Source organism: Paraburkholderia sp. MM5477-R1, from assembly GCF_050436385.1.
Lineage (GTDB): Bacteria > Pseudomonadota > Gammaproteobacteria > Burkholderiales > Burkholderiaceae > Paraburkholderia > Paraburkholderia tuberum.
The window spans coordinates 340,455-398,125 of sequence record NZ_JBNDMC010000003.1 but is presented as its reverse complement, the minus strand read 5'-3'; the positions used below and the strand labels follow the sequence as shown (position 1 = coordinate 398,125).

Annotated in this window: 42 protein-coding genes, 1 tRNA gene and 3 pseudogenes (2 of these 46 cut by a window edge); 27 read left to right on the top strand and 19 right to left on the bottom strand. The window is 65.0% G+C overall.

Going from position 1 to position 57,671, the window contains the following annotated elements; genetic code table 11:
* Positions 1-2,580 carry the 3' portion of a translocation/assembly module TamB domain-containing protein gene (locus OKW35_RS05055; RefSeq protein WP_429551387.1) on the top strand. It extends 1,758 nt beyond the left edge of the window, so the window shows 2,580 of its 4,338 coding nt (coding positions 1,759-4,338); the start codon falls outside the window, past its left edge; it ends in the stop codon at positions 2,578-2,580.
* 97 nt (positions 2,581-2,677) lie between these two features.
* On the opposite strand, the gene metG is transcribed toward OKW35_RS05055, so the two are convergent.
* A complete protein-coding gene (metG, locus tag OKW35_RS05050) occupies positions 2,678-4,810 on the bottom strand; it encodes a methionine--tRNA ligase (RefSeq protein WP_429335912.1) in 2,133 nt (710 codons plus the stop codon).
* A 406-nt stretch (positions 4,811-5,216) separates the two neighbouring features.
* Positions 5,217-5,870 (bottom strand): OmpA family protein, encoded by a 654-nt coding sequence (locus tag OKW35_RS05045; RefSeq protein WP_184059624.1) that lies wholly within the window; start codon positions 5,868-5,870, stop codon positions 5,217-5,219.
* A 339-nt stretch (positions 5,871-6,209) separates the two neighbouring features.
* Here OKW35_RS05045 and apbC point away from each other — a divergent pair, with 339 nt between their 5' ends.
* The 5 genes from apbC to OKW35_RS05020 all read left to right on the top strand — a co-directional run bounded on the left by apbC (position 6,210) and on the right by OKW35_RS05020 (position 11,865).
* Positions 6,210-7,298, top strand: a complete 1,089-nt coding sequence (apbC, locus tag OKW35_RS05040; protein ID WP_429491280.1) for an iron-sulfur cluster carrier protein ApbC — start codon at positions 6,210-6,212, stop codon at positions 7,296-7,298.
* Positions 7,299-7,428: 130 nt separating this feature from the next.
* Complete coding sequence (locus OKW35_RS05035; protein ID WP_090803451.1) at positions 7,429-7,965, top strand: superoxide dismutase family protein; 537 nt, start codon at positions 7,429-7,431, stop codon at positions 7,963-7,965.
* A 205-nt stretch (positions 7,966-8,170) separates the two neighbouring features.
* On the top strand, positions 8,171-8,740 hold the full coding sequence (gene dcd / locus OKW35_RS05030) for a dCTP deaminase (protein WP_008924193.1): 570 nt from the start codon (positions 8,171-8,173) through the stop codon (positions 8,738-8,740).
* Positions 8,741-8,830: 90 nt separating this feature from the next.
* Positions 8,831-11,116: an arginine/lysine/ornithine decarboxylase gene (locus OKW35_RS05025; protein WP_018419715.1), complete on the top strand. Its 2,286-nt coding sequence runs from the start codon at positions 8,831-8,833 to the stop codon at positions 11,114-11,116.
* A 2-nt stretch (positions 11,117-11,118) separates the two neighbouring features.
* Positions 11,119-11,865 carry a lysozyme inhibitor LprI family protein gene (locus tag OKW35_RS05020; protein WP_429408469.1) on the top strand — a complete coding sequence of 249 codons (747 nt, stop codon included), beginning with the start codon at positions 11,119-11,121 and terminating at the stop codon, positions 11,863-11,865.
* Positions 11,866-11,896: 31 nt separating this feature from the next.
* Here OKW35_RS05020 and OKW35_RS05015 read toward each other — a convergent pair whose 3' ends face one another.
* The 4 genes from OKW35_RS05015 to zwf form a co-directional block, all read right to left on the bottom strand.
* Positions 11,897-12,823, bottom strand: a complete 927-nt coding sequence (locus OKW35_RS05015) for a bestrophin family protein (RefSeq protein ID WP_429551386.1) — start codon at positions 12,821-12,823, stop codon at positions 11,897-11,899.
* A gap of 151 nt (positions 12,824-12,974) precedes the next feature.
* Positions 12,975-14,891, bottom strand: coding sequence for a bifunctional transcriptional regulator/glucokinase (locus OKW35_RS05010; protein ID WP_090803458.1), 1,917 nt, complete (start codon positions 14,889-14,891; stop codon positions 12,975-12,977).
* Positions 14,869-15,585: a 6-phosphogluconolactonase gene (gene pgl / locus OKW35_RS05005; protein WP_429551385.1), complete on the bottom strand. Its 717-nt coding sequence runs from the start codon at positions 15,583-15,585 to the stop codon at positions 14,869-14,871. Before pgl ends, OKW35_RS05010 begins: the two co-directional genes overlap by 23 nt.
* A gap of 193 nt (positions 15,586-15,778) precedes the next feature.
* A complete protein-coding gene (gene zwf / locus OKW35_RS05000) occupies positions 15,779-17,242 on the bottom strand; it encodes a glucose-6-phosphate dehydrogenase (protein ID WP_184059614.1) in 1,464 nt (487 codons plus the stop codon).
* 599 nt (positions 17,243-17,841) lie between these two features.
* Here zwf and OKW35_RS04995 point away from each other — a divergent pair.
* The 4 genes from OKW35_RS04995 to OKW35_RS04980 all read left to right on the top strand — a co-directional run bounded on the left by OKW35_RS04995 (position 17,842) and on the right by OKW35_RS04980 (position 22,299).
* Positions 17,842-19,089: an ABC transporter substrate-binding protein gene (locus tag OKW35_RS04995; RefSeq protein ID WP_184059612.1), complete on the top strand. Its 1,248-nt coding sequence runs from the start codon at positions 17,842-17,844 to the stop codon at positions 19,087-19,089.
* Between the two features lie 215 nt (positions 19,090-19,304).
* Positions 19,305-20,243: a carbohydrate ABC transporter permease gene (locus OKW35_RS04990; RefSeq protein WP_184059610.1), complete on the top strand. Its 939-nt coding sequence runs from the start codon at positions 19,305-19,307 to the stop codon at positions 20,241-20,243.
* Positions 20,233-21,090 carry a carbohydrate ABC transporter permease gene (locus tag OKW35_RS04985; RefSeq protein WP_184059608.1) on the top strand — a complete coding sequence of 286 codons (858 nt, stop codon included), beginning with the start codon at positions 20,233-20,235 and terminating at the stop codon, positions 21,088-21,090. Before OKW35_RS04990 ends, OKW35_RS04985 begins: the two co-directional genes overlap by 11 nt.
* A 93-nt stretch (positions 21,091-21,183) precedes the next feature.
* Positions 21,184-22,299, top strand: coding sequence for an ABC transporter ATP-binding protein (locus OKW35_RS04980; RefSeq protein ID WP_429356768.1), 1,116 nt, complete (start codon positions 21,184-21,186; stop codon positions 22,297-22,299).
* An 84-nt stretch (positions 22,300-22,383) separates the two neighbouring features.
* Here OKW35_RS04980 and OKW35_RS04975 read toward each other — a convergent pair whose 3' ends face one another.
* The 4 genes from OKW35_RS04975 to trxB form a co-directional block, all read right to left on the bottom strand.
* Positions 22,384-23,304 (bottom strand): LysR family transcriptional regulator, encoded by a 921-nt coding sequence (locus tag OKW35_RS04975; RefSeq protein WP_429407103.1) that lies wholly within the window; start codon positions 23,302-23,304, stop codon positions 22,384-22,386.
* A 130-nt stretch (positions 23,305-23,434) separates the two neighbouring features.
* Positions 23,435-24,094: a glutathione S-transferase family protein gene (locus tag OKW35_RS04970; protein WP_429551384.1), complete on the bottom strand. Its 660-nt coding sequence runs from the start codon at positions 24,092-24,094 to the stop codon at positions 23,435-23,437.
* Positions 24,095-24,210: 116 nt separating this feature from the next.
* Complete coding sequence (locus OKW35_RS04965) at positions 24,211-24,978, bottom strand: Smr/MutS family protein (protein ID WP_184059794.1); 768 nt, start codon at positions 24,976-24,978, stop codon at positions 24,211-24,213.
* 203 nt (positions 24,979-25,181) lie between these two features.
* The gene (gene trxB / locus OKW35_RS04960) at positions 25,182-26,183 is read right to left on the bottom strand and encodes a thioredoxin-disulfide reductase (protein ID WP_090803474.1); all 1,002 of its coding nucleotides are present in this window, start codon (positions 26,181-26,183) and stop codon (positions 25,182-25,184) included.
* Positions 26,184-26,574: 391 nt separating this feature from the next.
* Between trxB and OKW35_RS04955 the strand changes: the two genes are divergently transcribed.
* From OKW35_RS04955 to OKW35_RS04940, 4 genes are all read left to right on the top strand, one after another.
* Entirely contained in the window at positions 26,575-28,884 is a 2,310-nt protein-coding gene (locus OKW35_RS04955; protein WP_429551383.1) for a DNA translocase FtsK, read from the top strand.
* Between the two features lie 151 nt (positions 28,885-29,035).
* On the top strand, positions 29,036-29,779 hold the full coding sequence (lolA, locus tag OKW35_RS04950) for an outer membrane lipoprotein chaperone LolA (RefSeq protein ID WP_090803478.1): 744 nt from the start codon (positions 29,036-29,038) through the stop codon (positions 29,777-29,779).
* A gap of 334 nt (positions 29,780-30,113) precedes the next feature.
* Positions 30,114-30,344 (top strand): hypothetical protein, encoded by a 231-nt coding sequence (locus OKW35_RS04945; RefSeq protein WP_429551382.1) that lies wholly within the window; start codon positions 30,114-30,116, stop codon positions 30,342-30,344.
* Between the two features lie 203 nt (positions 30,345-30,547).
* Positions 30,548-30,736, top strand: a complete 189-nt coding sequence (locus OKW35_RS04940) for a hypothetical protein (protein ID WP_309240633.1) — start codon at positions 30,548-30,550, stop codon at positions 30,734-30,736.
* 120 nt (positions 30,737-30,856) lie between these two features.
* Here the strand turns inward: OKW35_RS04940 and cytX are convergent, their stop codons facing one another.
* Positions 30,857-32,173, bottom strand: coding sequence for a putative hydroxymethylpyrimidine transporter CytX (cytX, locus tag OKW35_RS04935; protein WP_184045622.1), 1,317 nt, complete (start codon positions 32,171-32,173; stop codon positions 30,857-30,859).
* Between the two features lie 211 nt (positions 32,174-32,384).
* Here cytX and OKW35_RS04930 point away from each other — a divergent pair, with 211 nt between their 5' ends.
* From OKW35_RS04930 to OKW35_RS04915, 4 genes and pseudogenes are all read left to right on the top strand, one after another.
* Positions 32,385-33,698 (top strand): replication-associated recombination protein A, encoded by a 1,314-nt coding sequence (locus tag OKW35_RS04930; RefSeq protein ID WP_429551381.1) that lies wholly within the window; start codon positions 32,385-32,387, stop codon positions 33,696-33,698.
* 64 nt (positions 33,699-33,762) lie between these two features.
* Positions 33,763-35,061 carry a serine--tRNA ligase gene (gene serS / locus OKW35_RS04925; RefSeq protein WP_429551380.1) on the top strand — a complete coding sequence of 433 codons (1,299 nt, stop codon included), beginning with the start codon at positions 33,763-33,765 and terminating at the stop codon, positions 35,059-35,061.
* Between the two features lie 202 nt (positions 35,062-35,263).
* Positions 35,264-35,355, top strand: a tRNA-Ser gene (locus tag OKW35_RS04920).
* Between the two features lie 753 nt (positions 35,356-36,108).
* Positions 36,109-37,498 (top strand): annotated as a pseudogene (locus OKW35_RS04915) (hypothetical protein).
* A 134-nt stretch (positions 37,499-37,632) separates the two neighbouring features.
* On the opposite strand, the pseudogene OKW35_RS04910 reads toward OKW35_RS04915, so the two are convergent.
* A pseudogene (locus OKW35_RS04910) lies at positions 37,633-38,123 on the bottom strand (methyl-accepting chemotaxis protein); the annotation flags it as partial.
* Between the two features lie 483 nt (positions 38,124-38,606).
* On the opposite strand from OKW35_RS04910, the gene map reads away from it, so the two are divergent.
* The 5 genes and pseudogenes from map (at position 38,607) to minE (ending at position 42,268) form a co-directional block, all read left to right on the top strand.
* Entirely contained in the window at positions 38,607-39,392 is a 786-nt protein-coding gene (gene map, locus OKW35_RS04905) for a type I methionyl aminopeptidase (RefSeq protein WP_184059590.1), read from the top strand.
* Between the two features lie 91 nt (positions 39,393-39,483).
* Entirely contained in the window at positions 39,484-40,017 is a 534-nt protein-coding gene (locus tag OKW35_RS04900) for a GNAT family N-acetyltransferase (protein WP_090803490.1), read from the top strand.
* A 210-nt stretch (positions 40,018-40,227) separates the two neighbouring features.
* Positions 40,228-41,076: a septum site-determining protein MinC gene (gene minC, locus OKW35_RS04895; RefSeq protein ID WP_184045634.1), complete on the top strand. Its 849-nt coding sequence runs from the start codon at positions 40,228-40,230 to the stop codon at positions 41,074-41,076.
* A 106-nt stretch (positions 41,077-41,182) separates the two neighbouring features.
* On the top strand, positions 41,183-41,998 hold the full coding sequence (minD, locus tag OKW35_RS04890; RefSeq protein WP_184059587.1) for a septum site-determining protein MinD: 816 nt from the start codon (positions 41,183-41,185) through the stop codon (positions 41,996-41,998).
* A gap of 14 nt (positions 41,999-42,012) precedes the next feature.
* A pseudogene (gene minE, locus OKW35_RS04885) lies at positions 42,013-42,268 on the top strand (cell division topological specificity factor MinE).
* A gap of 225 nt (positions 42,269-42,493) precedes the next feature.
* Here minE and OKW35_RS04880 read toward each other — a convergent pair.
* Positions 42,494-43,930, bottom strand: a complete 1,437-nt coding sequence (locus OKW35_RS04880) for a chloride channel protein (RefSeq protein WP_429551379.1) — start codon at positions 43,928-43,930, stop codon at positions 42,494-42,496.
* 219 nt (positions 43,931-44,149) lie between these two features.
* Between OKW35_RS04880 and waaC the strand changes: the two genes are divergently transcribed.
* Both waaC and OKW35_RS04870 read left to right on the top strand, forming a co-directional pair.
* Positions 44,150-45,154: a lipopolysaccharide heptosyltransferase I gene (gene waaC / locus OKW35_RS04875; RefSeq protein ID WP_429356776.1), complete on the top strand. Its 1,005-nt coding sequence runs from the start codon at positions 44,150-44,152 to the stop codon at positions 45,152-45,154.
* 520 nt (positions 45,155-45,674) lie between these two features.
* Positions 45,675-45,809, top strand: a complete 135-nt coding sequence (locus OKW35_RS04870; RefSeq protein ID WP_260321106.1) for a hypothetical protein — start codon at positions 45,675-45,677, stop codon at positions 45,807-45,809.
* A gap of 34 nt (positions 45,810-45,843) precedes the next feature.
* Here the strand turns inward: OKW35_RS04870 and OKW35_RS04865 are convergent, their stop codons facing one another.
* The 6 genes from OKW35_RS04865 to ppc all read right to left on the bottom strand — a co-directional run bounded on the left by OKW35_RS04865 (position 45,844) and on the right by ppc (position 54,598).
* Positions 45,844-46,023 (bottom strand): hypothetical protein, encoded by a 180-nt coding sequence (locus tag OKW35_RS04865; RefSeq protein WP_018419748.1) that lies wholly within the window; start codon positions 46,021-46,023, stop codon positions 45,844-45,846.
* Positions 46,024-46,243: 220 nt separating this feature from the next.
* A complete protein-coding gene (locus tag OKW35_RS04860; RefSeq protein WP_184059583.1) occupies positions 46,244-47,551 on the bottom strand; it encodes an MFS transporter in 1,308 nt (435 codons plus the stop codon).
* 367 nt (positions 47,552-47,918) lie between these two features.
* Positions 47,919-48,452, bottom strand: a complete 534-nt coding sequence (locus OKW35_RS04855) for a TonB C-terminal domain-containing protein (protein WP_184021206.1) — start codon at positions 48,450-48,452, stop codon at positions 47,919-47,921.
* 362 nt (positions 48,453-48,814) lie between these two features.
* Positions 48,815-50,221 carry an argininosuccinate lyase gene (gene argH / locus OKW35_RS04850; RefSeq protein WP_429551378.1) on the bottom strand — a complete coding sequence of 469 codons (1,407 nt, stop codon included), beginning with the start codon at positions 50,219-50,221 and terminating at the stop codon, positions 48,815-48,817.
* A gap of 140 nt (positions 50,222-50,361) precedes the next feature.
* Positions 50,362-51,174, bottom strand: coding sequence for a helix-turn-helix transcriptional regulator (locus tag OKW35_RS04845; protein WP_429551377.1), 813 nt, complete (start codon positions 51,172-51,174; stop codon positions 50,362-50,364).
* Between the two features lie 178 nt (positions 51,175-51,352).
* Complete coding sequence (gene ppc / locus OKW35_RS04840) at positions 51,353-54,598, bottom strand: phosphoenolpyruvate carboxylase (protein WP_429551376.1); 3,246 nt, start codon at positions 54,596-54,598, stop codon at positions 51,353-51,355.
* 546 nt (positions 54,599-55,144) lie between these two features.
* On the opposite strand from ppc, the gene hemC reads away from it, so the two are divergent.
* The gene (gene hemC, locus OKW35_RS04835; protein WP_429551375.1) at positions 55,145-56,143 is read left to right on the top strand and encodes a hydroxymethylbilane synthase; all 999 of its coding nucleotides are present in this window, start codon (positions 55,145-55,147) and stop codon (positions 56,141-56,143) included.
* Positions 56,143-57,671, top strand: the 5' portion of a protein-coding gene (gene hemDX, locus OKW35_RS04830) for a fused uroporphyrinogen-III synthase HemD/membrane protein HemX (RefSeq protein WP_429551828.1). Its footprint extends 463 nt past the window's final position; only the first 1,529 of its 1,992 coding nucleotides appear in the window; it begins with the start codon at positions 56,143-56,145; its stop codon lies off the right edge, out of view. The genes hemC and hemDX overlap by 1 nt, the downstream gene beginning before the upstream one ends.

Genomic DNA, 57,671 nt, shown 5'->3' with positions numbered 1-57,671 from the left:
CAGGCCGCGGCGCAGACCGAAGTGCTCGAGCGCAGGACGCCACCGCCCGCGCATCGCGCGGGCCCTGCGCCACGCGCAGCCGCGCATGCAGGTCCGCCAGCGCGCAGGATCGAGGCGCGCGTGAACGCCACGGTCACGGCAGCAGGTGTGCTCGCGCCGGTCTTCACGACGCGCGCCGAATTCACGCTCGGTCCCAGCGTCTACAACGACCTGCCGCTCACGGGCGGCGGCATGATCCAGTTGGCCGGCTCGCGAATCCTGCCGAGCCACGCGAATCTTTCGGTGGCGGGCAACCGGGTGAATCTGCAAGGCAGCTTCGGCGCGGCCGGCGACCGGCTGCGCTTCGGCATCGACGCGCCGCAGCTCGATCGGCTCGGCTTCGGCCTCGCGGGCGCGGTCGCCGCGGACGGCGACGTTACCGGCTCGTTCGCGCATCCGAACGTCACGCTGAATTACAAGGCCGACAGCGTCGTGTTCGCGAGCAACCGCATCGGCCATGCGGAAGGCCACGCCGAGTTGCGCGACGGCGCGAACGGCGCGCTCGCGTTCACGACCGACGCGCGCAATGTCAACGCGGGCGGTGTCGACCTCGCCACGCTGACCGCCCGCCTGTCCGGCACACGCGCGAACCACACGCTTGAAGCCGCCGCGACCGGCAAGCTGCAGGACCGACCGCTCGATCTGACGCTCGCCGCCAACGGCAAGCTGACCGACACGCGCGACGGCTCGCGCTGGGACGGCACCGTCACGCGTCTGCAAAATCGCGGCACGCCGGCGCTCAATCTCGAATCGCCGCTCGCGCTCAGCGCCGGGCCGGGGCACCTCACGCTCGGCGCGACGCGCCTGACGATCGAAGGCTCGGTGCTGACCCTGAAGTCATTCGCGTTCGATCACGGCCGCATCCAGTCAGCCGGCAGCCTGACCGATGCGTCGCTCGCGCACTTGCAGGAGCTGCGTCACCAGATCACCGGCGAGCCGCCCGCCGTGCGCACCGACCTCGTGTTCGACGGCGACTGGGACTTCTCGCTCGGCGCGACGGCGAGCGGCCACATCGAGCTGCGCCGGCGCAGCGGCGACGTCACGGTCGAGATCGGCCGCGGGCTCTCGTCGATGGGCATTGGCGACATCCGCGCGCGCGCCGAATTCACCGGCGGCAACCGGCTCAATGCGACCGTGCATGCGCAGGCGAGCCGCGTCGGCGTGATCGATGCCGACGCGCACACGCCGCTCGTGCTGCGCGACGGCATGTTGAGCGTCGATCCGCAAAGCGCGCTGTCGGGCAACGTGAACGCGAACGTGCCGTCGCTGCGCACGACGGGCGGCCTGCTCGGCCCCGGCTATCTGCTCGACGGCCATCTCGCGCTGAAGCTCGCGCTCGGCGGCACGGTCGCGAAACCGAACGTGACCGGCTCGCTGACCGGCGACGGTCTGTCCGCGACGGTCGTGAGCCAGGGCGTGCAACTGAAGGATGGGGTCGTGCGCATCGCGCTGTCGCAGAACATGGTGGACTTCCAGCAGGTCGAGTTCCACGGCGCGAGCGGCACGCTGCGCGCGACTGGGCACGTGCGTCTCGACAGCCCGGAGCCCGACATGACCGCGAGCATCGTCGCGGACAAGCTCGATGTGTTCGCGTCGCCGGACCGCCATCTGTCGCTGTCGGGCAGTGCGAACATCTCGAACGGCGGCGTGGAGCGCGGCCCCGTGATCGACGGCAAGTTCGTGGTCGACAGCGCGCGGTTCGATCTGCCCGAGCAGGCCGCGCCGAGCCTCGGCGACGACGTCGTGATCATCCGCCCGGACGGCACGCGCTCGGGCGGCCGGCCGCCTCCGAGCGAAGGCGGCCAGCCGCCGGCGAGCCCGTTCGCGCCACGCGCGAACATCGAGATCGGCCTCGGCAACGACTTCCGCTTCCGTGGGAAGGGCGCCGATCTCGGCCTCGCCGGCACGATCACCGCGACGAGCGCGCCGAATACGCCGCTGCGCGCGGTCGGCAACGTGCGCGTCACGCCGGGTTCGACCTACACCGAATTCGGCCGCAAGCTCGCGATCGAGAACGGCTTCTTCACGTTCAACGGGCCGGTCACGAATCCGGGCATCAACATTCTCGCGATGCGCCGCAACCAGCAGGTCGAGGCCGGCGTACAGGTAACGGGCACGCTGCAGGCGCCGGTCGCGCGGCTCGTGTCGGAGCCAAGCGTGCCGGACAACGAAAAACTGTCGTGGCTGCTGTTCGGCCACGGCACCGACCAGGGCAACAACCTCGGCCAGCAGAGCACGATGACGACCGCGCTCGCGCTGCTCGGCAGCGCGACGGGTCAGCGGATCGCGCAGACCGTCGGGCTCGACGAGTTTTCGATCGGCCGCAGCGACGTCGGCCTGACCGATCCGCAAGTCGTGATGGTGTCGAAGGCGATCAACGAGCGGCTCGTGATCGGCTACGAGCAGGGGTTGCAGTCGGCGAGCAATGCGATCAAGGCGACGATCAATCTGACGCGATACTGGTCGCTGGTCGTGTATGGCGGCACGTTCTATGGCGCCGACGTGCTGTACACGCGGCGCTTCGACCGGATCTCGTGGTGATGCGGGCAACATAAAAAAACGGCACGCCTGGAAGCGTGCCGTTTTCGTCATACCTGCCTGCGGCGAGGTGGGGCGAGGCGCCCAAAGGCGCCGCGCGTTACTTCACGCGCATGCCGGGCTTCGCGCCGCTATGCGGCTCGAGCACGTAGAGGCCCGGTTCGGCCTTCTCGTCCGCCGCCGATGCCGCCAGCACCATGCCCTCGGACATGCCGAACTTCATCTTGCGCGGCGCCAGGTTCGCGACCATCACGGTCAGCTTGCCGATCAGCTGCTCCGGCTGATACGCGGACTTGATGCCCGAGAACACGTTGCGGGTCTTCTCTTCGCCGACGTCGAGCGTCAGTTGCAGCAGCTTGTCCGAGCCTTCCACCGCCTTGCAGTCGACGATCTTCGCGATGCGCAGATCGACCTTCGCGAAGTCGTCGATCGTGATGATGCCGGCCTCTTCTTCCTTCGCGGCGACGGCCTTGGCGTGGGCCTTCGCCTTGGCCTTCGCGTCGGCCGGCGCCGCTTCCGGCGTGGCCTGCAGCGAGTCGCGATTGGCCGCGAGCAGCGCCTCGATCTGCTTCGGATCGACGCGCGTCATCAGATGCTTGTACGCGTTGATCGGGCGCGCCGAGCTGAGCGGCACGGTGGCGTCGGCCCACACGAGCGGCTCGATGCCGAGGAAAGCCTCGACCGCTTCGGCGAGCTTCGGTAGCACCGGCTTCAGGGCCAGCGACAGCAGACGGAACGCCTCGATGCTGACGCTGCAGGTCTCGTGCAGCGCGACCGCGTTGGCCGGGTCTTTCGCCTGATCCCAGGGCTTGGCGGTATCGACGTAGGCGTTGACCGAGTCGGCGAGCTCCATGGTCTGACGCAGCGCGCGGCTGTACTCGCGCGCCTCGTAGTGCGCGGCGATCTGCGGCAGCGCCGCGCGCAGCGTGCCGAGCAGCGGATGATGCATCGCGCTGTCCTGCACGCGGCCGTCGAAGCGCTTGATCAGGAAGCCGGCCGCGCGGCTCGCGATGTTCACGTACTTGCCGACCAGATCGCTGTTCACGCGCGCCTGGAAGTCGTCGAGATTCAGGTCGAGGTCTTCCATCGTGCTGTTCAGCTTGGCCGCGAAGTAGTAGCGCAGCCATTCCGGGTTCAGGCCGGTGTCGATCACGCTTTGCGCGGTGATGAAGGTGCCGCGCGACTTCGACATCTTCGCGCCGTCGACCGTCAAAAAGCCGTGCGCGAACACGTTGGTCGGCGTGCGATGGCCCGAGAACTCGAGCATCGCGGGCCAGAACAGCGTGTGGAAATACAGGATGTCCTTGCCGATGAAGTGGTACTGCTCGGCCGTCGAGCCCTTGCGGACCCACGCGTCGAAGTCGAGGCCGCGTTTTTCGGCGAGGTTCCTGAAGCTCGCGTAGTAGCCGACCGGCGCGTCGAGCCACACGTAGAAATACTTACCGGGCGCGCCCGGAATCTCGAAGCCGAAGTACGGCGCATCGCGCGAGATGTCCCAGTCGGCGAGCTTGGCTTCGCCAGCGTCGCCGAGCCATTCGCGCATCTTGTTGGTCGCTTCCGGCTGCGCGAGGCCGCCGACCCAGGCGCGCAGGAAGTTCTCGCAGCGCGGATCGGACAGGCGGAAGAAGTAGTGCGTCGAGGTCTTGCGAATCGGCGTCGCGCCCGAGACGACCGAGTACGGATTGACGAGCTCGGTGGGCTGATAGGTCGAGCCGCAGACTTCGCAGCTGTCGCCGTATTGGTCTTTGGCGCCGCATTTGGGGCACTCGCCCTTGATGAAGCGGTCCGGCAGGAACATTTCCTTGACCGGGTCGTACGCCTGTTCGATCTCGCGCGCGTCGATCAGCCCCGCTTCCTTCAGCGCGAGGTAGACGTTTTCGCTGAGCACGCGGTTTTCGTCGGAGTCCGTCGAGTAGTAGTTGTCGAACGAAATGCCGAAGCTGTCGAAGTCGCGCTTGTGTTCCAGCCAGACGCGATCGATCAGCTGTTTCGGCGTCAGACCTTCCTGTTCCGCGCGCAGCATCACCGGCGTGCCGTGCGTGTCGTCTGCGCCGACGTAGTAGACCTCGTGGCCGTGCATTCGCAGCGCCCGGACCCAGATGTCCGTCTGGATATATTCGACCAGATGGCCGATATGAATCTGCCCGTTCGCATAAGGAAGGGCCGACGTGACGAGAATCTGACGGCGGCCGGGCGGCGCGCCTGCTGGGAGGTCGGTGGCGGGTGCTGACATAAGGATCGGGGGTGCCTGCGGTGGGACGAAACGGTGATTTTAGCAGGGCGCACGCCGCACGCGGACCGGGCGCGGCGGGCTGGACGCGCGGAACAGAGGGGGATGGGGGCGGGCGCTGCGGTTGGGGGACCGCCAGGAACGATGCCTGGCGAAGCGGGGTGCAAAACCGCGCGGGCAAAAAAAAACCGGGGTCGATAAACCCCGGAGCAACAACGACAAGAGGAGAATGGTGACGTGATGGCTTCGCCAGCCACGTACCGTAAAGAGAGACCGCGGATTTTCCGCAGAGTTCGAAATTTTTTCGATCCGTCGACAAACCGGTCCGGCGGCTCGTCCCGCCCGCAAGCCGGGCGCGTGCGGCTGAAGCCCGGCCGGCCCGGCGGCGCCTTCTCCTTGAGACTTGCCCTTATTGGGTCGCGTGCTGGGCCGTGGCGCGCAGATAGATCTCGACGCGACGGTTGGCCGCACGGCCGGCTTCGGTGTTGTTGTCGGCGATCGGCTGGTTCGGGCCCATGCCGGTGGCCGACAGGCGCTGCGGCGCGATGCCGCGTTGCGCCAGATAGCCGGTCACGCTCTGCGCGCGATTGACCGACAGCGTCTCGTTGTATTGCAGCGAGCCGGTGCTGTCCGTATGGCCGACGACCGACGCGACGACTTCCGGATTCTGCTGCAGCGTCTGTGCGAGCTGGTCGAGTACCGGTGCGAACGACGGCTTGATCGCGTAGCTGCTGGTGTCGAACGTGACCGAACTCGGGATGTTCAGCTTGAGCGATCCGTCAGGTTGCTCGGTGATCTGCGTGCCGGTGCCCTTGGTCGCGCCCGACATGCGGTTGCGGATGTTGTCCCAGTTGTAGCCGGTGACGCCGCCCACCGCGGCGCCGGTGGCCGCGCCGATCGCCGCGCCCTTGCCGCCGCCGAAGATCGCGCCGATCGCCGCGCCGGCACCAGCGCCCACGCCGGTGCCGACTGCTGTATTGGTGCCCTGTTGGGTTGCGCAGCCTGCCACCAGCGAGCCGGCCACGGCGAATACGGCCACGCGAGTCATGATTCTTGCATTCATTTTGGTTTCCTTTCGAGTGCGAATGAGCTAGCGGTAGCGGTCAGTCTATGCAGCGAACATTACGGCAATGCACCGACCACCCAGAAAGTTCGGGAACGATTCCTGCGCCTTGCTTCGCGCGGTCCTACAGCGAAGAAGGGTCTTAGGGCACCGTGTGCCGTCAGACACTACAATAGTGCCTGAAACACACGGTGATGCGACCCTACGGCGTCCCGCGTGCCCCGAAGGGTGCCCGGCACGTTCGATTTTCGCAATGCCGCATAACAATTTCTTGCAAATTCCGCCGCGTGGCCGATCGGTCCATCTCGCCGCGCCGCACCTCTTCCCCACGGAGTTTCAATGAGTATCGATCGGGCTTTGGTCGACGCCGCCGTCGCGGCCGTCACTGACCCCAACACGGGCGCGCCGTACGCGGCCGCGAAGAGCATCCGCAACGTGGTTGTGGAGGGCGACGCGGTCAGCCTTCAGGTGATGCTCGGCTACCCGGCGAAAAGCCAGTTCGAGGCGATCCGCCAGCGCTTCGCCGACGCGTTGCGCGCGGTGCCCGGCGTCGCGAACGTGCGCGTCGAGGTTTCGCAACAGATTGCCGCACACACCGTGCAGCGCGGCGTGAAACTGCTGCCCGGCGTGAAGAACATCGTCGCGGTTGCCTCGGGCAAGGGCGGCGTCGGCAAGAGCACGACCGCCGTGAATCTCGCGCTCGCGCTCGCGAGCGAGGGCGCGGCGGTCGGCATTCTCGACGCCGACATCTACGGCCCGTCGCTGCCCACCATGCTCGGCATCGAGGGTCGTCCCGAATCGCCCGACGACAAATCGATGAACCCGATGACCGGCCACGGCGTGCAGGCCAGCTCGATAGGTTTCCTGATCGAGGCGGACAACCCGATGGTGTGGCGCGGCCCGATGGCGACCTCGGCGCTCGAACAGCTGCTGCGCCAGACCAACTGGCACGAACTCGACTATCTGATCGTCGACATGCCGCCGGGCACCGGCGACATCCAGCTGACGCTCGCGCAGCGCGTGCCGGTTACGGGCGCCGTGATCGTCACGACGCCGCAGGACATTGCGCTGCTCGACGCGAAGAAGGGCCTCAAGATGTTCGAAAAGGTCGGCATCCCGATTCTCGGCATCGTCGAGAACATGGGCCTGCACATCTGTTCGAATTGCGGGCACGAGGAGCACATCTTCGGCGCCGGCGGCGGCGAGCGCATGGGCAAGGAGTATGGCGTCGACGTGCTCGGCAGCCTGCCGCTCGACATCACGATCCGCGAGCAGGCCGACTCGGGCCGTCCCACGGTCGTCGCGGACCCGAACGGGCGCATTGCGGAACTCTATCGCTCGATCGCGCGCAAGGTCGCGGTGCATATCGCCGAACGCGCGCGCGACATGAGCTCGAAGTTTCCGAACATCGTCGTGCAGAACACCTGAGCGGCCGTTCGGGCGAGGGATTAGGGGTGATCTCGATCCCTATTTTCACGAACTCTCGCGGTATCATGTCGACTTCACGAGTTCGGCTCGGCGGCCGCAGGGGCCGCCGCCAGGCCGACAAGAGGATCGCATGGGAAAACGAATCGACGGGCACGCGGTACATGCGTTCATCGTCCTGACTGCCGGCTGTGTGCTGTTGAGCGGCTGTGGCGTATTCCTGAGACCACAGGAAAAGCGCGCCGACGCGCAACTGCTGCCCACCGTGGGCAATCAGGCGCACGGTCTCGTGACCTTTATCGAGCGCTCGGACGGCGTCCAGGTCACCTACAATCTCACGGGCTTGCCGCCCAATAGCGACCACGCGCTGCAGGTGCACGAGCGCGGCGACTGCAACGCCGCCGACGGCTCCAGCGCCGGTCCGGTGTTTTCGCCGGCGGCCGAACGGCTCAAGGCCGGCGCGCGCGTCGAGGGCGATCTCGGCAACATCCATGCGGACGCGAACGGCGTGGCCACCGGCTTCATCGTCGCGCCGGACGTGTCGCTCGACGGCATCCGCTCGGTGCTGCAGCGCGCGGTACTGCTCCACCGCGATGCGACCGATCCCTACGCTTACCCTCAGCATGGCGCGGGCGCGGCGATCGCCTGCGGCGTGATTCGCCAGCAGTGAAGCGCGAGCGCGCTTTCGCCGCGCCCGCCCCGCAACGGCGTCGTGCCAGTCGGCGGACCCCCTTCATCGGGCGCGCCTCGCGCCATCTGCGGCAGCGTCTCCGTGATCGCGTAAAATAAGCGGCCTTTGCCGGCTGGGCGCCGCCGCCGGCCGTTTTCATCTATCTTTCGTCACACCTGATATTCACGTCGAGCAGCTCTCACCTATGACCATCAAATCTGACAAGTGGATCCGGCGCATGGCCGAGTCGCACAAGATGATCGAGCCGTTTGCGCCCGATCAGGTTCGCGTCTCCGAAGACGGCCGGAAGATTGTCAGCTACGGCACCTCGAGCTACGGCTACGACATCCGCTGCGCCGACGAATTCAAGATCTTCACCAACATCAACTCGACGATCGTCGATCCGAAGAACTTCGACGAGAAGTCGTTTGTCGATTTCAAGGGCGACGTCTGCATCATCCCGCCGAACTCGTTCGCGCTCGCGCGCACGGTCGAGTATTTCCGTATTCCGCGCAGCGTGCTGACCGTGTGCCTCGGCAAATCGACCTACGCGCGCTGCGGGATCATCGTCAACGTGACGCCGTTCGAGCCGGAATGGGAAGGCCACGTCACGCTCGAATTCTCGAATACGACACCTTTGCCTGCGAAAATTTACGCGAACGAAGGCGTCGCCCAGGTGCTGTTTTTCGAAAGCGACGAGATTTGTGAAACGTCGTACGCGGATCGCGGCGGCAAGTATCAAGGTCAGCACGGCGTCACGTTGCCAAAAACGTGACGCCGGCAGCGTCTTGACCCAACAGTTATTCGGGTGACCGCTGCGCTTTTTACGTAACGCAGCGGTCGTTTTCTTTTTGGAGAATCGCCCATGAAGTTCCGTTTCCCCGTCGTCATCATCGACGAAGATTTCCGCTCCGAGAACATCTCGGGTTCCGGCATCCGGGCTTTGGCCGAAGCCATCGAGAAAGAAGGCGCGGAAGTGCTCGGGTTGACGAGCTACGGCGATCTGACCTCGTTCGCGCAGCAGTCGAGCCGCGCGTCGTGCTTCATCCTGTCGATCGACGACGACGAGCTGCTGCCGTACGTCGATAACGTGGTCGTCGAAGGCGAGACGCCCGAGCTTGCCGCCGCGATCGTCGCGCTGCGCGCGTTCGTGACCGAAGTGCGCCGCCGCAACGCCGATATTCCGATCTTCCTGTACGGCGAAACGCGCACTTCGCGCCATCTGCCGAACGACATCCTGCGCGAGCTGCACGGCTTCATCCATATGTTCGAGGACACGCCGGAGTTCGTCGCGCGCCATATCATCCGTGAGGCGAAGGTGTATCTCGACTCGCTGGCGCCGCCGTTCTTCAAGGAACTGGTGCAGTACGCGGAAGAAGGTTCGTACTCGTGGCACTGCCCGGGGCACTCGGGCGGCGTCGCGTTCCTGAAGAGCCCGCTCGGCCAGATGTTCCACCAGTTCTTCGGCGAGAACATGCTGCGCGCCGACGTCTGCAACGCGGTCGACGAACTGGGCCAGCTGCTCGACCATACCGGTCCGGTCGCGGCCTCGGAGCGCAACGCCGCGCGCATCTTCAGCGCCGACCACGTGTTCTTCGTGACCAACGGCACCTCCACCTCGAACAAGATCGTCTGGCACGGCACGGTGGCGCCGGGCGACATCGTGCTGGTCGACCGCAACTGCCACAAGTCGATCCTGCACGCGATCACGATGACCGGCGCGATTCCCGTGTTCCTGACGCCGACCCGCAACAACTTCGGCATCATCGGCCCGATTCCGCGCAGCGAGTTCGAACCGGAGAACATCCGCAAGAAGATCGAGGCGAACCCGTTCGCGCGCGAAGCGCTCGCGAAGAACCCGAACCTGAAGCCGCGCATTCTGACGATCACGCAAAGCACCTACGACGGCGTGATCTACAACGTCGAGATGATCAAGGAGATGTTGGGCGAATGGCTCGACACGCTGCACTTCGACGAAGCGTGGCTGCCGCACGCCGAATTCCACGAGTTCTATCAGGACATGCACGCCATCGGCGCGGGCCGTCCGCGCATCGGCGCGATGGTGTACGCGACGCACTCCACGCACAAGCTGCTCGCCGGCATCTCGCAGGCGTCGCAGATCGTCGTGCAGGATTCGAAGAACAGCCGCTTCGACAAGCATCGCTTCAACGAGGCGTATCTGATGCATACGTCGACGAGCCCGCAGTACGCGATCATCGCGTCGTGCGACGTGGCCGCGGCGATGATGGAAGCGCCGGGCGGCACCGCGCTCGTCGAGGAGTCGATCGCTGAAGCGCTCGACTTCCGCCGCGCGATGACCAAGGTCGACACCGAATACGGCGACGACTGGTTCTTCAAGGTGTGGGGCCCGGACCAGTTCGCCGAGGAAGGCATCGGCTCGCGCGACGACTGGATGCTGCGTCCCAACGACGCATGGCACGGCTTTGGCCCGCTCGCCGAAGGCTTCAACATGCTCGACCCGATCAAGGCGACGATCGTCACGCCGGGTCTCGACATGGACGGCGGCTTTGGCGAAACCGGTATTCCGGCCGCGATCGTCACGAAGTACCTGGCCGAGCACGGCATCATCGTCGAGAAGACGGGCCTGTACTCGTTCTTCATCATGTTTACGATCGGCATCACGAAGGGCCGCTGGAACTCGATGGTGACCGAGCTGCAGCAGTTCAAGGACGACTACGACAACAACCAGCCGCTGTGGCGTGTGCTGCCCGAGTTCGTGCAGCATCATCCGATGTACGAGCGTGTCGGCCTGCGCGACCTGTGCCAGCAGATCCACAGCGTGTATCGCGCGAACGACATCGCGCGTCTGACGACCGAGATGTACCTGTCGAGCATGGAGCCGGCGATGAAGCCCTCCGACGCGTTCGCGAAGCTCGCGCACCGCGAGATCGATCGGGTACCGATCGACGAGCTCGAAGGCCGTGTTACGTCGATCCTGTTGACGCCGTATCCGCCGGGCATTCCGCTGCTGATTCCGGGCGAGCGTTTCAACAGGACCATCGTCAACTATCTGCGTTTCGCGCGCGAGTTCAACGAGCGCTTCCCGGGCTTCCATACGGATATCCACGGGCTCGTCGGCGAAATGGTCAACGGGCGCATCGAATACTTCGTCGATTGCGTGCGCATCTGACGATGGGGTGGGTGACGTTTCTGCCGGGCCTGGCAGCGATCGGCCGCTGGCGGCGCGGGGCCGGCGTGCTGGCCTTCGCGCTGGCGGCCGGCACGGTGGTGTTCGGCGGCATCGCGAGTCCGGCGGCGCATGCCGAGGTGGCCGCCGCCGATCCGATCGACGCGTCGATGCGCGCATGTCTCGCGCGCGCCGACATGTCGACGACGATGGGGCAGGTGCAGTGCATGGACGCTGCGCGCATCGGCTGGAAGGTCGCCGTCGACAACGCGTACCAGCAGTTGCTCGCGAAGCTGCCGCCCGCGCGGCGCAGGCTGTGGGAAAGGAGCCAGTCGAGCTGGCTCGCGTCGCGCGATGCCGAGAAGCAGTTGCTTGCCGCGGTCTTCGCCACGACCCAAGGTTCGATGTACGTGCTTTCCGAAGCCGACATGCAGCTGCAGCCGGTGCGCGACCGCGCGCTCGCGCTGCGCAGCGCGCTCGCCGATTCGAACGGTCCGGCGCCGCGCCGGCCGCGCGCCTGCAACGCCGACGCGCGTTGCGAGCACGCGATGTTCGATCTGAAGCGCTACTATCGTGTGCTCGAATCGAAGATGCCGGCGCAATCGCGGCCGACGCTCGTGCACGCGCAACGCGCGTGGAGCGCGTATCTGACGGCGTCGACGCGGCTCGTCGACGAGCACGGGCGTATCGACATCATCGGCGCGCGCGTCGCGACGATCAAACGGCTCTCCGAAACGGCCGGCAACCACTGACGGTCGCCGACCGGCGCGGCCCACCGCGCATTCAATCCCATTGATAACGGTCTTCGCGCGGCTGCGGCGCCGCGAGCGCCGGCTCGCCGAGCAGATCGCGCATCGCATCCTCGATCATCGCGGACATCGTGTTGAGCGCGAGGTCATTGTCGTCCGTGCCGAACGGTTCTTCGAGCTGCGACGCGATCGCTTCGTGCGCCATGAACGTGTACGCGACGAACACCGCGAATACCGGCGTGAAAATGCCGATGCTATTGACGAGTCCGAATGGCAGCGACGCGCAGAAGAAGTACACGGTGCGGTGGATCATCACCGAATACGCGAACGGCAGTGGCGTCGACGCGATGCGCTCGCACCCGCCGATCACATCCGACAGCCCGCTCAGATTGCGGTCGAACGCGAGCACCGCCATCGGATCGAGCGCCCCCGCGCGTGCCGCGCGCTGCACCCATTCGCCGAGGCACAGTAACAGCGCGGCTGGCTTGTAGCGCGATCCAATCACACGTTCAAACAGTGCGCGGGGCAGCCGCGCGGCAAGGTCGTCGCGCGGTTCGGTCTTGCGCAACTGATGACGCAGCGCATGCGGGAGCGCGCTCAGTATCGCCAGAAACGCGGCGGCTTCTTCTTTGGGCAACTCGCGCGACGGCAGCGTCAGCGCCTCGCGCGTCAGCGAGCGCGACTCATTGAGCAACTGCCCCCACAGCTTGCGCGCCTCCCACCAGCGGTCGTAGCTCGCGTTGTTGCGAAAGCCGAGAAACACCGCGAGCGCAATGCCGACCAGAGAGAACGGCGCGATCGAGTTCAGGTTCAGGCTGACGGGCAGCAGATGATCGTGTGCGGCGAGCGCAATGATCGAGATGAAGAAGATCAGCAGGAGCCGCGGCAGCAACTGCGGCAGCACCGAGCCGCGCCACGCGAGCAGCATGTGAAACCAGTGGAGATGCGGGCGGATGATCATGGCAAAGCGGTTCGGCCAGGAGATAGAGCGCCTATTATCGGTCGCTTTTCGCGTCCCCAAACAGGAAAACCCGCGGCGGGCGCATTGAAGACGATGCACACGCCGCGGGTTCGTTCACCGCAAGCGGATCGGGACAGCCGAGAACGGAGGCTCAGTCGCGCGCCGACGAAGCAGCGCCGTGACTGAGCCAGTCGAGCACGGCCGTCGCGTCGTCGTCGGCGCCTTCGCGCGCTTTCTCGACCGTCTCGGCGACGTCGTCGCTCGGCACCGCGCGCCGAATCGCCACACCGACCGCGAGAATGTCGATCATCACGAGGTGCAGGATGCGCGAGATCATCGACAGTTGCGACTCGCGAATCTCGATGTGATCGGTTTCCAGCGCGACCGTCGCACGCTTCGCGAGCGGGGTGTTGCTCGACGTGATCGCGATCACCTGCGCGCCGGCCTGCATCGCGACGTCGAGCACGCGCAGCAGCTCGGGCGCGCGCCCCGACTTCGACACCGCGACGATCACGTCGCCCTTGCCGAGCAGCGCGGCCGAGGCCGCCTGCATGTACAGGTCACCGTACGCGATGGTCGGAATGCCGAAGCGGAAGAACTTGTAGTGCGCGTCCTGCGCGACGATGTTCGAATTGCCGAGTCCGTAGAACTCGATGCGCCGCGCGCCGTTCAGCAGGTCGATGGCGCGTTCCACGTGCTCGAAGTTCAGATGCTCGCGCAATTGCAGAATCGCGGACACGGTGTTGTCGAGCACCTTCGCGCCGAAGTCGGTCGCGGTGTCGCCGAGGTGCACCTGGCTGTGGCTGACCGGAATCGTGCCGGTCAAACCGGTCGCGAGCTTGAGCTTGAAGTCCGACAGCCCCTGGCAGCCGAGCGAGCGGCAGAAGCGGATCACGGTCGGCTGACTGACGTCGGCCTTGCGCGCGATGTCGACGATCGGATCGTTGATGATCGAACGCGGGTGGTTCAACGCGAGTTCGGCGACGCGGCGCTCGGCCGGCGTCAGCGCGTCGCGCATCTGGCGAATCCGCTCGAACACCGCCGACGAGCTGCCGCCCGCGCGGTTCGACAGCTGCTCCGCCAGAATCGCCGATACGCCGAGGAACGCCGGGTATTCGGCGGTAATCACATAGGTCGGCACGCTCTGCAGATACGCCTCGAAGCGGCCCTTCGCCTCGAAGCGCTGGCGAAACGACGAACGCGCGAAGAACTCGCCGAGGCGTGGCACGACGCCGCCGCCGATATAGATGCCGCCGAGCGCGCCGAGCGTCACCGCGATATTGCCGGCGAAGGTGCCGAGAATGCCGCAGAACACGTCGACCGATTCAGCCGCGAGCGGCTCGCCTTCGAGCGCGCGCTTGACCACATCGGCCGTATTGACGCTGGCTGGCACGCGCTTCTTGTCGCGGCCCGCGAGCGCGCGATAGATCACCTCGATGCCGGGCCCCGCGGCCACCCGTTCGAACGACACGTGCGACCACTTCTTGCGCGCGTATTGCAGCACGATATCTTCACGCTCGTCGGCGGGCGCGAAGGTGGCGTGGCCGCCTTCGCTGCCGAGCGCGATCCAGCGGTCGTCGGCGGGAATCAGGCCCGACACGCCCATGCCGGTGCCGGGGCCGAGCAGGCCGATCACGCTGTTCGGCCGGCGCTGGCCACCGCCCACCTGCACGCGCTGAGCATCGGTGAGGCCGGGCAGCGCCATCGCGAGCGCGGTGAAGTCGTTGACCACGAGCAGCGTGTCGAAGCCGAGCGCGCGGCGCGTCGCTTCGATCGAAAAGGTCCAGTCGTGATTGGTCATGCTGACCTGGTCGCCGTCGACCGGGTTCGCAATCGCGATCGCCGCGTGATTGACGCGGCCGATCTTCGTGTCCTTCAGATACTTCTTGATGACGTCGGCGACACTCGGGTAGTCGGCGCAAGGATAGATCTGCACCGAGCCGATTTCGCCGGGGCCCGTCTCGAGCGCGAAACGCGCATTGGTACCGCCGATGTCGGCCAGGAGCCTCGGTCCATCGGCGTGCTGGACCGCGCCCGGCACAGCTTTAGTTTGCACACCAGTAGACATCGAGTCTCACTCCCTTGTCGTTCGCCAGCTGCGAGATGGCATTTTTTTGTAGCGCGGCGGACGCGGCGTTGAGCACGTCCATCTTGCGCGGCCCTGCGATCAGCAGAAACAGATGCTTCACGTCCTTCAGCGCGGACAGCGACCAGCTCACGCGCGCGTGCGGCGCCGCGCCCGGATGCACGGCGACGAAACGCTCGGTCGTGTTGATCGCGTGATCCCATTCGGGCGCATCGGCGAAGATCGACGCGGTGTGGCCGTCTTCGCCCATGCCCAGCACCGCGACGTCGGGCGCCGTGGCAAAGCGCGTGTCCGCGTTCAGCGCGGCGACGTGCGAATGCAGATCCTGGGTGGTGTCGACGAGCGGCCAGAAGGTCGCGTGTTGCGCCGCGTTCTGCAGCAACGTGGCGCGCGCGAGCTGCGCGTTGCTCGCGCTATCGGTCTCCGGCACCCAGCGGTCGTCGACCAGCGTGATCGCGATGCGGGGCCAGTCGAACGTCTGCGTCGACAACGTTTGCAGGAACGGACGCGGGCTGCTGCCGCCGGACACGGCCAGCATGGCCGGGCGCGCGAGCGGGCTTGACGTGCCGGTGCCGGCTGCCTGTGCGGCAAGTGACGCATGTAACGCGTCGCCCACCGCTTTCGCCAGCGCGTCGGATTGGGCGCGCTGGTCGTCGAAAGCGTGAAGCTCGATCACTTCTCCTCCGTGCTGCTTTCTTGTTAGGTCTGCGGAATCAGCCTGACTGCTCTCGCACGATGCCTGCAAGGCGGGTGGCCTGCAAACGCATGACGCGATACCGGCGCGACTCCGTTCAGTTCGTCGGTGGTGTTGCCGGCGCCGCGCGCCGAGGTGTTCATCGCGCGCGGCGCCGTCCATCAATTCATCAAACTCAATTCTCTTCCTCGAGCCAGCAGGTGCCGTGCTGGGCGAGCATCGCGCTCGCCGCGGCCGGTCCCCACGTGCCCGCCGCGTACGGCTTGGGCGGCTTGGTCGAGGCCTTCCACTCGTTCAGGATCGGCTCGACCCAACGCCATGCGGCTTCCTGTTCGTCGCGCCGCACGAACAGCGCGAGGCGCCCGTGGATCACGTCGAGCAGCAGCCGCTGATAGGCCTCCATCTGGCCTTCGCGGAAGAACCGGTCGAACGCGAGATCAAGGTATACGCTCGCGAGGTTCATACCCTCGCCGGGCTGCTTCGCGAGACAGTACAGACGAATCGTCTCGTTCGGCTGCAGACGGATCACGAGGCGGTTCGCGCCCGCGCGCAGCGCCGACGCGCCAAGCGCCGAATGCGGCACCGCACGGAAATTCACGACGATCTCGGCGACGCGATCGGCGAGCCGCTTGCCCGTGCGCAGGAAAAACGGCACGCCGGCCCAACGCCAGTTCTCGATCTCGACCTTCAGCGCGACGAAGGTCTCGGTCGAGCTATCGGGCTTCACGCCGTGCTCGGTCGCGTAGGCCGGGACCGTGTTGCCACGGATCACGCCCGAATGATACTGGCCGCGCACCGCGACCTTGCCGATTTCCTGCGGCTCGACCGGTTTGAGCGCGCGCAGCACGCGCAGCTTTTCGTCGCGCACCGAGTCGGAATCCATCGAGTGGGGCGGCTCCATCGCGACGATCGACAGCAACTGCAACAGGTGGTTCTGCACCATGTCGCGCAGCGCGCCGGTATTGTCGTAGAAGTCGCCGCGCGCTTCGACGCCGAGTTCCTCGGCGATCGTGATCTGGATGCTTTCGACCCACTCGCGGCGCCACAGCGGCTCGAACAGCGCATTGCCGAAGCGCAGCGCGAGCAGGTTCTGCACCGGCTCTTTGCCAAGGTAATGGTCGATCCGGTAGATCTGTTCTTCCGCGAAGATTTCGCCGACCGCATCATTGATTGCGTTCGACGACTTCAGGTCGTAGCCGAGCGGCTTCTCGAGCACGATGCGCGCATTGTGGTTCAGGCCCACCGCGGCGAGCGCATGGCAGATGGGCACGAACAGCGACGGACCCGTTGCCAGATAGAACACGCGGATGCCGGGCATCTCCTGGATCGCGTCGCGCAGTTGCGCGAAGTCATCCGGATTGCCGAGATCGATCTTCACGAACTCGATGCGCGCGAGGAAGCTCGTCCACGCGGCTTCGTCGAGGCCGTTCTTCGACACATGCGGCTTGACGTGCCCGTCGACCCACTGCAGATACTCGCCGCGATCCTCGACGTGCCGCGCGAGCGCGACGATCTTGCCGCTGTCGGCGAGCATGCCGCCCGCGCGGTGCGCCTCGAACAGCGCGGGCAGGATCTTGCGCATCGACAGATCGCCGGTTCCGCCGAAGAGAACGAAGGTGAAGCTTGCGTCGGTATGCATGAGTCTCCGTCGATGTCCTGAAGGGCCGCCGCGCTGATCGGACACTGCACGCGCAGCGCCCCGGAAGAGCGACCGTAGTCCGATAAAATATTTTTTGACACTGAATTGTAGTTTAACTACAATCCAAATCAAGAGGTAGCGTTAATTCGATGAAAAAAGCGTGCGCTGTACTGACGGAATGCACGCTTTTTGCGAATCGGCGGGCGTCCCCGGCACGCTAACGGACAATGGGACAACGCCTTCCGGTACGCGCCAGCAGGGTGCCGGCGGACCTTACGGAAAGCCGGGGAGTCGACGGGCTTGCGGGGTCGTTGCCCGCAGCCGACGTCAGGCTGGCGTCGAGTCGGCGTATGAGGTACCTCGAGTCTGCAGCGCGATGCGGGCAGGCAAAAATCAAAAGAGGAGACAGTCAGTTGCATCCCGAACCACTCACCTCTTGAGCGTCCAGCGGCCGGACATCGGTCCGCCGGCACATGCCCTCGCGCATGCGCCCGACCGTGCTCGATCGCCAGTGTTTTGCCTGTTTGAACCAACCACAGCACCCTGGCGACATCAGGGGCCATTCGTTTTTTTGTTCAGGTGTCTGGAGGAGATAAGCAATGAAATTTCGCGCGATCATGGGCGCTCTGTGCGCTGCGGGTCTGATGTGTGGCGTGTCGGCCGTGCAGGCCGCCGAGTCGATCGAAGTGCTGCACTGGTGGACTTCGGGCGGCGAATCCAAGGCCGTCGGCGTCCTCAAGGACGACATGACGAAGCAGGGCTACACGTGGAAGGACTTCGCGGTCGCGGGCGGCGCTGGCGCGGCTGCCATGACGGCACTGAAGACGCAGGTGATCTCGGGCAACGCACCGAGCGCCGCGCAGATCAAGGGTCCGCTGATCCAGGAATGGGCTTCGCAGGGCGTGCTGGTGCCAATCGACTCGGTCGCGGGCGACTGGAAGAAGAACCTGCCGCCGGAAATCGACAAGATCATTCGCGCGGACGGCCACTACGTCGCCGCTCCCTTCTCGGTGCACCGCGTGAACTGGCTGTACATCAACAAGGCTGCGCTGGACAAGGCAGGCGGCAAGGTGCCGACCACGTGGCCTGAGTTCTTCGCGGTGGCCGACAAGATGAAGGCCGCGGGCATCCAGCCGATCGCGATGGGCGGCCAGCCTTGGCAGGACCTGACGCTGTGGGAAGACGTCGTGCTGTCGCAGGGCGCGGACTTCTACAAGAAGGCGCTCGTCGACCTCGACGAGAAGACGCTGACCTCGGACAAGATGGTCGGCGTGTTCGACACGGTCCGCAAGATCCAGGGCTACTTCGACGCGGGTCGCACGGGCCGTGACTGGAACCTCGCGACGGCCATGGTCATCAACGGCAAGGCCGGCATGCAGTTCATGGGCGACTGGGCGAAGGGCGAATTCACCAACGCCGGCAAGAAGTCGGGCACGGACTACGTCTGCGCCGTGGTGCCGGGCACGGAGAAGGCCTACACGTTCAACGTCGACTCGTTCGTGTTCTTCCAGCAGAAGGGCCAGAAGGCCGCGACGCCGGGCCAGCTCGCGCTCGCGAAGACGATCATGTCGCCGGCGTTCCAGGAGCAGTTCAGCCTGTACAAGGGCTCGATCCCGGTGCGTCTCGGCGTGCCGATGGACAAGTTCGACGACTGCGCGAAGAAGTCGTACGCGGATGAGCAGATCGCGATCAAGGCCGGCGGTTATGTGCCGTCGCTCGCTCACGGCATGGCTCAGCCGGATGCCGCGGCAGGCGCGATCTCCGACGTCGTCACGAAGTTCATGAACTCGCAGGAAGATTCGAAGACCGCGGTTCAGGCTCTCGCGAAGGCAGCGAAGACCAAGTAAGCGTAAGTACGAAGCGTTGCGCCCGGCGGCTTGCATCCGAAGCACCGGGCGCGCCCTTCGGGCCGTGGGGGATCGGACCTCGCTGCTTTCGTTCGCAGCGCAGTCCGGCGCCACCCGGCTCACCCTGGTTTCATGGAGTCACACCCAGACCGTCGCGGTTCCGCGCCATGCGCGCATGGGCATCCCGGCGGTACAGTTTCAGCAGGAGTCGAGTAGTGACTGCTTCCATCAGTGGGAACGGGAAAACGGCCACCGTCACCCGCCGCACGTCGCCCATGGCGGCCCTTGCCGATCGCTATATTCCGAAGCTGGTGCTCGCACCCAGCGTCGTGATCAGCCTGATCTTCGTGTATGGCTTTATCGCAATCACCGGCTATCTGTCGCTGTCTACTTCGCGGCTGATGCCTCGTTGGGAGTTCGCGGGTCTCGACCGCTATCGCGAACTGTTCCAGAACGACGTGTTCTGGACTTCGGCCGCGAACCTCGGCTGGTTCGGCATTCCGTTCATCGGTATCTGCATCGGTCTGGGTCTGTTGCTCGCGATCCTGCTCGATCAGCAGATCCGCAACGAAGGCGCGCTGCGCGCCGTGTTCCTGTATCCGATGGCGCTGTCGTTCATCGTGACCGGCACCGCGTGGCAATGGATTCTGACGCCGAGCATCGGCATCGAGAAGGTGTTTCACGACTGGGGCTGGACGAGCTTCTCGTTCAACTGGCTCGGCGACCCGGACAGGGCGATCTTCTGTATCGTGATCGCGGCGGTCTGGCAGTCCACCGGCTTCGTGATGGCGCTGTTCCTCGCCGGCTTGCGCGGCGTCGACAGCGAGATCTTCAAGGCCGCGCAGATGGACGGCGCGAACCTGCCGACCATCTACCGCAAGATCGTGATACCGAGCATGCGGCCGGTGTTCTTCTCCGTGCTGCTGATCCTTTGTCACATCACCATCAAGACGTTCGACCTGGTCGTCGCGCTGACTGCCGGCGGTCCGGGCACGTCGTCGTCGCTGCCGGCCATTTTCATGTACACGTTTTCGTTCAACCGTGGGCAGCTCGGCGTCGGCGCGGCATCGTCGATCATGATGCTCGCTACCGTAGTGGCCGTGCTCGTGCCGCTGATGTATCTGGAATCGAGGAGCACCCGCAATGCAGCCTAAGATGACGATTAGCCGTGCCGTCATTTACGCGGCCCTGGTTCTGTTCGCGCTGTACTTCCTGTTTCCGCTGTACGTGATGCTGTCGACGTCGTTCAAGGACATCGACCAGTTGCGCACCGGCAACCTGCTGACGCCGCCGACGAGCTGGACCTTCGCGCCGTGGCTCAAGGCGTGGAGCGGGGCGTGTACGGGGGTGCGTTGCGACGGCATGCAGCCGTTCTTCATGAACTCGGTGCGCATGGTGATTCCGGCCGTGCTGATCTCGTCGATCATCGGCGCGTTCAACGGCTACGTGCTCACGCACTGGCGGTTCCGCGGCGCCGATCCGATCTTCACGATGCTGCTGGTCGGCTGCTTCATTCCGTTCCAGGCGATCCTGCTGCCGATGGCGCGCCTCGAAGGCATCCTCGGCCTCGCGAACACGGTGAGCGGCCTCGTGCTCGTGCACGTGATCTACGGTATCGCATTCACGACGATGTTCTTTCGCAACTTCTACGTGAGCGTGCCGGCTGAACTCGTGAAGGCCGCGCGGATCGACGGCGCGGGTTTCTTCACGATCTTCACGAAGATCCTGCTGCCGGTGTCGCTGCCGATCTTCATGGTGTGCCTGATCTGGCAATTCACGCAGATCTGGAACGACTTCCTGTTCGGTATCGTGTTCTCCGGCGTCGATTCGATGCCGATCACCGTGGCGCTGAACAACCTCGTCAACACCTCGACCGGCGTGAAGGAATACAACGTGGACATGGCCGGCGCGATCATCGCGGCGCTGCCCACGCTGCTCGTCTATATCATCGCCGGACGTTACTTCGTGCGCGGCCTGACCGCGGGCGCGGTGAAGGGCTAAATCACCCTGGAGCGACGGCGTTTCACCGAACGCGTGCCGTCGTCGCCTGACAAGACGTTTTCAAGCAGTACCAGAGACTAGAGGATTCACAGCATGGCAAGCCTTTCCATCCGTGACGTGTACAAGACCTACCCGAACGGGGTGCCGGTTCTGAAGGGTGTCGACATCGACATCGAGGACGGCCAGTTCCTGATTCTGGTCGGCGGCTCGGGCTGCGGTAAGTCGACGCTGCTCAACATGATTGCCGGTCTCGAAACCGTGACCAAGGGCGAGATCCAGATCGACGGCAAGACGGTCAACAACCTGTCGCCGAAAGATCGCGACATCGCGATGGTGTTCCAGTCATACGCGCTGTACCCGTCGATGACGGTGCGCGAGAACATCTCGTTCGGCCTGAACATCCGCAAGGTGCCGAAGCGGGAGCAGACGCAGATCGTCGAGCGTGTGTCGAACACGCTGCAGATCAAGCATCTGCTGGATCGCAAGCCGGGTCAGCTGTCGGGAGGCCAGCGTCAGCGCGTCGCGATGGGCCGCGCGCTCGCGCGCGATCCGGTGATGTTCCTGTTCGACGAGCCGCTGTCGAACCTCGACGCGAAGCTGCGCATCGAGATGCGCTCGGAAATCAAGCTGCTGCATCAACGCCTCGGCACGACGATCGTCTACGTGACGCACGACCAGATCGAAGCGATGACGCTCGGCGACCGCATCGCGGTGATGAAGGACGGCATCGTTCAGCAGTTCGGCGCGCCGCAGGAAATCTACGACTCGCCGTCGAACCTGTTCGTCGCGGGCTTCATCGGCGCACCGCCGATGAACTTCATCGAAGGCAAGCTGGTCGAGCAGGGCTCGGGCGTCGGCATCGAACTCGATACGGGCGTCGCGCGCAAGGTGCTGGTGCTGCCGTTCGATTCGGCGAAGGTGCGCTCGCACGTCGGCAACAACGTGATTCTCGGCCTGCGTCCGGAACGCATCACCGATGCGCGCGGCGCGCACGGCGACGACTCGAAGCTGCAGCCGGTCGAAGTGAAGGTCGACGTGATCGAGCCGACCGGTCCGGACACGCTGGTGTTCGCGCAGATCAACGGCAAGCGCGTGGTGAGCCGCGTGCACCCGGCGTCGAACCCGCAACCGGAGCAGAATGCGACGCTGCTGTTCGATACGTCGAAGGCGGTGTTGTTCGATCCGGCGAATGAAGAGCGGATTGCGTAAGTCGTCGCCTAAGCGCTGAATCCGTCGTTACAGAAAAGCCCCATGCGTTGAATTGCGCATGGGGCTTCTGTTCTTTTGCAGCCGTTACGCCGCCTCGGGCAAACGCAAGTCGGGATTGTTGCGCGCGAGCTCGCTGGCCCAGTCGATAAACGCGCGCAACCGCGAACTCAGATTGCGGCGATGCGCATACAGAATCGACAGCGGTGTACCGGGGCTCGTGTAGTTGCCGAGAATCTCCGTGAGCGCGCCTTGCTCGATCAATTCGGCGACCATGAAGCGCGACGGCTGGATGATGCCGTGGCCCAACACACCCGCCGTGATGTACACCGAGCCGTCGTTGACGGCGAGCGTGCTATCCATCGCGACGCGCTCGATTTCGCCGTCAACTTCGTATTCGAACGGGAAGGTCCTGCCGCTGCGCGCGGACACGTAGTTGACCGCGCGATGCTCGCCGAGGTCCGCCAGTGTGGTCGGCGTGCCGAACTTGCGCAGATACGCGGGCGATGCGCACGTGACGATGCGCGCCAGCCCGATGCGCTTCGCAACGAGGCTCGACTCGTCGAGCGTGCCCATGCGGATCACGCAATCGACGCCGTCCTGGATCAGATCGATGTTGCGGTCCGCGAGACCGAGGCGCACGTCGATCGCGGGGTATTGCGCGTAGAAGTCGTCGAGCGCGGGCAGCAGCAGCGAGCGCGCCAGCGTGCCGGAGGTGTCGACGCGGATCGTCCCGGCCGGATTCTCGCGCTTGCTCGACAGCGACGATTCGGCATCGGCGACGTCGGCGAGAATGCGCACGCAGCGCTCGTAGAACGATGCGCCGTCTTCGGTCACGCTGACCTGGCGGGTCGAGCGGTTCAGGAGCCGCACGCCGACGTGTTCCTCGAGCGCCTGGATCGTGCGGCTGACCTTCGCGCGCGGCAGATCGAGCGATTCCGAAACCTTGGTGAAGCTGTTCGCTTCGACCACGCGCGTGAAGATCTCCATCGCTTCGAAACGGTCCATGGTGTGCCTTGTGGGTGGTGAGCCAGAAGAAGGGCGGGGCAGGTTTGCGACACGACAGGAAGTCTACAGCCAGCAAAACAGGTTGTCTGCCGCGCCTCGTTCGCGCGCATCTGCCACCGCCGCTCGCGGCTCAATCCCGCTCCGGCGCGCCCAGCGGAAATAGCGGCCGGTAGGGCCGCGCCTCGTCGACCGCGCGTGCGAGCGAGGGCCGCGCGAGCAGCCGCTGCCGGTACGCGCGCACGTGCGCGAACGCGGGGTCGATCGGGTGCGTCCAGTCGGCGTAGAACAGGAACGGGGCGGCGCCGCAATCGGCGAGGCTGAAGCTGTCGCCGGCGGCCCATTCGCGCTCGGCCATGTGACGGTCGAGCCATGCGTACGAAGTGTCGAGCAGCGCGCGCGCATCGGCGACGCCACGCCGGTCGCGCTCGGCTTCGGGACGCAGGCTATCGAACACGACTTTTTGCTGTGGAGTCGAAATGTAGTTGTCGAAGAAGCGGTCCATCGTGCGCACCTCGAGCGCTACGCGCGGATCGGCGGGCAACAGCGTGACAGGCCCCGGATAATGCAGGCCCAGATATTCGATGATGATGCTCGCCTCGACCACCGTGCGCCCGCCGTCGACGAGCACCGGGAAGCGCCTGATCGGCCACAGCGCGGCCAATTCGGCCATGACCTTCGGGTCGTCATGCGCGAGCACGCGCATCTCGAACGGCGTACCGTTTTCGTACAGCGCGGTCAGGGCCTTCTGGCAGTAGGACGAGAACGGATGGGCATAAAGCTGCAGGGGCATCGCGATCACCTTTGACGGTTGCACAGCACGAGTACGCGGTGACGACGAGAGCCACACCGCGCGACGGCCAGGCTGGCCGTTTACCCCACGACGAACGACGGCTGAAAAAATCGACCTCAGACCTTCGCGCTCGCCCCATGCGGCGGCAACGACCCCGGCTGCAACAGCACGACCACCGCGCCGGCGCCGCCGTCATGCGGGCGCGCCTGACAGAACGCGATCACTTCGGATTTCTGCACGAGCCATGCGCGCACTTTGCCCTTCAGCACCGGCTCCTTGCCGATCGACCCCAGACCCTTGCCGTGAATCACGCGCAGGCAGCGCAGGCCGCGTTTGGCCGATTCGCGGATGAATTCCGCGAGCGCCTCGCGCGCCTCTTCGCGCCGCATGCCGTGCAGGTCGATCTGCGCCTGCACGATCCAGTCGCCGCGCCGCAGCTTGCGCACTACGTCGCGGCTCAAGCCGGGGCGGCAATACGACAGCGTTTCGTCGGTTTCGAGCAGCACTTCGGGGTCGAATTCGTCGGAGATCGCTTCGTGCAGCACCGCCTCCTCGTCGAGCAGCGTCTGCACCGGCAGCGGCGGCGGGGGATTGCGCGTGAGCGTCGCGCGCGGCGGAATCGCGAGCGGCGCGACTTCGCCGATCTCACGGCGGAACAGATCGGCGTCGGCGGCCGCTTCGCGCTGCGCCGCTCGCGTCGCCGCCTGTTCGCGCTCGCGCCGCTCGGCTTCGCCCTTCAACGCTTCACGCAACGCACCGAGTCCGGCGAGCCCCGATGCGCGATCGAGCTTCGGTGCGACGGCGGGCGCAGCCGTTGCGGGCGCGGGACGCGTGGCGGCTTGCGGGCGTTTCGGTTCGTTCGGATGGGGCTGATTCTTCGGCATGTCGGCAATACAGGCGGAAAGGTCGGTCGGTGGTGCTGCCAACGCGCTCGATGCACATTGACAAGACGGCAAAAACGACAAAGGCCGCCGGCATTTCAGCCGCGGCCTTCGTGAGCCAATGACAGCAGCGCTGCGCCACCGTCATTTTACTGTCGCGCCCGTTTGTCGGGACTTCGTCTCGACATACGGCAGCGCGGCGCGGATCAGCGGTCCGCTTCCGCGCTCATCGCGTGCTCGCCGGCCATTTCGTTGATGGTCTCGAGATAGCGCTGCGCGTCGAGCGCGGCCATACAGCCGGTGCCCGCGCTGGTGATCGCCTGGCGATAGATGTGGTCCTGCACGTCGCCCGCGGCGAACACGCCCGGCACGCTGGTCGCGGTCGCGAAACCGTTCAGGCCGCCCTTCGTGATGATGTAGCCGTTCTTCATCTCGAGCTGGCCTGCGAAGATGTCCGTGTTCGGCTTGTGGCCGATCGCGACGAACAGGCCCTGCAGCGCGATGTCAGTGGTCTCGCCACTCTGCGTGTGCTTGATGCGCAGGCCGGTCACGCCGGAGTTGTCGCCGGTTACTTCTTCGAGCACATGGTTCCACTTGATCTCGACGACGCCTTCCTTCTCCTTCGCGAGCAGACGGTCGATCAGGATCGGCTCGGCGCGGAACTTGTCGCGGCGATGGATCACGGTCACCTTCTTCGCGATGCCGGCGAGGTAGAGCGCCTCTTCGACGGCCGTATTGCCGCCGCCGATCACGGCGACGTGCTGCTGCTTGTAGAAGAAGCCGTCGCAGGTCGCGCAGGCCGACACGCCCTTGCCCATGAACGCCTCTTCCGACGGCAGGCCGAGATACTGCGCCGATGCGCCCGTCGAGATGATCAGCGAATCGCACGTGTATTCGCCCGAATCGCCGATCAGGCGAATCGGCTTCTCATCGAGCTTCGCCGTGTGGATGTGGTCGAAGATGATCTCGGTATTGAAGCGCTCGGCGTGCTCGAGGAAGCGCGCCATCAGTTCCGGGCCTTGCACGCCGTTGGCGTCGGCGGGCCAGTTTTCGACGTCGGTCGTGGTCATCAGCTGGCCGCCTTGCGCGATGCCGGTGACGAGCACCGGCGCGAGGTTGGCGCGCGCCGCGTAAACCGCCGCCGTGTAGCCGGCGGGACCGGAACCGAGAATCAGAACCTTGGCGTGTTTCGTTGCAGTTGCGGGCATGATCGAATCCTTGTACGGCGCGCGGCTCGCCGCTGCGTAGCCGTGCGTTTTTGAGCTGAAACTGTAGATGGGTATCAGTCGGGCATTATAAAGGGCGGGGCGTGCCGCTGCGCCATCAAGCTTTCTGATCGCCGCGATAGTGTGGCGGCGTGGGCGCTCGGGGCGAGCCCGCGGCGCGATACGGCGAATTCAGCGCGCCTCGCGCATGCATCTGTGGTCAAACAGCCAGGTTACCGTCATTTACAGCCTCGCGCGGGACACAGCGTTTACAATAGCCCGGATCGAAGTTTCCGTTAGCCGGGATCGGGCCCGAAGCCGTGCGCGGCGAGGCTCGGGCCGCGTTCCCGGCGGCAGTTTCAGCCTGAACCGGCTACCCCAGGCAACAGGATCAATGGCAAAAGCTCCCTATACCGCGAGCGCGCAGGCATTGCCGCACCGCATGTCGCGCCTCTTCACCGAAATCCGCTGGATTCTGCAGGTGGCCCTCGGCGTGTTCCTGCTGATGTCGCTCGTCAGCTACAGCAGGCACGACCCGAGCTGGACCCATGCCGCGCAGGTCGACCATATCTCGAACTGGGCGGGCCGCGTCGGCGCGTGGACTTCCGACATCCTGCTGCTGCTGTTCGGTCTGTCCGCCTACTGGTGGATCGTGCTGCTCGGCCGCCACATCTCCGCGAACTACAAGCGCATCACCCGCAACGAAGAGCCGCAGGACGACGACGCGCCGCGCGGCGTCAACTGGCTCGCGGACGCGTTCGCGTTCATGCTCGTGCTGCTGTCGTGCAACGGCCTTGAGGCGCTGCGCATGTGGTCGCTGAAGGTGCAGTTGCCGCGCGCGCCTGGGGGCGTGATCGGCGAGGCTGTCGCGCGCGGCATCTCGCATGCGCTCGGCTTCACCGGTGGCACGCTCGCGCTGCTGCTCGGTCTCGGGATCGGGCTGTCGCTGTACTTCCGTTTTTCGTGGCTGTCGGTCGCGGAGAAGGTCGGCGAATCGATCATTTCCGCGGTGACGTTCGCGAAGCTGCGCCGCGAGGCCGGGCTCGATCGCAAGCTCGGCGAAGCGGCCGCCGTGAAGCGCGAAGGCAAGGTCGAGAAGGGCCGCGTGCGCATCGAGGAGCACGAGCCCGTAGTGATCGTGCCGCCGCTCGCCACGCCGGCGAAGTCGGAGCGTGTCGAGAAGGAACGCCAGGTGCCGCTCTTTACCGATCTCCCCGGCGACTCCACGCTGCCGCCCATCGCGCTGCTCGACCCCGCGCCAGCCGCGCAGGAAACCATTTCCGCGGACACGCTCGAATTCACGTCGCGCCTGATCGAGAAGAAGCTGAAGGACTTCGGTGTCGACGTGAGCGTGGTCGCCGCGTATCCGGGGCCCGTCGTCACGCGCTATGAAATCGAGCCGGCCACGGGCGTGAAGGGCAGTCAGATCGTTAATCTCGCGAAGGATCTCGCGCGCTCGCTGTCGCTCGTGTCGATTCGCGTCGTCGAAACGATTCCGGGCAAGAACTACATGGCGTTGGAGCTGCCGAACCAGCGCCGTCAGACCGTGAGCCTGTCCGAAATTCTCGGCTCGGCCGTGTATGCGGATGCCGCGTCGCCGCTCACGATGGGTCTCGGCAAGGACATCGGCGGCAAGCCCGTGTGCGCGGATCTCGCGAAGATGCCGCATTTGCTCGTCGCCGGCACGACTGGTTCGGGCAAGTCTGTGGGTATCAACGCGATGATCCTGTCGCTGCTGTACAAGGCGAGCGCCGAGCAGGTGCGCATGATCCTGATCGATCCGAAGATGCTCGAAATGAGCGTCTACGAAGGCATCCCGCATCTGCTGTGTCCGGTCGTCACCGACATGCGCCAGGCGGGCCACGCGCTGAACTGGGCGGTCGCCGAAATGGAGCGCCGCTACAAGCTGATGAGCAAGGTCGGCGTGCGTAACCTCGCCGGCTACAACAACAAGATCGACGAAGCGGCCAAGCGCGAAGAGAAGCTGCCGAATCCGTTCAGCCTGACGCCGGACGATCCGGAACCGCTGACGCGTTTGCCGAACATCGTGATCGTCATCGACGAACTGGCCGACCTGATGATGGTCGTCGGTAAGAAGGTCGAAGAGCTGATCGCGCGGATCGCGCAGAAGGCGCGCGCGGCCGGCATCCATCTGATTCTCGCTACGCAGCGTCCGTCGGTCGACGTGATCACCGGCCTGATCAAGGCCAACGTGCCGACCCGTATGGCGTTCCAGGTGTCGTCGAAGATCGACTCGCGCACGATTCTCGACCAGCAGGGCGCCGAGTCGCTGCTCGGCATGGGCGACATGCTCTATCTGCCGCCAGGCAGCGGTTTGCCGGTGCGCGTGCACGGCGCGTTCGTGTCGGATGATGAAGTGCATCGCGTCGTCGACAAGCTCAAGGAGCAGGGCGAGCCGAACTATATCGAGGGCATTCTCGAAGGCGGCGTGAGCGGCGAGGGCGACGAAGGCTCGACGGGAACCGCGTCCACCGAAGGCGAGTCGGACCCGTTATACGATCAGGCGGTCGACGTCGTGCTGAAGAATCGCCGAGCGTCGATTTCACTCGTGCAGCGGCACCTGCGCATCGGCTACAACCGGGCGGCGCGTCTACTCGAACAGATGGAGAATTCGGGCGTGGTGTCGGCGATGTCGTCGAACGGCAATCGCGAGATCCTGGCGCCGGCGCGCGAGGCGGAATAGCCGCAACGAGCCATTGCGGCCATCGCGAGCGACGCCGCGTGCACCGTCCGGTGCGCCATTGCGGCTCGACGCCGGGCCAGTCACTCTGTGTTCAGCGAGTGCATCGAGCCGGCGCAGCCCATCACCGAATTCATTCAAGGGAGAAAAACCTATGCAAGCAATCGCGCAGCAGGATGCCCGACAGCGTCGAGCGGGGCGCCTCGGCGAGCGCGTGTCCCGCGGCATGCGCAAGATCGCGCGCGCCGTCGGCAGTGTCGCGATCGGTGCGTCGCTGCTCGTCGCCTCGCACGCGTTCGCGAGCGGCACCGAGCAACTGAAGGCATTCATCGCGCAGGTCCATTCGGCGCGCGGCGCCTTCGTGCAGCAGGAAGTGCGCGCGCCGAGCAAGGCGCAGGGCGCGAGCGGCGCGCTGTCCACCGCGAACCCGGCCAAGCCGACCACGTCGAGCGGCACGTTCATGTTCGCGCGGCCCGGCAAGTTCATCTGGCAATACGAGAAGCCCTACTCGCAATTGCTGCAGGCGGACGGCGACAAGTTCTACGTCTACGACAAGGATCTGAACCAGGTGACGGTGCGCCCGCTCGGCAACGCGCTCGGCGCAAGCCCGGCGGCGATCCTGTTCGGCAGCAACGATCTGGACAAGAACTTCTCGCTGCGCGACGCGGGCGTGAAGGCCGGCATCGACTGGCTCGAACTGACGCCGAAGGCGAAGGACACGCAGTTCGAGCGCGTCGGCATCGGCTTCAAGGACGGCAATCTCGAAGCGATGGAATTGCACGACGTGTTCGGTAACGTGACGCTGCTCACGTTCTCGAACATCCAGAAAAATCCGCAACTGCCGCCCGATGCATTCAAGTTCACGGTGCCGAAGGGCGCGGATGTGATCAACGGATAAACCGCGCGGTAGGCGCCGACACTGGCGCCTTTGCAAACGCCGGCGAAGCCGCGCTTGTCGAGCGCGGCTTTTTATTTCGCGCGGTGCGTGGATTGCTTAGGGATGCGCGCCCGGCGCCGCGACGAACGTTAAATCGTCGTACCGGCAGACGTAATGATTTAGTGCGAGACTGGAAAGACCGGCATTGCTCATGGGCTGGAGTTGGCGCGTCCGATCATTTTCCCAGGATTGGGTTCGTAATCTCTAACAATTTTTTGCTGCAACGCAACAAAATAACGCCTAAACTGATCGAAGGTTGTTGTCGCTTTGGATGTCTGGAAAGACGAGGCATGTCATGAGATTGTCTTCTTCACACGATTCACGCTTATCCCCGTCCCTCCATGTGTTCCAGCAGGAGGGCGGGTGGCATTGGGGAATAACGGTTCCGCGCTCGGCCGGAAGTGGTTTCAAGGTCGTTGCATATAGTGAAAAAACCTTTATCGATGAGGCCGAAGCCCATCGGGAAGGCCATCGCGCGCTTGAGCGTTTCGCCGATACGCCGACGGTTCGGCTTGAACGGCAGTAAGGCAGCAGGTTATCTAACGTATCCGGCAGCCCGTTATTTGGGTTTTCAAGCGGAGAACGCAACAATTACCGCCGGTGAGAATTTAATATGCAACCAATTGCATATTTCTTTGACTTCCGAAAAATCGTAGCGATAATGTCTCGTTTCGAGATATCGCTTTTATTTTGACTTTCGCGGAATATGAAACCACCCACGCGCTAAGCGTGGAACTGGACGGCGTAAACTATGCCGGAACTTATCGCGTAATGACGGGCACCGTCGTCGTCCATTTCGCGAACGAGAGCAAATTCGCCTCGTATGCGCCGAATCGGCCGGAGACCGTCGCCCGTTGGCTGCTCACGGATCTGTGTCGCAAGGTCGAATCGCGTCGGCGCAAAGCGGCGAAAAAATAGCCCGCGGCGCGCACTGTGATTGGCCATTCGACGGTCACAAAAAAAGACCTGCATTTGGATTGCAGGTCTTTTTTATTTTGTGACAACTGCGTCTAATGCAACGCGCTGAGGGTGACGCGCTCACGCATACGCGGTCTTGCGCGCCGATACGAACGCGTAATAGCACACCGCGCCGATCGCAAGCGACGGCAGCGTCGCGCCGACGTTCGGTAGCCATTGATTGATCACCTGGTACGAGGCGATGCCGATCGCCCAAGCGACGAACGCGCTCAGGTGCCAGCCGCCCGAGAAGCCGTAGCGGCCGCGCACATCGGCGAGCACCGCGGCGTCGACGCGACGCTTGCGCACGATGAAGTGATCCATCAGCACGACGCCGAACAGCGGCGCGAATACCGAGCCGATCAGCAGCAGGAAGTTCTGGTACTTCGCCATCGGCACGAGCAGCGCGATCAGCGTGCACAGCGCACCGAACGCGGCCGACAGCAAGGGCACGCTCGCGCGCGTCCAGAACGTGCCGGTCGACACCGCGGCCGAGTGGATGTCGGCGAACGCATTGTCGATTTCGTCGATCAGAATCAGCAGCAGCGCAAACCCGCCGCCCGCTTGCGCGAGCGCGCCGGTCAGCAATGCATCGCCGCCGCCGGCCGCGAGCCCGTAGACCGCGCCGAGCGCATAGAACCAGATGTTCGCGATGCCATAGCCGTATAGCGTGCCGCGGAACGTCTCGCCGGCGCGGCGGCCGAAGCGCGTGTAGTCGGCGATCAGCGGCAGCCATGACAGCGGCATCGCGACCACGAGGTCGACCGCGCCGCCGAACGACATCTCGCCGGTGCCGGGACGACGCATCAGGTCCGCGAGATTGTGGCGCGCGAGCAGGTTCCACGTGAGCCACGCGGCGCCCGCGAGCAGCAGCCAGATCCCCCACTTGCGCAGAAAGCGCCGCACGAACGACAGCGGGCCGCTGATCGCGAGCAGCGTCGCGAGCACGCCGAAGATCACGGTCCACACGAGCGGCATCGACAGGCCGAACGCCTGTTTCGCGAGCGCATCGGCGGAATCGCGCATCACGATCACCTCGAACGAGCCCCAGCCGACCAGTTGCACCATGTTCAGCACGGCCGGCACCGACGCGCCGCGCACGCCGAGCGTCGGACGCAGCGACGACATCGCCGCAAGCCCGGTGTCGGTGCCGATCACGCCCACGAGCGCGAGCAGCACGACGCCGATCACGCTGCCGAGCACGATCGCGACGAGCGCGTGCGGCAGCGACAGGCCCGGCACCAGCAGCGCGCCCGCCTGGGCGACGAGCAGGCCGATGCCGAGCGAGAACCACAGCGCGAACGCGTCGCCGGTGCGAAACGCGCGGCGCGCGTCGGGCACCGGCGTGAGCGGCGCGTAGGTGGAGCCGGCGTCGCCGGCGACGGAATCTTGAGCCATCTGTGTTCGTTCCTGTTGGTGGTGCTGTGATTCTTTGCGTTGCCGGCGCCCCGGGTCGGCCATCGCTTGGCCGCCGTCACTGTCATAATGCAGAACGTTGCCCGCCTTCGTGCCTGTGTTTCCGGCCGGGCGCGGGCTTTGCGCCTGTCCCGCGAGGCGCTGCTCCGAAGCGGTGCGTGCCCCGGAAAGCCGAGATTATCCCCAAAACGTCATGTTTGAAGAAACCCGTGCCAATGTTCCGCTCGCCGAACGCCTGCGGCCACGCAATATCGACGAAGTGATCGGCCAGTCGCATCTGCTCGGTCCGAACAAGCCGCTCAGGGTCGCGTTCGAATCGGGCGAGGCCCATTCGATGATCCTGTGGGGCCCGCCGGGCGTCGGCAAGACCACGCTCGCGCGGCTGATGGCCGATGCGTTTCACGCGCAGTTCATCGCGTTGTCGGCGGTGCTGTCGGGCGTGAAGGATATCCGCGAGGCGGTCGAAACCGCGCAGATCCATCGCGCGAACGGCCATCAGACGCTGGTGTTCGTCGACGAAGTGCATCGCTTCAACAAGAGCCAGCAAGACGCGTTCTTGCCGCACGTCGAGTCGGGCCTGTTCGTGTTCGTCGGCGCGACGACCGAGAATCCGTCGTTCGAGGTCAATAGCGCGTTGCTGTCGCGCGCCGCCGTCTACGTGCTGAAGAGCCTGACGGACGACGAACAGCGCGAGCTGCTCGAGCGCGCGCAGAAGGATCTCGGCGGCCTCACGTTCACCGACGAAGCGCGCGCCGCGCTGATCGGATCCGCCGACGGCGACGGCCGCAAGCTGCTGAACAACCTCGAGATCGTCGCGCGCGCGGCCGCCCGGCAGAAGACCACCGAAATCGACGGCGCGTTATTGGGCAGCGCGCTCGCGGAGAATCTGCGCCGCTTCGACAAGGGCGGCGACGCCTTCTACGACCAGATCAGCGCGCTGCATAAATCCGTGCGCGGCAGCAACCCGGACGGCGCTCTGTACTGGTTCTGCCGCATGCTCGACGGCGGCGCGGACCCGCGCTATCTCGCGCGTCGCATCGTGCGCATGGCGTGGGAAGACATCGGCCTCGCGGACCCGCGCGCCGCGCGCATCACGCTCGACGCCGCCGAAACCTACGAGCGTCTCGGTTCGCCCGAAGGTGAGCTCGCGCTTGCGCAGGCGATCATCTATCTGGCGGTCGCGCCGAAATCGAATGCCGGGTACAACGCGTACAACGAGGCGCGGCGCTTCGTCGGCAAGGACCGGTCGCGCGCGGTGCCGGTGCATCTGCGCAACGCGCCGACGAAGCTGATGAAGGAACTCGGCTACGGCCACGACTACCGCTACGCGCACGACGAACCCGATGCGTACGCGGCCGGCGAAACCTATCTGCCTGACGGCATGCGCGAGCCGCATTGGTACGAGCCGACACCGCGTGGTCTCGAAGGCAAGATCGGCGAGAAGCTCGCGCGCCTTGGCGAGCTCGATGCGCGGTGGCGCGCCGAGAACAAGCCGAAGAAGGCTTGAGGCGTTTCACCTTTGCCGGTGCGTTAAAATCGCGTTTTCATACAACGAACATCCGTCCCATCCCATGCTCGACATCCAGCTGCTGCGCAAAGACCTCGACGGCGTCGCAAAGCGCCTCGCCGACCGCGGCTATACCCTCGACGTCGCGGCCTTCACCGCGCTCGAAGCGGAACGCCGCGATACCCAGACCCGTACCGAAGAACTGCAGGCGCGCCGCAACAGCCTGTCGAAGCAGATCGGCGCGATGAAAGGACGCGGCGAAGACACGTCGGCGGTGATGGCCGAAGTCGGCGGCATCGGCGACGAGATGAAGGCGTCGGCGGTCAAGCTCGAAGACATCCAGAAGCGTCTGTCCGATCTGCTGCTCGACGTGCCGAATCTCGCGCACGAAAGCGTGCCGGTCGGCAACGACGAAGCCGGCAACGTCGAAGTGCGCCGCTGGGGCACGCCGCGCCAGTTCGACTTCGAGGTCAAGGATCACGTTGACGTCGGCACGCCGCTCGGCCTCGACTTCGAGACCGGCGCGAAGCTGTCGGGCGCGCGCTTCACGATGCTGCGCGGCCAGATTGCGCGGCTGCATCGCGCGCTCGCACAGTTCATGATCGACACGCACACGCAGCAGCACGGCTATACCGAGATCTACACGCCGTACATCGTCAATCCCGACATCCTGTACGGCACGGGCCAGCTGCCGAAGTTCGCGGACGATATGTTCCGCGTCGAAAAGGGCGGCGGTGAACACACGGTCATGCAGTACCTGATCTCGACCTCGGAAATTTCGCTGACGAACACGGTGCGTGAGAGCATCGTCGAAGCGGACGCGCTGCCGATCAGGCTGACCGCGCACTCGCCGTGCTTCCGCTCGGAAGCGGGCTCGTATGGCCGCGACACGCGCGGCATGATCCGCCAGCATCAGTTCGACAAGGTCGAGATGGTGCAGGTCGTAGCGCCAGGCGCATCGTACGACGCGCTCGAGCAGATGGTCGGCCATGCGGAGGCGATTCTGCAAAAGCTCGAACTGCCGTATCGCGTGATCACGCTGTGCACCGGCGACATGGGCTTTTCCGCAGCGAAGACCTACGACCTGGAAGTGTGGCTGCCCGCGCAGAACACCTATCGTGAGATTTCGAGTTGCTCGAATACCGAGTCGTTCCAGGCGCGACGCATGCAGGCACGCTTCCGCAACGCGCAGGGCAAGCCGGAGCTCGTGCATACGCTCAACGGCTCGGGTCTCGCGGTGGGCCGCACGCTCGTCGCGGTGCTCGAGAACTTCCAGAACGCCGACGGCTCGGTGACGGTGCCCACGGCACTGCGGCCTTACCTCGGCGGCGTCGAGCGGCTGCAAGTGCCGGCGGCCGCCTGAGCGTCGCCGATGCGCGCGCAGGCGCGGTGTCGTCGCGTGTCCGACGATGGATGCCGCGAACGGCATCGAGGTCCCGCGAAAATTTTTTAGAAATTTTTTGGACGAGGGGGCTTGGAAAACTAATTCGAGCTGTTCTATAATCTTTTTCTCCCAAGCAACGGCCCGCTTGGATCCGACGATGCAGTAGCGAGTTGGAATACCCGGAAAGGTGGCAGAGTGGTCGAATGTACCTGACTCGAAATCAGGCGTACGGTTTCCCCCGTACCGTGGGTTCGAATCCCACCCTTTCCGCCAAATTCTGAAACCCCTTGATTTCACCGAGATCAAGGGGTTTTTGCTTTGAGTTCTCGAATGGCTTTGCCAAGGCAATTCGAAATTGTTCAAGCATCATTTCTATTTTGGCGAAATCCCTTGTTTCAATTTTTTACATAAGCCATTTGTTGTTCGTGGCCTTTTTTATCTCATTTCCATACAAATATCTTAAGTCACCCGTGCTGCACGTCCCCTAATTCATAGACCGGACATATTCGGGACGTGGCTATTGCACGCTATAAGGGGTCGAAGTCAGAAAATTTGCGGGCGACCCGCCCCCCGACGACTTCTGAAAGTGCGAATCTTCGCCGACCCCACAGATCTCCGCAAGATCTGCCCCTTTTTTACAAATAAATACGATTTTTGGTTGGGCTCGGTCATTCGTTCAGGGTACGATTTACGCCGTCAGAAGCTTTTACAGGAAGAATTTTCCTGAAAATGAAAGCTTCGGCAATTAATCAGTAAAAGGTTTGCACCGCAAAGGTTTGCAGCGCAAACGTTTGCGAACCAACGCGCACCCAGCCCTGTCAATCTGAACCACCGCGAGGAGCACCTTCGCGCGCCTCGGTTCAATCGGACAACACAGACGTGCGTTCAAAGCACTTCGGGACAATAGTCTTTAAGGCCTGCAAATTCATTTGCATCGAATCCTTATTGATTGTCCATCGAATCACAGCGAATCCACCTTTTGGTCTTTTTATCGGGAATTTTCCCGACATTTGGAATTACTCCGCGATGATAAAACGACGTCAATTCATTGGGGGCCTGACGGCCCTGAGCGCAAGTTATCTTTTGACCGCGTGTGGTGGGGGCAGTGGGTCATCGAACGCGAGTGGCAAGGCAGCCGCTGCGACCGGTGCTTCCGGCGCCGCGGCAGCTTCGGGTGCGTCCGCTACCTCCAGCACCGCGGACAATACGTCGCCGGTCGCGAAGGCGAGTGTCTCGAACATGTCGCCCGATGGCACCTCACTGCCTTCCGCGCCGTACATCATCGACCAGTTCGGCGCGACGTGGACGCTCTCCAACGGCGTCATCTACCGCAACGGCGCGACGGTCGGCGATACGTACAACGTGTCGCTCGTGCTGTTCTACGGCGGCAAGATCTGGCATTGCGGCACGGGTGGCGAGTTCTACGTCATTGCGGACGTCCCCAACAGTTGGCTGCATTGCAACGATCCGCGCATCGCGATCACACCGCAGGCCGGCATGTTCTATGGCATGAACGGTCACTTCGACTACACGTACACGCCCCAGCAGATCGTCTCGATCCTGAAGGCCATGGGCTGCACGAGCTATCGCGTCGGCGTCACCAACAGTTCGAACCAGCTGAACGCGGCGATCGGGCTCGCACAGGCTTTCCAGGCGGCGGGCATGACGTTGGTCGTGCTGATCGACCAGGGCGTCTACGACTCCAACGGCAACCTGCTGGCTGGCGAGAATGCCGCTTACAGCCAGGGTTACGCGGTAGCGCAGTCGGTCGCGAACGCACTGAAACCGTATGGCGTGACCATTTACGAATGCGGCAACGAGTTGACGCGCACGAACGCCACCGTGCTCGACTTCAACGCTGCGGGCACGAAGGCAGCGGACTTCAACAACACGAACTGGCCGGTGATGCGCGGCGTGATGCGCGGGATGATCGACGGCGTGAAAGCGGTTCAGTCGAACGCGAAGTGCGGCATCAATTTCTGCGTGAACGATGTCGGCGCGGCGGACGCGCTGTGGGACGGTGATCAGCCGGATGGCAGCGGCGGTCACCCGACCGTGCGCTGGGACATCACCACGTGGCACAACTACGAGGTGTATGGCGATGTGTTCTCCCTCGGTGCGGACGGCGCCCAACCTGGCTTCGATCTGCCGATCTATTGCAAGGCCCGGTATGGCGTGCCGTTCATCATCACCGAGTGGAACACCGGACCGGAGCAAAACGAGACCTATCGTGGGAACTACATCACGACGAAGCTCGGCGAGTTCTATCAGAACCGCAAGACGCACAATATCCAGAGCGTCATGTATTACGTGCTCGACAGCGGACCAGGGCTTCGGCATCATGATGAACGGCTCGCCGTTGAATCCGTCGTACAGTGCGTTCCAAAGCTTCACGGCGGCCCATCCCGACAACTAAGCCGCGGATATCGACGTAAGCAGGCCCGCACGTCTGTGGTCGATGCTGCCCGGTGTCAAGGGCAGCACGTCGCCGGGCCCGACAGCGGCGCCCAACCCTTGCCTTCAGCGTATCGAGGCCAGGGGACGGGCGTCTCATCCCACCCGAAACCCTTCCATCATCTCCCTCCACGCCCGCGCCTGTTCCGCGAGCGACACGGCGGCCGCCGCGCTTTCCTCGACGAGCGCCGCATTCTGCTGCGTGACCTCGTCCATCTGCGTGATCGCGATGCCCACCTGCTGAATCCCATCGCTCTGCTCACCCGACGCCTGCGCAATGTCACCGACGATGCTGGTCACGCGCGCGATCGCCGCTTCGATCTGCTGCATCGTGCCGCCCGCGTCTTCGACGAGTCCCGCGCCGCGTTCGACGCTTGACGTCGAATCGGCGATCAGCGCGCCAATCTCGCGCGCGGCTGCGCACCTCGCCGGCGACGATCGCGAAGCCGCGACCCTCGTCGCCGGCACGCGCGGCTTCGATCGCTGGACGCGCCGCGCGCGAGTTCGCTCGCCTGTTCGGCATTGCTCGCATCGAGCTGCACGGTCGCGGTCAGCTGCTTCATCGCGGAGGCCGTCTCGCCGAGCGCGACGACCGACGCATAGTGCACCGCTGCGTCGGAGAAGGCATTCATTCGCGCGTTCCGGCGCTGGTCGGCAATGGCGCCGAAGCAGTACGCCCGCAATCAGCGTGATCCGTACGATATGGCGAAGGGCGGAACGCAGCGGGCGGCATGACGGGACGCCCGAATTTTAGTTCGGGAAACTGAACGATCACGATGTCCGGCTCGATGATCGTTCGAGTCCCTTTGCCGCCAGTCCATCTGAACGAGCAGGCCCGCAAGCTGGCCGAGCAAAAGCCCGTCATTGTGATTCGGGCGCGCCACGGCATAGCTCCGCTAGCGCCACCGCCTCCTCCCGCGCACCGCTTCAGCCGATTTGCGCGGGGTCCATCCGCGATCCTCTGTACAATTGCCCGAAATCGCCCAATCGAGCGGCGGTTGCGGGCCGCCGGGCTTTCGGGCGCGGCGGGTCATCTCGCGCTTGACCCGCGACTCACATCGACTGAATTCATGGCCATTACCTACAAGACTCCCGACGATATCGCGAAGCTGCGCATTGCGGGCCGCCTCGCGGCCGATGTGCTGGCAATGATCGGCGAGCACGTCAAGGCAGGCGTCTGCACCGACGACCTCGACGCGCTGTGCAACGACTACATCGTCCACACGCAGAAAGCGATTCCGGCCAACGTCGGCTATCTGGGCTTTCCGAAGACCGTCTGCACGTCGGTCAACCATGTCGTGTGTCACGGCATCCCGAATCGCAACGAGATCCTGAAGGACGGCGACATCCTCAACATCGACGTCGCGATCATCAAGGACGGCTATTTCGGCGACACGAGCCGCATGTACTGCGTCGGCCAGTCGAGCACGGTCGCGCGTGCGCTGATCGACACGACCTACGAGGCGATGGTGGCCGGCATCCGCGAGGTGAAGCCGGGCGCGACGCTCGGCGACGTCGGCCACGCGATCCAGAAGGTCGCGCAGCGCGAGGGCTTCTCGATCGTGCGCGACTACTGCGGGCACGGCATCGGCAAGGTCTATCACGAGGACCCGCAGGTGCTGCACTATGGGCAGCCGGGGCAGGGGGTGCGCCTGAAGCCGGGCATGGTCTTCACGATCGAGCCGATGATCAACGCGGGCCGCGCCGGCACGTCGGTACAGCGCGACGGCTGGACCGTGATCACGAAGGACCGCTCGCTGTCGGCGCAATGGGAGCACATGGTCGCCGTGACCGACGACGGCTATGAACTGCTGACGCCGTGGCCGGACGGCACGGGCGACTACGACGCGCCGTGAGCGGGACCGCATATTCTGGTCAATAATAAATTTGACTCGCCGGCCGGTTCGGTTAAAGCTACGCGTTAGGGTTTCCAGGGGTTTCGTCTGCATGAGTCCGTCATTGACCGTTCGCCGCATCACTGCTGATCAGGGCGCCGTTTTTCGCGAACTCCGCACGGCCTCGCTGCGGGAGGCGCCGTACGCCTTCGGCGCGACGCTCGAGGACGCGTTGTCGGCCGATGCCGCCAGTTTCGACGCGACCGCGGCGAATCACGCGGTTTCGCAGTCCGTCGGTGCATTCCTGCTCTATACCGAGGGTCATCCGGCCGGGCTGATCGAGGCGCATTTCGACGACACCGCGGCGCGCCGCGCGTTCGTTTGCGAGTTGTGGGTGGCGCCGGCCGTGCGCCATCTGCGCGGCGGCGAGCTGCTCGTCGATACCGCGAGCAGCTGGCTCGCGAATGCGGGCGCCACGGAAATCTACGCGTGGGTCGCCGACGCGAACCGCAACGCGATGCGCTTTTACGAAGCGCTGGGCTTTGGCCCGACCGGCGAGCACCGGCGCGTCGAGCGCGCACCCGAGCAGGTCGAAAGTCTGCTGGTGCGGCACGTGCCGACTACTTCGCAGGTGTTACAGCAGTGATCGCCCAAGCGGCGCGTCGCGTGCGCCGCTCGTCTTCGCCGTCCCTTCATCACGGTCTTTTTCCCGCCAGCGTTTCTTTCGCACCGTCGCGCGTCGATCGCATCGACGACACGCGTTGCGCTTGCGCGCGCGAGCACCGATTCTCCCGGGAAAAATAGTGGCCGCGCGCTTGTACGCCTGTAAAATACGCAAAATTTTTCGCCGAACGCTATGTCGCCCAAGAAATCGCCCTTTTTCGAACTGCGCAGCGGCTCTGTCGACACGCTGATGTTCGTGGTCAAAACGACCGACCTCGATGCGATGCGTGCCGAGCTGACGCGACGCTTCGAGGCGACCCCCGAATTCTTCGCTAACGACGTCGTCGCGATCGACGTGCGGCGTCTCGCCGGCAACGAACGCGTGCCGCTCGCCGACATCGCGCAACTGCTCGACAGCGTGCGCATGCGTCCGGTCGGCGTGGTCGCGAATGCGGAGCAGCAGTGGGCGACGGAGTCGGGATTGCCGTTGCTCGAAGCGCGCGATCGCCGCGGCGCGCCGGCGAAGCAGGCCGATGAGGACAGCACGGCGAGCGCGGCAAACGCGGCAGCAGGCACCGAGGCAAGCGCGGGCACGAGCGCGTCCGCCAGCTCTGCATCCGCAACCGCCAGCGCGGCCACGGGCACCGCCGCTGCCGCCGCCGTCGAACCCACGCCCGCCGCCGAGCCGGTGCGTCTTGCCACGTCGCCGCAAACGATGGTGGTCGACAAGCCGTTGCGCTCGGGTCAGCGTATTTACGCAAAAGGCGATCTGGTCGTGCTCGGTCTGGTCAGCTACGGCGCCGAGGTGATCGCGGAAGGCAACATCCACATTTACGCGCCGCTGCGCGGCCGGGCATTGGCCGGCGTGCAGGGCAATCACGACGCGCGCATCTTCTGCACGTGTCTCGAACCGGAACTGATCTCGATCGCGGGCATCTATCGAACGACCGAGAACCCGCTGCCGGCCGACGTGCTCGGCAAGCCGGTGCAGATCTGGCTCGAAGAAGAAAAACTGATGATCGAACCGCTGCGGCTCACGTAAAGCGCCGCGAAACGCGCGCTGCTCCGAGCGATTGCGGCACGCGGCGTTTCACGGCGAGGCGGGCCGCGCACCAATTGACGCATTTGACGAACACAAGGTAAGGGTAATGGCAAAAATCATTGTGGTGACTTCGGGCAAGGGTGGCGTGGGCAAGACGACCACGAGCGCGAGCTTTGCGTCGGCCCTCGCGTTGCGCGGCAGCAAGACCGCCGTGATCGACTTCGACGTCGGCCTGCGCAACCTCGACCTCATCATGGGCTGCGAGCGCCGCGTCGTGTACGACCTGATCAACGTGATCCAGGGCGAAGCGAATCTGAATCAGGCGCTGATCAAAGACAAGAAATGCGAGAACCTGTTCATCCTCCCGGCCTCGCAAACGCGCGATAAAGACGCGCTGACGATGGACGGTGTCGAGAAGGTCATCAACGATCTGATCGCGATGGACTTCGAATACATCGTCTGCGATTCGCCGGCCGGTATCGAGTCGGGCGCGCTGCTTGCGATGCACTTCGCCGACGAAGCGCTGATCGTGACGAACCCGGAAGTGTCGTCGGTGCGCGACTCCGATCGCATTCTCGGCATCCTGTCGTCGAAGACCAAGCGCGCGATCGAAAGCAAGGAGCCGATCAAGGAGCACCTGCTGATCACCCGCTACAACCCGAAGCGCGTCAGCGAAGGCGAAATGCTGTCGTTGACCGACATCCAGGAAATTCTGCGCATCGATCTGATCGGCGTGATTCCGGAATCGGAAGCGGTGCTGCACGCGTCGAACCAGGGTCTGCCGGCCGTGCATATGGACGGCACCGATGTGGCCGAAGCCTATAAGGACGTCGTGTCGCGTTTCCTCGGCGAGCAGAAATCGCTTCGCTTTGTCGATTACCAGAAGCCCGGGCTGCTGCAGCGCCTCTTCGGCACCAAGTAAGGGGAGCGCACGTCATGTCGATTCTTTCGTTTTTGCTGGGCGAGAAAAAGAAGTCCGCGTCGGTAGCGAAGGAACGCCTGCAGTTGATCATCGCGCACGAGCGCGCCGGCGGCCATGCGCCCGCCGATTATTCTGCCTGCGTTGCAACGCGAACTGGTGGCCGTGATCTCGAAGTACGTGAAGATTTCCGACGACGACATACGCGTGAGTCTCGAGCGTCAGGACGATCTCGAAGTGCTCGAAGTCAAGATCGAAATACCCCAGGCCTGAGCTTCGGATGGACCGCGGTCCGTCTCGCATCATGTGCAGGACGTCGCATGGCGTCGCGTCGGAGCGACGTGATGCGGTGCGGCGTTCGGCTCGTCCTCTGGCTTCTGTCTGAAGCCGTCTCTTCGCATCTCCACGGCGCTCGCCATTTCCCGGTCGAAATGAGCCGTTGCACTCCAGCGGTGCCGTTACCCCGCGCAACGTCAGCCTCGCGTCGCCCTCGCGCATCTACTGACGCGGCGAGTCGGCGGTATCCGTCGTGATGTCGTCTGCGGCATCGTCGGCGCTCGGCTCGCCGTCCTCGCTTTCCGCTTCCGGCACCTCGACCTCGGGCACTTCCGGCACTGGCGCAGGCGTGGGCTGCGGCAGCGGCGCCACGTAGCGCTCGGCGAGCGACTCATAGAGCGGCGGCGCGAACAGGCGGGACACTCGGCTCGCGATCAACGCGGTGGCCATCAGCGAAATCACGAGCGCGTGGCCGTCGATCATCTCCATCACGATCACGAACGAAGTGATCGGCGACTGCGTGACCGCGGCCAGATAGCCGACCATCGCGAGCGCGATCAGCATCGGCAATTGCATCGAATCGAACACCATGTGCAGCAGATTGCCGAAGCCCGCGCCGATCGACAGCGACGGCGCGAAGATGCCGCCCGGAATGCCCGGCAGGTATGAGCCGACCATCGCGATCATCTTCAGGAACGGATAGAACACCGACAACTGCTCGTGTCCCTCGAGCAGGCCGCGCGCTTCCGTATAGCCGCTGCCGAACGTCGTGCCGCCCGAGATCACGCCGACCACCGCGATCGCGAAGCCGCACAGCGCGGCGAACGCAACCGGCCGCTCGCCGTGCAACTGACGCAGCGGCTCCGGAATCCAGCGCGCGGTATTGAGCAGCAGCCAGCCGAAGATACCGCCCGCGATTCCCGTGACGATCGCGGTGAGCACCACCGCGACGGCGAGCAGATCAGGAAAATGCGCGCCGATCTGGATCGTGCCGAAATACGTGTAGTTGCCGTTCAGGCCCAGTGCGACGACACCCGCGATGATGATCGCCGTGATCAGCACGCCACTCGTGCGCGCCTCGAAGCTGCGCGTCAATTCCTCGATTGCGAATACGACGCCCGCGAGCGGTGTGTTGAACGCCGCCGACAAACCCGCCGCCGCGCCCGCCAACGCGAGCTGCCGTTCTATCTGCGCATTCGAGCGCGGATAGAACCGGCGCAGATTGAACATCAGCGCGGCGCCGACCTGCACGGTCGGTCCTTCACGGCCGATCGTAAAGCCGCCGAGAATCGCGAGAAACGACACGCCGATTTTGCCGAGCAGAATTCGCAGCGACAGCAGCCGCGTGCCGTATCCGCGCTGTTTCGTGTGCAGCGTTGCGATGACCTGCGGGATGCCGCTGCCCTCGGAGCCGCGAAAGAACTTGCGCGTGAGCCAGACCGCGAGTGCGGCAACCGCGGGCGTGATCACTAGCGGCGCCCACACATACCGCTGCCGGACATCGAGAAACGCGTCATACCCCCAGTCGATCAGACGCGCGTACAGCACCGCGACCAGGCCGACGGCGATGGCACCGAGCCAGAAGATGCCGTATTGCCGCCACAGGCGTTTTGCGCGACGCGTGACAGCGGGCGAACGGGAAGGGAAGGGCCGGGACATGAATTAGATTCGTGCAAAGGGCCAAGTATAAAGCGTGCGGGACCGACCAGAATACGTGAAAGATGTTTGAAATAATGAAGTGAAGTGAATCATCAGGCGGATATTTTTTTGCTGTAACGTGCCGTATTGAGAATCGGACCGCGCGCAACGGCCATTTGGCGGGATCGGTAAAAACGTCAGCTAGAATAGTTTCAACTCCGAATAACGAACAGACCCTCAATGAAGCGAATACTTATTGTCAAGGTCACTTCACTAGGCGATATCGTGCAGGCGTTGCCAGTCGTCGCCGACATCAAACGCGCATTTCCTGGCGTTCAGGTGGATTGGGCGGCGGACGAAGCATTCGCGCAAGTCGTGCATTGGAGCCAGGGCGTCGATCGCGTGCTGTGCGCGCCGCTGCGCCGCTTCAAGAAGGCGCGTCGCTGGAGTGATCTGAAGGCGATCTGGGCATCCATCGCCGAGCTGCGCGCGTATCGCTACGACTACATCATCGACATTCACGGCGTCTACAAGAGCGCGATCATCGCCTTCCTCGCGCGCTCGTCGCGGCGCATCGGCTATCAATCCCTGGATCTGGGCGAGCGTGGCGCGGCGTTCGCCTACACCGGGCGTTTCGGCCCACGTCCGCAAGGCAGCGCGTGGCACGGCATGCGCATCAGCGCCAGCGAGGCGCTCGGCTACGAAGTGGAAGGACCGCCCATCTACGACCTGCAGCTACCCGAAACCGCCCCGCAGCCGTTCGCGACGCAAGACGCGCCTGTCGCGGCGCTCTTTCACGCCACCTCGAAAGCCGACAAGAAATGGCCGCTCACGCACTGGGCGGCGCTTGGACGCGAGTTGAGCGAGCGCGGTTTCCGTGTGGTGCTGCCGTGGGGCTCGGACGGTGAGCTTGCCGAAGCCGGGCAGATCGCCGCGCAGGTGCCAGGCGCGACCGTGCTGCCGCCATTGAGTGTGACCGAAGTTGCGCAGATGATCGGCGCGTGCGCGCTCGTGGTCGGTACCGATACGGGTTTCGTGCACCTCGCGCATGCGCTGCAGAAGCGCACCGTGATGATCTTCGTCGCGACGTCGCCATCGCATTGCGGCGTCGAGGCGCCGTATCGCTCGACCTCGATCGGCGACGGCGACTCGGTGCCGCCCATCAGCGCGGCGCTCGAAGCGATCGACTACGTGTACGCGGCAGAGCCGGTGCTCGCGATGCAGCAAGGATCAGCCGCCGCCTGAGTTCGTTCGCGCGCTCGCGCAATCGTTTGCGCAAAAGAAAAGAGGCGCGATGCGTAGTCCACCCTTGCTGGCGGGGACTGCATCGTCGCGCCTCAAAGAACGCCCGTGTCGGGGAACAGCGGGCGGAGAGGAATCGATTACACGTCTGTTAAAACTGTCGCTTTTCGTTGGACGCCGAAGCGTCCGATGCGCGGACGCCAGGGCGGCAAGCTGATACGCCGCGGTGCGTCGAGGCTCGCATGGCGCGCGTCGAACCGCTCGATTGCGGCGACGCTGGCGCGGCCAGCAAGGTTTCTATCGCGACAGTGCGCTCAACGGAGTATAGGCGGTGTTTTCCGCCACGGTGGCGCGATCTGGCGGCAGCGGGGCGGTCGATCGAACGCCCCGATCCAGCGCGCCGGTCCTGTAACAGCTCGGTGATGTTCCCTTACAAATGGCAACGTTCGCTGCGGCGCGCATCGTGTCCAATCGGGTCATTCGGGGTTTGCGCTCGAATCAATCTGACTCGATGGAGAACAACATGAAACGCTTGATCCTGACTCTCGTGGCCGGCACGCTGCTCGCATCGGCACTCGGCGGCTGCGTTATCGCGCCGGCGCCGGGCTATTACTACGGTGGCGGTGGCTACTACCATCACGGCTACTACTACCGCTAAGCCGCGCGCCGTGCTCAGGCCTGGAGCACCAGCCTCAGGCGACCAGCATTTCGAACGCGACCACCGCGGCAATGGCCGCGGCGTTCGCGGCCAGCGCCTCGACGACGATGGATTTCCATGTCGTCGGACGGAAGCGCAGCGCGAGCAGCAGCGAGCCGAGCAAGGCCAGCGCGATGATCGTCACGATATCGGCATTGTGAAGATGGACGTTCATGCGGATCTCCCCGTTTTTTATAGGGTTATGTGAGGGAGTATAGGCAACTCAAAAGGACGCGCAAGGCGGGGGTTTTACCCGGGCCGGGCCGCGCAAACAGCGAGGAAATAATGCTCTCTGCGCGCTGCCGCAGACGCGTAAAAACTGCGCGGGTGCAGCATCGATCGAACCTCGGCAAACGCGCATCGACGAAAGCGTTGTTCCGCCGATGCGCGTTGCATCATTTCATCAAACTCTCATCACGCGTCTCGCGCATGCACAGCACGCCGACAAGGCTCACGGCCGCGGCGACCGACACGTACGCGCCGACCCACGCCAAGCCGCCGTGCGCGGCGAGCACCTGCGCGATATACGGTGCGACCGACGCGCCGAGAATCCCGCCGAGGTTGTACGCGACGCCGGCGCCCGTGTAGCGCACGTTGGTCGGAAACAGTTCCGGCAGCAGCGCGCCCATCGGCGCGAAGGTCACGCCCATCAGGAACAGCTGGATCACGAGAAACAGCAGCACGAGCAACGGCTCGCCGCTGCCGAGCAGCGGCGCCATCGTGAAGCCCGACAGGATCGCCGCGATGATGCCGACGATCAGCACCGGCTTACGCCCGAAGCGATCGCTCGCACGGGCCGACAGCGGCGTCGCGATTGCCATGAACACGACCGCGATGCACAGCAGGCCGAGGAACGTCTGCCGCGGAATATGCAGCGACCCGACGCCATAAGACAGCGAGAACGTCGTCGCGTTGTAGAACAGCGTGTAGCAGACCACCATCGCGAGCGCGCCGAGCACGGTCGGCCGCCAGTGCTGCGAGAACAGCGTCGCGATCGGCACGCGCACGCGCTCCTTGCGCTCGATCGCTACCTGGAACGCGGGCGTTTCGGCAATCTTCAGCCGCACGTACAGCCCGAGCGCGACGAGCACCGAGCTGACGATGAACGGCACGCGCCAGCCCCAGCTGCGGAACTGCTCGTCGGAGAGCGACATTGCGAGCGCGAAGAACAGACCGTTGGACGCGAGAAAGCCGATCGAGGGCCCGAGCTGCGGGAACATGCCGAACCAGCCGCGTTTGCCGGCCGGCGCGTTTTCGGTGGCGAGCAGCGCGGCGCCGCCCCATTCGCCGCCGAGGCCGATACCCTGGCCGAAACGCAGCACGCACAGCAGGATCGGCGCGAGGCTGCCGATCGCGTCGTAGCCCGGCACGAAGCCGATCAGCGTGGTCGACAGGCCCATCACGAGCAGCGACGCAACCAGAGTCGATTTGCGGCCGATGCGGTCGCCGAAGTGGCCGAACAGGAACGAGCCGATCGGTCGCGCGACGAACGCGATGCCGAACGTGACGAACGCCGACAGCGCCTGCGCGGTGGCCGAGCCATGCGGGAAGAATACCGGTCCGATCACGAGCGCCGCGGCGGTCGCGTAGACATAGAAATCGTAGAACTCGATCGCGGTGCCGATGAAGCTCGCGAAGATGATCCGCGCGGTATTGTTTTGCCCGCTTGCGGGCTGAGCGGCGGAAATCGGCGAAGTGGACATGCAGGGTCTCCAATTGTATGAGGCCGCGGCGCGCTGAGCCGTGTTTCGCAGACAGGCGGCGCGCAACGGCGGCATCCTCGTTGAGGTATAGGTTTGGGCGCCGCACGCGGGGTGGCGGCGCGGCACTGCAGTCGGCTCATGCGCCGCGCCGGCGGGTGTGCGGACGGCGTGAGCCATGCCGGAAGGCTCCGGCGCGGGGAATCGGAAAATTATAGCGAGCGCGCTCGTCGCGTAGCAATGGCGGCGTAAGTTTGCGCGGCAACGAGGGGGCTTTATGAGTTATGCGCGATGACTCGAGTAGCTCGCGTGTGGCCGACCCATGTGCGGCTGCGCGGGCGGTGCGTGTCGGCGCACGCGCCAACCGCGCTCAGTCGTACGTTTCCGCTTGCGGCGAGGCGAGTTCGCGCAGCTGGAATTTGCCGTTGTCGTTGAACAGCCAGTCTTCGAATAGCTCGAGCTGGCCGCGGCCATTCAGCAGCTTGCCGGGTGGTAGCGGCAGCGGCGCCGAGCGGCGCAGCGTCGCGAGCGCGGTGCTTTCGGCTTCGTCGTCACCGTTCGTGCGATACACCGATGACTCGACGATGTGTCCATAACGATCGACCGTGAACGACACCACCACCAGCGAGCGCAGCATCGGCTGAGGCCTGCCCTGGAGCACATACGACGGATTGCGCTCGACGATCCGTCGTGCGACCGCGTCGCGATATTGATCGAGCGTCGCGCTGTTGATCGCGGCCACCGGTGTGCTGACGGTTTCGTGCGGCGTCAGCGGTGTGATCGTGCAACCGGCCACGGCGACAACACCGAGCGCGGCGAGCGATAGCCGATGCATGCGAGCGGCCGTGAAGGAGCGCAGAGCCACACGGTGAGAAACAGGAGGGGGAGAAGTGCGAGAGAGCATCGTCGACGAACCGCGAGGAGAACCTGATTGAATGGTAGTCAAAAAGCGCCGGGATTCAATTGGCGTTCGCCCGCCGGATGTCATCGTGCGTGCCCCGCTGAGGCGCTTTGCTTTCCGCTGTAATGGCCGGAAATGTGCGCGCATTGGTCGGCGAGCGAAACCCGCCTACACTCTGATGGCCTCTTGCTGAGGCATCGGTGGAAGTCTTTTCAGCCCGCTTCTGGCGGGCTTTCTTTTGCCTTCGATTCGCCATTCAAACGCGGCAATAAAAAAGGCGAACCCGCCAAGCGGGTCCACCTTTTCGATCCCGGTTCAACCAGCCACGCCGCAAGCTTAGGCTCACGGCGCTGCCCAGGCGTCGATTACTTCAACATCGCACGCGCCGCTTTCACCGCGGCCAGCACCTGCTCGGGCGCGGTGCCGCCCGGATGATTGCGGCTCGCCACCGAGCCCTCGAGCGTCAGATACGAGAACACGTCGTCGCCGATCAGATGCGAGACGTTCGGCAGTTCGCCGCGCATTTCGTCGAGCGTCAGGTCCGCGAGATCGCAGCCGCGATCGGCGCACACGCGCACCGCGAGCGCGACTGCTTCGTGCGCGTCGCGGAACGGCAGGCCGCGCTTGACGAGATAGTCGGCGAGGTCCGTCGCGGTCGAGAAGCCTTGCAGCGCGGCGTCGCGCATCGCCTGCGGCTTGACCGTGATGCCGGCGACCATTTCGGCGAAGATGCGCAGCGTGTCGGCGACCGTATCGACGGTGTCGAACAGCGGCTCCTTGTCTTCCTGGTTGTCCTTGTTGTACGCGAGCGGCTGGCCCTTCATCAGCGTGAGCAGCGCCATCAGATGGCCGTTCACGCGGCCGGTCTTGCCGCGCGCGAGTTCGGGCACGTCCGGGTTCTTCTTCTGCGGCATGATCGACGAGCCGGTGCAGAAACGGTCGGCCAGATCGATGAAGCCGACGCGCGGGCTCATCCACAGCACCAGTTCTTCGGAGAAGCGCGACACGTGCGTCATCACGAGCGCGGAGGCGGCCGTGAATTCGATCGCGAAGTCGCGGTCGGAGACTGCGTCGAGCGAGTTCGCGCAGATGCCGTCGAAGCCGAGCGTCTTCGCCACGGCGTGACGGTCGATCGGATAGCTGGTGCCGGCGAGCGCGGCCGCGCCGAGCGGCAGACGGTTCACGCGCCTGCGGCAGTCGATCATGCGCTCGGCGTCGCGCGAGAACATTTCGACGTACGCGAGCAGATGGTGGCCGAACGTGACGGGCTGCGCGACCTGTAGGTGCGTGAAGCCCGGCATGATGGTCGCGGCGTTCTTCTCCGCGATCTCGAGCAGCGCCACGCGCAGTTCGGTGAGCAGCTCGCCGATGCGGTCGATCTCGCCGCGCAGCCACAGGCGAATGTCGGTCGCAACCTGGTCGTTGCGTGAGCGGCCGGTGTGCAGGCGCTTGCCGGCGTCGCCGATCAGCGCGGTCAGGCGCGCTTCGATGTTCAGGTGCACGTCTTCGAGATCGAGCTGCCATTCGAACTCGCCGCGCTCGATTTCACCTTTGATCTGCGCCATGCCGCGCTGGATCGCGGCGAGGTCGTCGGCGGAAATGATCTTCTGCGCGGCGAGCATCGACGCGTGCGCGAGCGACCCTTCGATGTCGACGAACGCCAGACGCTTGTCGAAGAAAACCGACGACGTGTAGCGTTTGACGAGTTCCGACATCGGCTCCGAGAAGCGAGCCGACCAGGCTTCGCCTTTTTTGTGCAGTTGGGACGTCATGGTGTTGGGCGGTAAAAACGAGCGGTGAAGAGGCTGGCAACGCGAGTGCGCGAATCGTGCAAGAGCGCCGCCGCAGCGAAGAAAGACGAAGATTTTAACACCGGGTGAGGGCGGCCAAAGCGCTGCCGCCCGTCGCGGGCCTATTCGCGCACCAGCATCACGAGCTTCAGATCCTCGCGATGCGCGGGCTTGAACGTGATCTGGTCATAAACGATGCGCCCGTCGCGCGGATGGTTGAACTCGCGCCTGCCACCTTCGCGCCCGCCGACGTCCTGGGAGGCCCAGTAGCGTGCGAACTCGTCGCTCGCGGCCGACAGCGAATCGATCAGCCCACGTGTGGGCGCATCGTTCAGATGGCGGATCGAGTCGGCGCGGAATTCGGCGGCGAGCCGCCGCGCGCGCGTTTCCCAATCGACGATCAACGCGCGCGCGGCCGGCTCGGTGAACGTGTAGCGCAGCAGGTTGCGGTCCTGCGCGCCGTCGAGCCAGCCGACGAACAGATCGGCCGCGCGCTCGTTCCACGCAAGCGCATTCCACTGCCGGTCGAGCACGTAGGCGGGCGTGTCGATGAGCTGCACGGTTTGCAGCAGCGTGGCGGGCGCATCGGCGGCGGCCGGGTCGGGCTCGGCCGGATCGCGTTGCGCGGCCAGCTCGAACAGATACGCGCGCTCGGCGCGCGACAGCTGCAACGCGACCGCGATGCGCGCGAGCGCATCGGCGGAAGCGGACACTGGCCGGCCCTGCTCGATCCACGTGTACCAGGTCGGGCTCACGCCGCACAGCTGCGCGACTTCCTCGCGCCGCAGACCGGGCGTGCGGCGACGCGGCCCCGGCGGCAGCCCGACCGCCTGCGGCGACAGCCGCTCGCGATGGGCGCGGATGAAGTCGCCGAGCGCGCGGGCCGGGGTGGCGTCGAGCGGCGGCGGGTGATCGGCGGAAGACGGCGTCGTCATGCTATCGGCTGCGCGTGGAGGGGGTAACGTGGAGGGGGTAATAGAGATACCAGAATAATTGCCGAACTTGTACTGGTACATGGCGGGCTCTATTGTAGCGGCTGGATTCGCGCAATGAGAAAAGCCGGGTGTGACCTGCGTCGGCCACACCCGGCTTTTGTCCGCCAATGCGGCAACCTCAACCGGTATTGCGCAACCCCGCCGCGATCCCGTTGATGCTCAAATGAATGCCGCGCCGCACGCGCGCATTCGTGTCGCCCGCGCGATAGCGTTTGAGCAGTTCGACCTGCAGGTGATTGAGCGGATCGAGGTACGGAAAGCGATTCTTGATCGAGCGCGCGAGCAGCGGATTCTCGGCGAGCCGCTCGCTCTTGCCGGTGATCTCCGACAACACCTTCGACGTGCGCTCCCACTCGGCGACGATGCGCTCGAACACATGCTTGCGCAGCTTCTTGTCGGTCACGAGCGCGGCATAACGCGACGCGACCGCGAGGTCGGTCTTCGCGATGACCATGTCCATGTTCGACATCAGGTTCGAAAAGAACGGCCAGCTCTTGTGCATCTTCTGCAGCAGCGCGAGACGGCGCGCGCGTTCGGCGTCGGACGGCGCGCTGTCGAGGTGCTCGGCGACCGCGCTGCCGAAGCCGTACCAGCCGGTCAGCAGCAGCCGGCATTGACCCCACGAGAAGCCCCACGGAATCGCGCGCAGATCCTCGATCTTGCGTTGCTTCGGATCCTGCAGCTTGCGCGACGCGGGGCGGCTGCCGATGTTCAGCTCGGCGATCTCCGCGATCGGCGTCGACTCGAAGAAATACTCCTTGAAGCCCGGCGTTTCGTAGACGAGCGCGCGATACGCGGCCATCGCCGTATCGGACAGCTGCTGCATCGTTTCCTCGTACACCGGCAGCTCGGCCAACGTGTGGTCGTGCGGCAGCAGCGACGCTTCGAGCGTCGCGGCCACGACGGTTTCCAGATTGCGCCGGCCGATTTCCGGATTCGCGAACTTGCTCGCGATCACTTCGCCCTGCTCGGTCAATCGGATCTGACCGTCGACGGTGCCCGGCGGCTGCGACAGGATCGCCTGGTAGGTCGGGCCGCCGCCGCGCCCGACGGTGCCGCCGCGCCCATGGAACAGACGCAGCGTCACGCCGCGTTCGTTGAACAGCGACACGAGCGCAAGCTCCGCGCGATACAGCTCCCAGTTCGACGTCAGGAAGCCGCCGTCCTTGTTGCTGTCCGAGTAGCCGAGCATCACTTCCTGCTCGTTGCCCTGATGTTCGATCAGCGCGCTAATGCCCGGCAGCGCGATCAGATCGCGCATGATGTGCGGCGCGTTGCGCAGGTCGGGGATCGTCTCGAACAGCGGGATCACCATCAGGCCGGCGCGCGCGGGGTCGTGCTCGTCGCCGAGGCGTCCGCGCAACAGGCCGGTTTCCTTCTGCAGCAGCATCACCTCGACCAGGTCGGTAACGGTCTCCGTGTGCGAAATGATGTAGTTGCGCACCGCGCGCGCGCCGAACTTCTCGCGCGTCATGCGCGCTTCCTCGAGCACCGCGAGTTCGCTTTTCACGAGCTCGGAGTAGTCGGCGGAGGGCACGCGCAGCGCGCGCGGCTGCGCGAGCTCGGCGAGCAGCACGGTCAGCTTGTCGGCTTCCGCCAACGCCGCGTAATCGTCCTCGACACCGGCGCGCTTGAGCAGCTCGGCGATCACCGCTTCGTGGATATCGGAGCTTTGCCGCAGATCGATGCTCGCGAGATGGAAGCCGAACACTTCGGCCGCGCGCGCGAGCGGCGCGAGACGCGGCGCGGCGAGCGGCGCGCCGTGATGCTCGGCGAGCGAATCCATCAGCACGTGGAGGTCGCGCACGAAGTCGGCGGCGTCGTCGTAGGGAATCGCGCGGACCGGCGCGACGCCGCGGCCGGCGCTGCGCAGCGGCACGCTGCCTTCGCCGAGGCGCACGCGCGCGCTTGCCGCGAGCCGCGTGTAGATGCCGATCAGCGCACGACGATACGGCTCGTCGGTGCGATGCGGCGAATGGTCGGGCGAGATGGCCGCGAGCTCATTGAGCGCATCGCTCGCGCCGACGAGCACATTCGACATCGATAGCTCCTCGCCGAGCTTGTGCACCTGCTCCAGGTAGTGCTCGAAGATCACCGCGGCCTGACGCGTGATCGCATTTTCGAGCGTTTCGGCGGTGACGTTCGGATTGCCGTCGCGATCGCCGCCGATCCAGCTGCCCATCTGGAAGAACGGCGGCAGGCGCGCTTCGAGGCCATGCTCCTTCAGCGCCTCCTCGATGTCGGCGTACAGCGCCGGCAGTTCTTCGAGGAAGGTGCTGCGGTAGTACGACAGCGCGTTTTCGATTTCGTCGGCGACCGTCAGACGCGAGTCGCGCAGCATGCGCGTTTGCCACAGCGACGTGACGCGCGCGCGCAGCATCGCTTCGTTGTGCGCGCGCTCGCGGTTCGTCAGCGGCTGGTCGCGCTCGGCGAGCAGACGCGCGATGTCGTGCTGCGCGTCGAGAATGCTCTTGCGCTGCACTTCGGTCGGGTGCGCGGTCAGCACCGGCATGATCAGCGCGTCGTCGAAAAACCGCTGCAGCACCGGTGTCGCGGCCGCACCAGCCGCGGCGAGCCGCTCGAGCGCATGGGCGATCGTGCCCGGCTGCGAGGCCGAGCCCGCGAGCGCGTGAATTCGGTGACGGCGGTTGCGGTGACGGTCTTCGGCGATGTTCGCGAGATGCGAAAAGTAGCTGAACGCGCGCACGACGCTGACGGTCTGCTCGGGCGTCAGCGTGCGCAGCTTCTTGTCGAGCGTCTGCGCGGCGGCGCTGTCGTCCTCGCGACGGAAACGCACTGCCGTCTGCCGGATCGTCTCGACGATGTCGAACACCGCCTCGCCTTCCTGCTCGCGCAGCACGTCGCCGAGCAGACGCCCGAGATAGCGGATGTCCTGGAACAGCGGGTGGTCCTTGTCCTCGCGCGTGCGGCCGCCGCTCTTCGCGGTGGTCGCGGCGGCGGACTCAGCCGGCGGCAGGTCCTTCGGTTTCGACGGTTTCGCGGCGCGCGGGGGTGTTGCGTCGCCATCGACCTTGGCCTTGGCCTTGGCCGGCTTGCGCGCGGTGGCCGACGTCGCGGCCTGTTCAGCCTTGCTGGCCTTGCCGGCTTTCGACGCCTTTTGCGCCTTGTCCTGCTTGACGGGCACCGAGGTCTGCGCGGCCTTCGGGGCTTTGGTGGCGCGAGCGGCGAGGGCGCGGCGCCTGGCGCGCTGGTCGGCGCGCGTGTCGCCATGTTGACCGACGCTCGACGATATGGCGTGCGCGGCAACGTCGGACAGGGCGTCAGGCGCCGCGGCGTCGGCCGGGCGAGCGGTGGGCGAGGCAGTGTTGCGGCGGGCGGGGCGCGCCGATCCGGAAGACGTCACGATGAGTTTCCTCGGGGAAGCCAGGGTCTGTTGATTGATGAACTGCGACTGCGGAACTGCCACCAGCAAGTGCAACGTGAACTGCGTGCAACAGGGACTACGCAACGGACTACAAGACGGACTGCTAGTGCAACTGCAACGGAGACTTGAAACGGCGACTGTACACGGCGATTGCTCGACCCACTGGAAGCGCGGCCCGCGCGTGCCGCACCGCGTACGCGGAACGACACGAGCGCTGCCGAATCGCGCGACGCCGACGAGGGAGAAAGGAGCCACGGGCTGCCAGCCCGCGCTGGGACCGAACACGCGGCAGGCATCGCCTCAGCATGTTCGCCGCATTGCATCATCCCGCATGCCGCCGCGCAGTGCGCGAACGACCGTACGTGACAACGCGGAATGGGCGCCTTCGCGCGTGGCGCGAAGCCCGTCTCCTCCGTCGATGCCGCTTGCGCACGGCGCTTCGCCATGCCTTGGAACCAAAGGGCGCGAACGAGGGCGCGTGCTAACATTGATTGTTATTTCATCCCGACATCCAGCAGCAAGCTAATGAACACCGAGACGTTTTCCACGCCACCCCACACGCTTGTGATTGCGTCGCGAGAGAGCCGCCTTGCCATGTGGCAAGCCGAGCATGTGCGATGTGCGCTGCACAAATTATATCCATCTTGTGACGTAAAAATCCTCGGAATGACGACACGTGGCGATCAGATTCTCGATCGCACGCTGTCGAAGGTGGGTGGCAAGGGGCTCTTCGTGAAGGAGCTCGAAGCCGCGCTCGGCGATGGCCGCGCCGACCTCGCGGTGCATTCGCTGAAAGACGTGCCGATGGAGTTGCCCGCCGGTTTCGCGCTGTCCACCATCATGGAGCGCGAGGACCCACGCGACGCGTTCGTGTCCAATCAGTACGACTCGCTCGCCGCGCTGCCGGCCGGTGGCGTGGTCGGCACCTCGAGTCTGCGGCGCGAGGCGATGCTGCGCATGCGCTATGCACATCTCGACGTGCGGCCGTTGCGCGGCAATCTCGATACCCGACTCGCCAAGCTCGATCGCGGCGATTACGCGGCGATCATTCTGGCCGCGGCCGGGCTGAAGCGGCTGGGTCTCGCCGATCGCATCCGCGCGCTGCTCGATCCCGAGGACAGTCTGCCGGCGGCGGGCCAGGGCGCGCTCGGCATCGAGATTCGCGCCGATCGCGCGGACCTCGCCGCATGGCTCGCGCCGCTGCATCATCCGCACACGGCGGCGGCCGTCGAAGCGGAGCGCATGGTATCGCGCGTGCTCGGCGGCAGCTGCGAGGTGCCGCTCGCGGCCTACGCAACCTGGGGCGATGGCGCGCTGCATCTGCGCGGCATCGTCGCAACGCCGGACGGCCAGCGCGTGCTGAGCGCGCAGGCGTCGGCGCCGGCGCCCACCGTCGAGCGCGCGCTCGCGCTCGGCGAGGAAGTGGCGCACTCGCTCGTGCAGCAGGGCGCGCTCGACATCGTCCGCGCGCTCAGTACGGCGAGCGGTCCCGCGGCCGCGCCCAGCGCGGCGGCCAGCGAGTGATGGCCGCCGTCTCGCCCGAGAAGGCGCCCTTCACGGTCGTGATCACGCGGCCGGCCGGCCAGTCGAGCGAACTCGTCGAACAGCTCGAAGCAGCCGGACTCGCGTCGCTCGACTTCCCGCTGATCGACATCGCGCCCGTCATCGACGACGCGCCGTTGTGCGCCGCGCTCGCGTCGCTCGAACGCTACGCGCTCGTCGTGTTCGTGTCGCCGAACGCAGTCGATCACGCGTTCGCGCGCCATAACGATATCTGGCCGCATGCGCTGCCGATCGGCGTGGTCGGCCCGGGCAGCGTGCAAGCGCTCGCGCGCCACGGCGTCAGCGCGTCCGAGCATCGCGTGATCAGCCCCGCGGCGGGCGCCGACGACGAATCGACGAGCTTCGACTCCGAGAGCCTGTTTGCCGCGCTCGAGGCGCAACTCGGTGCCGCGGGCCTCGAAGGCAAGCGCGTGCTGATCGTGCGCGGCGACGGCGGCCGCGAATGGCTGAGCGAGCGCCTGCGTGAAGCCGGCGCCGAAGTCGACGCGGTGGCCGCTTACCGGCGCATCGTGCCGGAGCCGTCGATCGGCGCATGGGCGCGCGTGCACGAACTGCTCGCGGGCACGCCGCACGCATGGCTTCTGACCAGCTCCGAAGGCGTACGCAATCTGCACGAACTCGCGCACGAGCATCTGACCGCCGGCGAGATCGAGCAGCTCAAACACGCGCCCCTCGTCACGCCGCATCCGCGCATCGCGCAGACCGCGCGGGCATTGGGTTTTGATAGGATTACGGTGTCCGGCGCGGGCGACGAGCGCATAGTCCGAGCCCTCGTTGCCGCGGCCGCCGTGCCTCCCGTCGTCCAACCGGTATCGTCCAACCCGGCTCAACCACGCATGACTGAAACGAACGCATCCACGAACGCCTCACCTCAGCCGCCCGCAAGCGCCGCCTTGCCGCCGAACCCACCCTTCACGCCGTACGAAGCGCAAAAGCGCCGCAGCACGAGCGGACCGCTGCTGTGGTTGGTCATCGTGGTCATCGCGTGCGCGGCGGGCGTGGGCGGCTTCGCGATGAACCGCAAGCTGGTGCGCACCGAGCAGGAACTCGCGCAGCGTCAGCAGGCCAACGACACCCAGACCAACGAGCTGCGCATCAAGATCGACCAGGCGCTCGCCACCGTGCATCAATCGGACTCGCAGGTCGCGCAGCTCGAAGGCAAGCTCGCCGATGCGCAGGCCGCGCAGCAGGCGCTGCAACAGCAATACGCGGATCTCGCGCGCAATCGCGACGACTGGACGCTCGCCGAAGTCGGGCAGATGTTGTCGGCGGCGAGCCAGCAGTTGCAGCTGACCGGCAATACGCAGCTCGCGCTGTTCGCGTTGCAAAGCGCCGATACGCGCCTCGCGACGTCGGACAGTCCGCAGGCGGTCGCGGTGCGCAAGGCGATCGCGCAGGACATCGACAAGCTGAAGGCCGCGCCGTCCACCGATCTGACCGGCCTCGCGATCAAGCTCGACAACGCGATCGATCACGTGAACGCCCTGCC

Excerpts from the sequence above, each read along its gene's own strand:
- OKW35_RS04955 (WP_429551383.1), top strand. The coding sequence starts at position 26,575 with ATGGCAAAAGCTCCCTATACCGCGAGCGCGCAGGCATTGCCGCACCGC.
- OKW35_RS04965 (WP_184059794.1), bottom strand. The coding sequence starts at position 24,978 with ATGCCGAAGAATCAGCCCCATCCGAACGAACCGAAACGCCCGCAAGCC.
- OKW35_RS04930 (WP_429551381.1), top strand. The coding sequence starts at position 32,385 with ATGTTTGAAGAAACCCGTGCCAATGTTCCGCTCGCCGAACGCCTGCGG.
- OKW35_RS04855 (WP_184021206.1), bottom strand. The coding sequence starts at position 48,452 with ATGCTCTCTCGCACTTCTCCCCCTCCTGTTTCTCACCGTGTGGCTCTG.
- OKW35_RS04985 (WP_184059608.1), top strand. The coding sequence starts at position 20,233 with ATGCAGCCTAAGATGACGATTAGCCGTGCCGTCATTTACGCGGCCCTG.
- serS (WP_429551380.1), top strand. The coding sequence starts at position 33,763 with ATGCTCGACATCCAGCTGCTGCGCAAAGACCTCGACGGCGTCGCAAAG.
- OKW35_RS04900 (WP_090803490.1), top strand. The coding sequence starts at position 39,484 with ATGAGTCCGTCATTGACCGTTCGCCGCATCACTGCTGATCAGGGCGCC.
- minC (WP_184045634.1), top strand. The coding sequence starts at position 40,228 with ATGTCGCCCAAGAAATCGCCCTTTTTCGAACTGCGCAGCGGCTCTGTC.
- OKW35_RS05015 (WP_429551386.1), bottom strand. The coding sequence starts at position 12,823 with ATGATCATCCGCCCGCATCTCCACTGGTTTCACATGCTGCTCGCGTGG.
- map (WP_184059590.1), top strand. The coding sequence starts at position 38,607 with ATGGCCATTACCTACAAGACTCCCGACGATATCGCGAAGCTGCGCATT.
- lolA (WP_090803478.1), top strand. The coding sequence starts at position 29,036 with ATGCAAGCAATCGCGCAGCAGGATGCCCGACAGCGTCGAGCGGGGCGC.
- cytX (WP_184045622.1), bottom strand. The coding sequence starts at position 32,173 with ATGGCTCAAGATTCCGTCGCCGGCGACGCCGGCTCCACCTACGCGCCG.
- OKW35_RS04870 (WP_260321106.1), top strand. The coding sequence starts at position 45,675 with ATGAAACGCTTGATCCTGACTCTCGTGGCCGGCACGCTGCTCGCATCG.
- trxB (WP_090803474.1), bottom strand. The coding sequence starts at position 26,183 with ATGCCCGCAACTGCAACGAAACACGCCAAGGTTCTGATTCTCGGTTCC.
- dcd (WP_008924193.1), top strand. The coding sequence starts at position 8,171 with ATGACCATCAAATCTGACAAGTGGATCCGGCGCATGGCCGAGTCGCAC.
- OKW35_RS04970 (WP_429551384.1), bottom strand. The coding sequence starts at position 24,094 with ATGCCCCTGCAGCTTTATGCCCATCCGTTCTCGTCCTACTGCCAGAAG.
- OKW35_RS04860 (WP_184059583.1), bottom strand. The coding sequence starts at position 47,551 with ATGTCCACTTCGCCGATTTCCGCCGCTCAGCCCGCAAGCGGGCAAAAC.
- OKW35_RS05025 (WP_018419715.1), top strand. The coding sequence starts at position 8,831 with ATGAAGTTCCGTTTCCCCGTCGTCATCATCGACGAAGATTTCCGCTCC.
- zwf (WP_184059614.1), bottom strand. The coding sequence starts at position 17,242 with ATGCATACCGACGCAAGCTTCACCTTCGTTCTCTTCGGCGGAACCGGC.
- OKW35_RS05045 (WP_184059624.1), bottom strand. The coding sequence starts at position 5,870 with ATGAATGCAAGAATCATGACTCGCGTGGCCGTATTCGCCGTGGCCGGC.
- OKW35_RS04845 (WP_429551377.1), bottom strand. The coding sequence starts at position 51,174 with ATGACGACGCCGTCTTCCGCCGATCACCCGCCGCCGCTCGACGCCACC.
- apbC (WP_429491280.1), top strand. The coding sequence starts at position 6,210 with ATGAGTATCGATCGGGCTTTGGTCGACGCCGCCGTCGCGGCCGTCACT.
- OKW35_RS05035 (WP_090803451.1), top strand. The coding sequence starts at position 7,429 with ATGGGAAAACGAATCGACGGGCACGCGGTACATGCGTTCATCGTCCTG.
- OKW35_RS05020 (WP_429408469.1), top strand. The coding sequence starts at position 11,119 with ATGGGGTGGGTGACGTTTCTGCCGGGCCTGGCAGCGATCGGCCGCTGG.
- waaC (WP_429356776.1), top strand. The coding sequence starts at position 44,150 with ATGAAGCGAATACTTATTGTCAAGGTCACTTCACTAGGCGATATCGTG.
- minD (WP_184059587.1), top strand. The coding sequence starts at position 41,183 with ATGGCAAAAATCATTGTGGTGACTTCGGGCAAGGGTGGCGTGGGCAAG.
- OKW35_RS04880 (WP_429551379.1), bottom strand. The coding sequence starts at position 43,930 with ATGTCCCGGCCCTTCCCTTCCCGTTCGCCCGCTGTCACGCGTCGCGCA.
- metG (WP_429335912.1), bottom strand. The coding sequence starts at position 4,810 with ATGTCAGCACCCGCCACCGACCTCCCAGCAGGCGCGCCGCCCGGCCGC.
- OKW35_RS04945 (WP_429551382.1), top strand. The coding sequence starts at position 30,114 with ATGAGATTGTCTTCTTCACACGATTCACGCTTATCCCCGTCCCTCCAT.
- OKW35_RS05010 (WP_090803458.1), bottom strand. The coding sequence starts at position 14,891 with ATGTCTACTGGTGTGCAAACTAAAGCTGTGCCGGGCGCGGTCCAGCAC.
- OKW35_RS04865 (WP_018419748.1), bottom strand. The coding sequence starts at position 46,023 with ATGAACGTCCATCTTCACAATGCCGATATCGTGACGATCATCGCGCTG.
- OKW35_RS04980 (WP_429356768.1), top strand. The coding sequence starts at position 21,184 with ATGGCAAGCCTTTCCATCCGTGACGTGTACAAGACCTACCCGAACGGG.
- OKW35_RS04975 (WP_429407103.1), bottom strand. The coding sequence starts at position 23,304 with ATGGACCGTTTCGAAGCGATGGAGATCTTCACGCGCGTGGTCGAAGCG.
- argH (WP_429551378.1), bottom strand. The coding sequence starts at position 50,221 with ATGACGTCCCAACTGCACAAAAAAGGCGAAGCCTGGTCGGCTCGCTTC.
- hemC (WP_429551375.1), top strand. The coding sequence starts at position 55,145 with ATGAACACCGAGACGTTTTCCACGCCACCCCACACGCTTGTGATTGCG.
- OKW35_RS04995 (WP_184059612.1), top strand. The coding sequence starts at position 17,842 with ATGAAATTTCGCGCGATCATGGGCGCTCTGTGCGCTGCGGGTCTGATG.